Here is a 57,671-nt window from a genome sequence, read left to right on the forward strand (position 1 = left end):
ACGCCCTAAGGTTTAGTCCTTGCGGTAGCGCTTAAACCAGGCCAGCGCATGCTCCACCTTGGCAATTAACCATGACGGCCGGTTAGTGACACCATGGTAAGCATCGGGTACCCGCACCATGGCACTATCAACCTGCCGTAACTGCAGTGCCTGATAGTATTGTTCAGTCTCTGCAATAGGTGTGCGCCGGTCTTTTTCACCGGTAAACAGTAACACCGGCGTGCTAACGTTACCCACTAAAGACAGTGGTGAGCGCTGCCAGTAATGCGCCTGTTCATCCCAGGGGGTACCGGGGAACTGATTACGGATTTGACCAACATAGCTGTCGGCAGCCAGGACTTTTGAGGTCCAGTTAACCACCGGATTGGTCGCAGCAGCAGCATTAAAACGCTGGGTTAAACCTACCGCATACAGGGTTGCTATGCCACCGGCCGAACCGCCTGCGATAAACAGATTATTCTGATCGATAAAGCCTTTCGCCAGCATCGCATCGACACCTGACATATGGTCTTTAAAGTCATGCTCAGAGGAATAATTGTAGTGCAGCAGCATCGCAAAGCGCTCGCCATAGCTGGTACTGCCGCGGTAGTTGTTATACAACACCACATAACCTTCAGCGGCATAGCGTTGTAGCTCAGCAGCAAACTGCGGACCATAAGCCAGATGTGGTCCACCATGAATTTCCAGGATCAGCGGATATTTTTTGCTGGGGTCGAAATCAGGCGGCGTAATATACCAGGCCTGGATTTCTTCATTGCCGGCAGTCGAAGTGTAGCGGATCTCCTGCACCTTACCGAGCTGACGCTGTGCCAACAACCCACCATTGAGATCGGTAAGGGTGCGGCTGGCCTTATTCCGAAACACGGCCACTTCGGCCGGGCGCTGGCTGCTGCCCTGAGTGTAAGCCAAGGTGCCATTGCTGGCGACGCTATACATGCCGCTTAAGTATGGCCGGCCCCAGCTGGTACCGCCCAGATCTGAGACTAAGTCGGTCATGCGGTCGCGGGTACTGATTTGTGCAACCTTAGTCAGGCCACGATCAGCATACTGGAATACCAGGGTGTTATTGTTAACCCAATTTGGATTTTCGACACTACGATCCAGCTCAGCTGCCAACATCCGGATCTGCCGTGAACCCAGATCCAGCAGCTTCAGTTTACTGTTAACGTAAGATACGGCATCCGGCCGGGTAAAGGTAAAGGCCAGCGTTTTACCATCTGGCGACAACGCTGGTTCCGCTTCTTCACCGTCTAAGCTGGTCAGCTGGGTCAGTTGTTGATTGCGCAGATTCACCTGATATAAGTCGGCCTGGCGGCTTTGTAACTCCCAATCCGGATGACGGTTGGCGGAGAAAATCAGGTTTTGGCTATCGGTTGTCCAGACTAAGGGCCCCCGATGCTCAAAAGCACCAGTGGTGAGCTGTCGCTCTACGCCACCATCAGCCGGTAGTACAAAAATCTGGGTGTAGGCAGATCGCATAACGCCGCGACCATCTGCCTGATAATAAGTACGCTCGACCACGATGGGGCTGGCGGCCCAGTTCGCGTTAGCGGGTTTTTTCGGTTGATAAACACTTTTGGCAAACTCGGTGGCAGGAGCGGGTACGTCTGCCATAAAGGCAATCTGCTGACCATCCGGCGACCAGCTAAGCTGACCGGGACGCAACTGCACCTGGCTAATTGCTGCCGTTTTTTGCTCCTTCAACCAATACACATAAATCTGACTGCTGCCATCACGTTCAGAAACAAAGGCAATACGGTTATTATCCGGCGCCCAACGTGGCTGACTGTAGCTAAAATTATCGGCAAACAGCGGCGAATGGGCGCCGGTATCAAGATCCAGTAACCATAAGCTGCTCTCGGTACGATCAGTCATGACATTATTTTGCTGCCGTACATAGACAACACGTTTGCCATCAGGCGAGATTTGCACATCGTTGGCACCGGCCAGACGGAAAATATCTTCGGCCTGCAGTGGCGTAGCAGTATTGATATTTGCGCTGCTTGCCAGCACCGCAGGTGCAAAACTGATTGCGGCTAATAGGCCAGCCAGGGGTAACAGTTTCATAAAACCTCTTGCGTGATTATTTTGTCTGTACCTTACCTGTTCCATACCGCACTGCAACTAAAAATCCGGCAAAGCTCATAAATTTCAGGACCATCGTAAGAAAGCGTCAGCTTCTTTGATCTGGATGCTGGCAAAGCTATTGCGGCCTGACTAGGCTTTGCTTGTCTGTACAAATTAGCGCCGGTTTCGCTGATATTAGCGGACCTGTTGCCAGATTAACGCGGGAGAGTTCTGATGCGTAACCTTATCGCTTATTTACTGCTCAGTGCCTTGCTTTACGGCGCGCAGACTATGGCTGCCGGGCAACTCTGGCTGGTAACACCACAATCGGCTACTGCGGTAGCTGTCGGGAAAGATACCGCGTCACCGCCAGCGCAGCAGGTACAGGCCTTTCTCAGCCTCGATATCCGTAATCGGGCAGTCACCAGCTTTGATAGTCAGCTGTTGCAATTACAGGGCACTGGTATGCAGCCGGTGTTGGTAATGCAGTACTGTTTTGAGCAGCAAAGTTTTATCTTCCAGCCTGACTGGTTGGGGCCAACAGGCAATAATGATCTTTGGCTCAGCTCCGCCTTACTGCAGCAGCTTGGCTTGCCACAGCAACGCTTGCCAATGCAAATCGATGACTTTACCGAGCAATTTAGCGGCCAGGCCGATGAAAGTACCCAGATCCAATATCTGAGCCGGCAGATCACTGTTCGCGGCATAATCCCAAGCCGGCTGACCTTGCCCGGACCAGCTAACTTTGTGATCCGCAGTGATTGTAACCCGCCACCACAACAAGAGCGCAGCGTTATGCCACCACACTTTTTGTTATGGTGCGATTGCCCACAGGACGATTTAGCCCAGTCACTGCAACAGTATTTAACCGGCTTATATCGTCAGGCTGGGGTGCAGGTGCAGTTTAGTGTGAAGCGGTTGTAGAGTAAAAACTTGGTTTGAGGTTCGCCAAGTGGTTTTTTGTGCGTAATACCATTCCACCTCACAGTTTCTTGAATGTAAGAATCGCACACAGGTTGCCAATCAACTCAATATCAGCCGCACCAGCGTCAATAAATGGGTGACTCAATACCTTGAAGCGGGCCTTGATGGATTAGAAGCACGCAAAGCAAAAGGCAGGACGCCTTTTTTGACGGTTAAACAACAAATGCAATTAGGTCACTTTATTGAGACGCAAAGCCAGAATGAGCAAGGCGGCAGGCTTACCGGTGAAAAAATCCTGAATTACATCAAAACCGAATTTGGTGTGAACTATCACCACAACGCTATTTATAAACTGCTCAAGCAATTAGGGTTTAGCTGGATCACTAGCCGCTCTCGGCACCCTAAGCAACAACAAAGCGTCCAGGACGCATATATAAAACTTCCAACTGGAAACGATCCTTAACATTCCCGGCACAGTGCGCTTGGAAAATGTGGATGTGTGGTTTCAGGATGAAGCGAGAATTGGTCAACAGAACACCACCACACGCTTATGGGCCAAAACTGGCTCGCGACCACGCGCGGTAAAGCAGCAGCAATTTGAATACGCTCATCTGTTCGGTGCTGTCTGCCCGGCAAGTGGTGCCACAGAAGCACTGATTGTGCCCTTTCTGAGCAAAGAGGTGATGAAAAAGCATTTAGCGCAAATCTCAGCGGCAACCGCCAAAGGCCGATTTGCCGTCATCGTGATGGATGGCGCAGGTTGGCATAGTGATGATATTGCCGATGACTTCGATAATCTGGCGATTTTAAAACTGCCACCGTATTCACCAGAACTCAATCCGATAGAGCAGGTGTGGAGTTGGCTGCGGCAACATCATTTAGCAAACCGTTGTTTTGAAAACTACGAGGCCATTGTGGATGCGTGTAGCGAAGCCTGGAACAGTTTTATCAGCGATACCGCTCGGGTGATCAAGATGTGCTCAAGAGACTGGGCGGTACTGAACAAACTTTAAGATGGAATGGTATTATCAGCGATACCGCTCGGGTGATCAAGATGTGCTCAAGAGATTGGGCGGTACTGAACAAACTTTAAGATGGAATGGTATAAGCTCGCTGGACCAGGTGCTTTCAGAGTTAAGCGAGGCTATGTGAGGAAGCAATATGCTTGAAGTCGTTGCTATCGGAATTTATGTATAGCTTTTTCTGTTTTTTATACATTTAGATTGCGTTATGTATAAGTTTTGCGTTTTTCTATGGGTATTTTTAATCTGCTTCGATAAGTCGACTAAAACTGATAGCGAATTGCCTGTTGCCATAATCCTGATGAAGATGAATTCAGCGATCACATCGACGTGATAACGATAATAAAAGCACTGTTAGACGTCAATGTAAGTATACGTTAGCCTGTAAAGCCATGACAAAGGGCGTGATAGCAAAGTTATAAAGCGTTTACACTATTGATTTTGATGGAGTAAATCAGGAGAGATGGTGGCCCCAGCTGGACTCGAACCAGCGACCGATCGATTATGAGTCGAGTGCTCTAACCAACTGAGCTATGGGGCCTGAATTGTATGACCGCCTTTCGCCTAAGCTAGCTATGGGGCCATCTAGATTGAATGGTATCACCAAACGGCTGGCAGTATATGCAGTTTCGGCCATTTTGTCATCTGTGAAAATGCAGGCTGAGTGACTAAGCGGAGATTTTTTAATCGTTTAGCTTTAACTCAAATTATGGATGAACAAAAGGCGCCCGTGGGCGCCTTACTTAAACTGCAAAGTGGTTGCTGTGCCTTACTCATCCAGGAAGCTTTTTAGTACTTCAGAGCGTGAAGGGTGGCGCAGCTTACGCAGGGCCTTGGCTTCAATTTGCCGGATCCGCTCACGCGTTACGTCAAACTGTTTGCCCACTTCTTCCAGGGTATGGTCGGTATTCATATCGATACCAAAACGCATCCGCAGAACCTTGGCTTCGCGGGCGGTTAAGCCGGCCAGTACTTCGTTGGTAGCGTTTTTCAGGCTTTCCATGGTCGCAGAGTCCAGTGGTGATTCACCGCTGGAGTCTTCGATAAAGTCGCCCAGATGCGAATCTTCATCATCACCAATCGGCGTTTCCATTGAAATCGGCTCTTTGGCGATCTTCAGTACCTTGCGGATCTTATCTTCCGGCATCTGCATCCGTTCTGATAATTCCTCTGGTGAGGGTTCGCGACCCATCTCCTGCAGCATTTGCCGTGAAATACGGTTCAGCTTGTTGATGGTTTCAATCATATGCACCGGGATACGGATGGTCCGCGCCTGGTCAGCGATAGAACGGGTAATGGCCTGACGGATCCACCAGGTTGCATAAGTTGAGAACTTATAGCCACGGCGATATTCAAATTTATCTACCGCTTTCATCAGGCCGATATTGCCTTCCTGAATTAAGTCCAGGAATTGCAAGCCACGGTTGGTGTACTTTTTGGCAATCGAAATGACCAGACGTAAGTTCGCCTCTACCATTTCTTTTTTCGCGCGGCGGGCTTTGGCTTCACCAATCGACATCCGGCGGTTGATATCTTTAATTTTAAAGATGCTGAGGCCGGTTTCTTCTTCGACCTTCTTCAGCTTTTCAATACAGCGGAATAATTCGTCTTTGGCTTCGGCTAATTTTGCTGAATACGGTTTGCTGCCACTGATTTCCGCATCAACCCAGGCGGTCGATGTTTCGTGGCCGGTAAAGGCTTTAACGAAGTTTTTCTTCGGCATCTTGGCGTATTCAACGGCGTGTTTCATTACCAACCGTTCCTGCACCCGCACCCGGTCCATCATTTCACGCATGTTTTTAACCAGGCGGTCGAATTGTTTAGGTACCAGGCGGAAGCAGCGGAATACTTCGCTTAGCTTTTCAATTTCGGTTTTGGTAGTGGCATGCTCGCGGCCGTTCTGCACGATTGAGTTGCGGGTCACTTCGTATTGGGCGCGCAGCTCAGCGAACTTTTGTTTCGCCAGCTCCGGATCCGGGCCACTATCGCCATCATCGCTGTCACTGTCGCCGTCTTCGTCGCTATCATCGTCAGAGTCAGAGCTGTCATCCTGATGCTCTTCCGGCAGATCAGAGCCGATATTGCTGCCCATTACCGGCGCATCATCGACTTCATTCGGGTCAACGAAAGCAGACACGATATCGCTTAAGCGGATTTCTTCCGCTTCGTATTTATCCCACTGTTCCAGCAGGTAGGTAATGGCTTCCGGATATTCGGCGACTGAGGTTTGTACCTGGTTGATGCCGTCTTCAATCCGCTTGGCGATATCAATCTCGCCTTCACGGGTCAGCAGTTCCACGGTACCCATTTCCCGCATATACATCCGCACCGGATCGGTAGTACGACCCAGCTCTTTGTCTACGCTAACCAGGGCCTGAGCGGCTTCTTCTACCGCGTCTTCATCGGCGGTGGCATCAGACATAATCAGATCATCAGCGTCTGGGGCACTTTCGAAGACCTGAATGCCCATATCGTTGATCATGCGAATAATATCTTCGATCTGATCAGAGTCGATAATGTCTTGTGGAAGGTGATCGTTTACTTCGGCAAAGGTCAGATACCCTTGCTCTTTACCTTTCAGGATCAGGAGTTTTAACTGCGACTGAGGACTTTGCTCCATAGAGACTTATCTTCCACCAAAGTTGATTAATCTAAAAATGCGAACTGGCGATTATAACAAAGCGGGGCTTTTCTAGCCAGCCGCGGTTAACTCACCGGACGCGGTTTTTTGCTTTTCAGCGCTTGTAGCAACAAATGATATTCCTGCCATTCGGCTTTTGTTAGTTGCTGCAGTTTGTCTTTTCGTTCCAGGGCTTCCAGCCGTTGTTGCAGATATAAATCCTCAATTGAATGAAAAGTATCGAGGAAGTCCTGCGTTAACTGTTCAGTGGCAATTTGGTGTTCCCAACTTGCTAACTTTAACAGTATGGTATGCTCTGGCAGATCTCTCCAGTATTCCAGCAATTGTGCAGTAGTAATTCCCGGTTTAGCCAGAATATGTTGCTGTAAACTGAGCAACAAATTAATCCCTGGCAAAGCAGCTTCGGCCAGTTCCGGTGCATCAGGCATCACCTGTACCAGGCCAGGGTTTTGTAGCAGCAGAGCAATGGCACGGCGCATCGGTGTAATTTTAAGCGTAGTCGACGGTGCTGTTGGCCTTGGTTTGGCGGGTGCTCTGACGGAGCTTGCGCTTTGGCGGCCGAGTAAATTATCCAGCTTGCTGCTCAGCTGTTCCTGATAGTAGGTGCCTGGTACCTGGCGGATCAGCTCAGTAGCCTTAGCCGCCAGCGCGGTTTTTCCGGCATCAGAGCTGGGGTCACTTTCGGCCAGTAAATGCTCAAATAAATATTGGCTTAGTGGTTTAGCTTGTGCCAACCGCTCTAAAAATGCGGCTTTGCCTTCTTTTTGCACCAGTGAGTCCGGGTCTTCACCATCGGGTAAAAATACAAATTTTAGCTCCACACCGTCTTTTAGTTGTGGCAGGGCATTTTGCAGCGCGCGCCAGGCAGCATCGCGACCGGCGCGGTCACCGTCATAGCAGCAAATCACCTGGCTGGTATAGCGAAACAACGTATGAAAATGATCTGAGGTCGTGGCGGTGCCCAAGCAGGCCACCGCAAAGCGGATATCGTGTTCCGCTAATGCCACTACATCCATATAGCCTTCGACCACCAGTAACCGTTCCAGATGGCCCGGTTGCTGCCGCGCTTCATACAGACCATACAGCTCACGGCCCTTGTGAAATAGCCGGGTTTCCGGTGAGTTCAGGTATTTAGGCTGGCCATCACCCAGTACCCGACCACCAAACGCAATCACCCGGCCGCGCTTGTCGCGAATGGGGAACATCAGGCGGTCACGGAAAAAATCAAACTCGCGGCCGTTGTCGTTGCGGCTAATCAGTTTTAAATCGTAGAGCTGGTCGCGTTTGGCTTTATTGTTGGTGTTAAAATGCTTCAGCAGCCCATCCCAGCTCTCTGGCGCGTAACCCAACTGGTAGTCGGCAATACTCTGCGCACTCAGGCCGCGTTTGGCCAGATAGGCCTGAACCTCTGCGGCTTTCGGATGTTGTTGCAGCTGCTGCTGATAATAACTGGCCGCTTGTTGCATTAGCGTGTAGTCATCAGCCTGGGCTTGTGGTCTGTTATTAAATTGGCCTTTTTCGCGTGGCACTTCCAGATGCAGATCTTTAGCCAGCTCTTCAATGGCTTCAACAAACTCCAGCTGCTCAAATTCCATCATAAAGCTGATGGCATTGCCATGTGCGCCGCAGCCAAAACAATGGTAAAACTGCTTATCCGGGCTGACAGTAAAAGACGGAGATTTTTCGTTATGAAAAGGGCAGCAGGCCGTGTAATTGCGGCTACCGGCTTTTTTAAGCGGTACGCGCTTATCAATCAGTTCTACTATGTCCGTACGGGCCAGTAGTTCATCGATAAATTGACGGGGAATTTGTCCTGCCACTGTTGTCCTTTTTATTCGGGTCTTAGAAAAAGACAAACCGTGTTCGAAGAACACGGTGTGCAGATAAAGCATTTAAACCAGGGCTGGTGAGCCCTGCACCGTTAACCGGCAGCTGTAACTTAGTACAGGCGGATACGACGTGCGTTTTCGCGAGACATTTTCTTCGCGTGACGCTTAACAGCAGCAGCTTTCTTGCGCTTACGGATCCACGTTGGTTTTTCGTAGAACTCTTTTGCACGTACGTCAGCTAAAACGCCGGCTTTTTCACATGAGCGCTTGAAACGACGCAGGGCTACGTCAAACGGTTCGTTCTCTTTTACTTTAACTACAGGCATTAAATTCTCACCTCAGGCCAAAACTGGTTTTCGTTAACCAATACGATTAAAAATGGTGCGGTATTCTACGCAAAAAGCACCACTAAAGTAAAGCGCTTGTGCGATCTTAAATCAGATCCTCTGGCGACCAGGGCGCCAAGCCGCTACAATGCACGTTTTTAAGGGCGAGGAGTATAGCGAAGTGTGCTGCACTTAGCGATCTTTTTCCCGCTTTAACGCCCGAAATTGAGGTTTAATACATGCGAGTACTGGGAATAGAAACGTCCTGCGATGAAACCGGCATTGCCATTTACGATGGTGAGCGCGGCCTGCTTAGCCATGTATTGTATAGCCAAATCCCGCTGCATGCGGATTATGGTGGCGTGGTGCCTGAACTGGCGTCTCGCGATCATGTCCGTAAAACCCTGCCACTGATCAAGCAGGCGCTCAGCGAAGCCGGTTTAACTGCTGCTGATATCGATGGCGTCGCCTACACGGCCGGCCCCGGTTTGGCGGGTGCGTTACTGGTCGGGGCAACCTTAGGTCGTAGTTTAGCCTTTGCCTGGCAAAAGCCGGCACTGGCGGTTCATCATATGGAAGGCCATTTGTTGGCACCGATGCTGGAAGAAAAATCGCCACAGTTTCCGTTTCTGGCGTTGCTGGTCTCAGGCGGTCATACCCAGCTGGTGGCGGTGAAAGGTATCGGGCAGTATCAGTTATTGGGTGAGTCGATAGATGACGCCGCCGGTGAAGCCTTTGATAAAACGGCCAAGTTGATGGGGCTGGATTATCCGGGCGGGCCTCTATTGGCCAAACTAGCCACACAGGGTGATGCCACTAAGTACAGCTTTCCGCGGCCGATGACCGATCGTCCCGGATTGGATTTTAGCTTTAGCGGCTTAAAAACCGCGGCCTCGATGGTGATTCAAAAAGAAGGCAACTCGGTACAGGTGCAGGCTGATATCGCCGCCTCTTTTCAGCAGGCAGTGGTGGATACTTTGCTGATTAAATGCCGCCGTGCTTTGGAGCAAACCGGCTACAAGCGGCTGGTGATTGCCGGTGGTGTTAGTGCTAATGAATCATTGCGCCAGCAACTGGCGGCGTTAATGCAAAGCCTGAAAGGGGAAGTGTATTATCCACGTAAGGAGTTTTGCACCGATAACGGCGCTATGATTGCCTTTGCCGGTTATCAGCGTTTAAAAGCCGGGCAGCAACAGGATTTATCAATTGGCGTTACGCCACGCTGGCCACTGGAGCTGCTGCCAGCGATCTGAAGCGGCACTTACTACAACGCTCTGGCAAGCGGGTTATTCGCGTATCCGCTTGGATTTATCCCAAATCTTACTTTCCTGCCGGCGGTAGAGTCGGCGGATATTTTCATGATGGCGGGCAATAATCAGGATACTTAGCATCAGTACTGGCAGAGTATAGAGTGGTTTGATCCACCAGGTGAAGAGCGGCGCCAGCGCCACCGTGATTAACGCACCGAGCGACGAATAACCGGTCAGTAATACTACCAGCAGCCAGGTGCCAATCAGTAACCCCGCCAGATCCAGACCAATCGGCATCATGGCACCAAAGGCAGTAGCCACGGCTTTACCGCCTTTAAAGCCAAAAAACAGCGGGTAGATGTGCCCCAGGCAGGCACAAATCGCAATAATCCCCAGCCACAGTGGTTCAATTTTCAGAAAGTACGAGCCCCAAACCGGGATAGTGCCTTTGAGGATATCGAAGACCAGCACCAATACCGCAGGCAGTTTACCGCCCAGACGCAGCACATTGGTGGTGCCGGGATTACCTGAGCCATGAAAGCGCGGATCCGGCAGACGAAATAACTGACACACCAGCACGGCCGAGGAAATCGAACCCAGCAGGTACGCAGCTAACATCATGATCAGGATCAGCAGGGTCATTCCATGGTTCCTCAGCACCCATTTTTGCGATACTATTGCGACAACATTTTTCGGGCAGCAGAATACGGGTGTTCCTGCATTTCACCTATCCGACCAGCCTACCTGAAACGAAAAATAACGCAATGCGGAATTCACCGGATGGATATCGTTTTTATCAAGCAACTTGCCGTTGATACGGTGATCGGCGTTTACGACTGGGAAAAGCAGATTAAGCAGCGCTTACTGCTGGATCTTGAGCTTGGTTGTGATCTGACTCGCGCCGGCCGCAGTGATGAACTGCGCCATACGTTGGACTATGCGGTGATCAGCGAACGGGTGATTGCTTTGATTACTGCCCAACCACTTGAACTGATTGAAAGTGTGGCCGAGCGGGTAGCTGAGCTGCTACTCAGCGAGTTTGCGACCCAGGATGTCAAAGTCACAGTGTATAAACCGGGTGCCGTGCCTGCGGCGCAAACAGTTGGTGTGTGTATTCGGCGCAGCCGCGAGGCGCTAAGCTAATGGCGTTGATTTATATTAGTGTCGGCTCGAATATCGACCGGGAGCAGTATGTGCGCGCTGGTGTGCGTAAACTGGCCGAACATTTTGGTGCTTTAACCTTATCTTCCGTCTATGAAAGTGAAGCGGTCGGTTTTAATGGCGACCCTTTTTATAATCTGGTGGTCGGTGTCGAAACGACGTTGGGTCTGACCGAGTGCGTCACGCTGTTAAAAGAAATTGAAGATCAATTTGGCCGGGTGCGCGGTGCGGAAAAATTTTGTGGCCGCACCCTGGATCTGGATTTACTGACCTACGATCAACTGGTGTGTCAGCAGCCGGTGGCGCTGCCGCGTGGTGAAATTACCGAAAATGCCTTTGTGCTCTGGCCGTTGGCTGAAATTGCCGCGGAACAAATTCATCCGTTAACCCAACTAAGCTACGCCACTTTGTGGCAAAACTACAACAAACCCCAGAAACTCTGGCCAATTGATTTTTCATGGAGTGACTAATCTTGAGCACGCTTGAAGTGATTATCCTGTCAATTATTCAGGGTATTACCGAATTTTTACCTATTTCATCCTCGGCCCATTTAATTCTGCCGTCCGCCATTTTCGGCTGGGAAGATCAGGGCATTGCTTTTGATGTCGCGGTGCACGTTGGCACCTTATTAGCGGTAATGTTGTATTTCCGGCAGGATATCGCCAATTTAACCGTGGGTTGGATAAAAAGCCTGGGGGGGCAACATAGTACCGATAGTAAGCTGGCGTGGTGGGTGATATTAGCAACCATTCCGGCCGGGTTTGCCGGTTTACTGGCTGCCGATTTGATTGAGACCTTTTTGCGCTCGCCCTGGGTACTGGCAATCACCACCATAGTATTCGGCTTACTATTGTGGTTAGCCGATGCGACTGCTAAACAACAGGTTAGTATGGAGCAGATGAACTGGCGTCAGGCGTTGATCATTGGTCTGGCACAGGCAGTGGCGCTAATTCCCGGCACCTCTCGCTCTGGTATTACCATGACCGCAGCGATGCTGCTCGGCTTAGATAAAGTCAGCGCTGCCCGCTTTTCGTTTTTGCTGTCAATCCCGATTATTGTGTTAAGTGGTGGTTACCAAGCCAGTAAACTGCTAAGCGAGCCGACCCAGTACGATATCAGCGGTATTTTATTAGGTATGCTGCTGTCTTTTATCAGCGCTTTAATTTGTATTCACTTCTTCCTAAAAATTATCAGCCGGATGGGGATGTTACCCTTTGTAATTTACCGGCTGTTATTAGGTGTGGGCTTGATTGTCTTTTTAAGTTTTAGCGCCTAACGCCACTCATCACGTCTGGCTGTATTGATGGCGTTTAACCGGGCTTGGTTTAGCGCCTCTTTAATCGCCGGTCCGGTAATGCCCAAAGCCATGACCTGTTGCGCTGTGACCTGCAGCGCGGCTTCTGCCAACTGCTGCAAATAAGCGGCCTGCGCATACTCCGCCTGCTCAAAACCGGTACGGCCGCGCAGATCCGCAGTGCAGCAAAGCAGGATATCGTTCAGTCGCTCCGGTTTGCGCCATAAGTCGATCGCATTGAAAAACTTCAGTACGGTGCTGGCTTTTAACTCCTGAGCGCGGTGCACCAGCTGATGATACTCGCAAACCAGCAGCGCCAGTTCACGGCAACTATTAGGTACCCGTAAGCGCTCACATAGCTGCTGGATTAATGGTAAGCCCGTATGTTCGTGGCCATGATGCGAGGGTAACAAATCCGTTGGGGTAATACCTTTACCCAGATCATGCACTAAACTGGCAAAACGGACTTCGATTTTTTCTGACAGCTTTGCCGCTTGCGCCAGCACCAGCAAGGTATGCACTCCGGTATCAATTTCCGGATGCCATTTTTCCGGTTGTGGTACACCCCACAGCGCGGCAAGTTCAGGCATCAGTGCCTGCAAAGCACCACATTGCTGTAATAGCTTAAAGTAGGCAGCCGGCGTACCGGTACTCAATGCTTTGGCGGTTTCGATCCAGACGCGCTCGGCACTGAGTGTTTGCAATTCACCACTGCCACTTAATTGCTGCAGCAACGCTAAGGTTTCCGGCGCGACCTGAAAACCCAGATGCGCATAACGGGCATAAAAGCGGGCAACCCGCAGTACCCTGAGCGGATCTTCAACAAAAGCCGATGAGACATGCCGCAGCAGTCGTGCTTGCAGATCTTTAACGCCGCCAAAGGGATCAATCAGTGCGCCGTCGGCCGTTTTGGCGATAGCATTGATGGTCAGATCGCGGCGGGCGAGATCTTGCTCCAGCGTCACATCAGGCGCCGCATAGACGTTAAAACCGGTATAGCCACTGCCAGCTTTACGCTCGGTGCGGGCCAGTGCATATTCTTCTTTGGTTTTCGGATGCAGGAAAACCGGAAAATCTTTACCTACCTGCTGATAGCCCAGTTCCAGCATCTGCGCCGGGCTGGCGCCAACCACAACATAGTCACGTTCAGTAAAGGGGTAGCCCAGCAGTTCGTCGCGCACCGCGCCGCCAACAAGATAAATTTGCACACGCTTTCCTGATTGCTGTTTTTTTGCCATTATACCCGCCTTGGCCTAATTTGCAGTGCTGATAAACAGGATAGCGATGTATAGCGGATTTTTTGGTTTTAACAGCCCGCCGTTTTCGATAGCGCCCAACCCGGATTTTATGTTTTTAAGCCCGCGTCATGCTGAGGCATTGGCGCACTTACGCTTTGGCTTGGGCGATGCCGGTGGTTTTGTGCTGTTAACCGGCGAGGTCGGCACCGGTAAAACCACGGTATCGCGCAGTTTATTGCAAGAGCTGGACGAGCAAACCGATGTGGCCTTTATCCTAAACCCGACTTTATCCGAGCTAGAGTTACTGGCCGCAATTTGTGATGAGCTAAAGATTCGCTATAAAAAAACCGACGCCAGCCTGAAGTTATTGGGCGATAAAATTACCCAGCGACTACAAAAAAATCATGACGCTGGCAAAAAGACCATTCTGATTATCGATGAAGCCCAGCATTTACAACCTGCAGTGCTGGAGCAGCTACGGTTGCTGACTAACCTTGAAACCAATACCAAAAAACTGTTACAAGTGATTTTGATTGGACAGCCAGAGCTGCAACAACTGTTGCAGCGCAACGATTTGCGTCAGTTGGCGCAGCGTATTACTGCCCGTTATCATCTGCTGCCGCTTAATCTTAGCGAAGTGCAACAATATGTGCGCTTCCGGTTAAAGGTCGCAGGCTGTGAGCGGCCGGTATTTAATGACAAGGCAGTAAAGAAGCTGTTTGAACTGAGCGGGGGGATCCCGCGTTTACTCAACCTGTTGGCTGATCGGGCATTATTAGCGGCTTATGGTAAGCAGCAAGCGGTGGTCGATGCCAAAGAGGTGCAGCGCGCGGCCGCTGAAATCCTGCCGTTAAATCAGGCCTCAAGTGTCGCGAAAACATTACCCGGCTGGCTCTGGCCGCTATTGGCGCTGTTCGGTATAATTCTGGGCTTCTTACTGGCAGTACAACTGTTGCCAATCTGGCGCGGAGAATAATATGTCCATCCTGATGGATGCGTTAAAGCAACAAGCACCGGCCGCGGCGCCGGTCTCGCATTTTTGGCGTAACCTGGCTATTGCGTTGGCTTTAGTGTTAGCGGTACTAGCCGGTTTTGCGGCAGGTTATCTATTGTTACAGCGCGCTCCGGTATCTGAAGCACAGCAGCCGGTTGCGGTAACGCCGGCGACGACCGCAACCATTGCACAGGCATTAACGCAGCCGGCCAAGCCTGTTGCTGAGCCTGTCGTCATTGAAAAGGTTACAGAAACTCTGCCGCCACAACCAGAAGTGGTGACGGTGACTGCGCAGGCTGCACCTGTTGCCGAGCCAGTGCCTGAACCTGAGGTATCGGCAGAACTGCGCGAGCGATTTGCCAGTGCGCTGGCGCAAAGTGAACAACAACCTCGCGCCAATAGCAATATCACGGCTCATTCTGCTCCGGCGCAGGATATCAGCATGCTGGATTTAACCCTGCAACGACAGTTACCGCGGCTGAAATTTGAAGCTCATGTCTATGCGACCCAACCGGCGCAGCGTTGGGTAAAAGTGAATGGCAAATCTTTGCAGGAAGGGCAGTGGATCACAGCGGATGTCAGATTACGGGAAATCACACCGCATTATGTGATGCTGGAGTTTGGTCAAACACTGTTTAGTATGCGTGCACTGAGTGAGTGGTAAATATCTTTCTTAAAGGTAGTTACGCACATCTAACCCATACTTATTAAGATCAACACAGGCTTCAACCTGCTCTTCGCCCTGACGGGATAAATCCACAACCTTAGGGGGAATATGATGGTGATGTGTGCTGTGATAAAACACTTTCACCTTCGGTAGGGTCGGTTTTTTGGCGTTATTTTCTAATACCAGTGCCAGACGGCCGGTACTCAGTCGCACCACGGTCCCAGGTGGATAAACGCCAATGCACTTTATAAATAACTGTAACAAATCCCCGTCGACTTTAGCGGGTGCCAGCGCCAGCAACTGCCGTGCCGCCGCCAGAGGGCTGACATAACCTTGCTCGGGAGCAGACAGCTTCTCGTACCGGTTAACAATAGCCAGCATTTTACTGCCATTATCGAGTTGCGCGTCGCGGATGGCTGGTTCGCCGCTACCGTCCGGGCAGGCGCAATGTTGGCTAATCCATAACGACACTTCCCCCGCCAGCGCCGTACTGCGTTGCAACACTGCCAGACTGGTGCTAATTGCGGCGGCATCCTCGGCCTGCAATAACTTTGGATTTTGTGCTTTGCCGACATCATGTAGCAAAGCTGCCGTGATCAGTGCTTGAATTTTATGTTTGGGTAAATTCAGAAAACGGGCAAAAGCGGCCATATACAGGGCGCAGTTCAAGCTATGCCGCAGCAGCGCGTCGCTTTGCGCGGCAATACGGCCGAGGCAGAGTAGTACATCCGGATTGCGGCTTACTGCATCGGACAAGCCAGCGCTGACTTCGTGTACCAGACTTAAATCAACCGGCTCGCCACTGGCCGCAGCTTGCAACACTTGCTTTTGCACTTGCTGTGTTTGTTCGATACAGCGTTGTGCTTTGGGCTGTTCATCGGCAAATAGCGCCCGAAAGGCAATAGGTTCAGGTTCGCGTTCGGTTGCTGGTTTGGCCGGTGCAGTGGCGGTCGACAGTTGTTTGGCTGGATCGATGGCAACCGCTAACACGCCTTGCGCACGTAATGAGCGAATAGCCTGGCGGGTGCGGACCCAACCGGCATGTTTAATTTCAAGTTCGCCGGTTTGCTCCAGCACTTTAATTACATAGCTACCCGGCTGTAGCTGATCGATAGTTACTTTCTGATAAGACATCTTTAGCGATCCTACATCCTGTAGTGCTGTCGTTGCTGCGTTAAGCATAGCAAAAAGCCCGCCGGGTAGCGGGCTTTTACGGTAGTTCTGCAAAAAAATCTGCTTCTTAACCGATGTTATCAGCCATCGTCATCAGCGAAGCATTGCCACCAGCAGCGGTAGTATTGATGGTGATGGTCTTCTCGGTAACTAAGCGGTGTAACATCCGCTCGTCTGCCGGTGAAGTAATCAGTGGCAGAATGGCGCCTTCGCGGGCAGCAATCAGCTCGGCAGCCAGCGGTTTTAACGCACTGCTGACTTCAATTACGGCACCATTCAGCTCCGGATGCGCCAACAGTGTAGTCAGACAATCCAGCCGTACCACAGCTAATAAATGTTGTGGCATCCCCGCAGCCAGTAGCGCCTTGATGCAGGCTTCGGCTTCTGGCAAATCGGCGTCTTCAACGGCAGTGATCACGGCATTACCAGCCGCCAGCGCGGTGATAATACTGAGTAACCAGTGGCTAAAACTGCTGCTGTCATCGCGTAGCAGCGCCAGAATACCGCGTGGATCCAACACCAGCACATTGCTCTCACCAGTAGGACCAGGCAAGTTAATTGGCCGGTTTAATTCCAACTCCACCCGTTGCAGTTTGGCGCGGGCAACCATTAATACTTGCTCCAGATCCGGCTCCTGGCGGCTAACAACCTGATTAGAAGCCAGCGACGCCAGGAATTGCCGTAGTACTGAGGTGCGCTGGCTGGTAGTGAGCAGTGACCATTTTTGCTGCGCTGTGGCTGCAGCCGGCATTGCATAAGCGACCGCGCTGCTGGTGGTTTCAGCCAGTAAGCGGGCTTTCTTGGCGTCATCCAGTACTGCGCAGTCCACGCTCAGATTCTCTTTGACCAGTCGCTCCAAATACAGCGGACCACCGGCTTTCGGGCCTGTCCCTGACAGACCTCGGCCGCCGAACGGCTGCACACCGACCACCGCACCGATCATATTGCGGTTAACATAGATATTACCGGCTTTAATTTCGCGGGCAACCTGGCTGGTGAACTGTTCAATCCGGCTATGTACGCCCATGGTCAGGCCATAGCCGGTCGCATTGATCTGGCGGATCACTTGATCCACTTCTTCGGCTTTAAAGCGGATAATATGCACCACCGGACCAAAGACTTCGCGCTCCAGTACCGTCAGATCACTAATCTCATACAGGTGCGGGGCAAAGAAGAAATGCTCACCCTCTGTTGGGATAGCGCAGGCATAATGCAGCTTGGCTTTATCTTTTAAATAATTGACATGGCTGGTCAGGCGGTCATGCGCTTTGGCATCAATCACCGGGCCTAAGTCAGTGCTTAACCAGGCCGGATCGCCAACATGCAGCTCGGCCATGGCGCCTTTAATCATGGTAATAATCTTATCGGCGACATCTTCCTGCAGGAATAACACCCGCAGCGCCGAGCAGCGCTGGCCGGCACTTTGGAAGCCCGACGAAATCACATCGTCTACAACCTGCTCTGGCAGGGCGGTAGAGTCAACAATCATACAGTTCTGACCGCCGGTTTCGGCAATCAGTGGTACCGGCTCGCCGCCGCGCTCGGCCAGTTTACGGGCGATCCAGCAGCCGGTTTCGGTAGAGCCGGTAAACATCACGCCCTGTACCCGCGGATCCGGTACTATGTGCTCACCAACCTGACGGCCTGGTGCAATCACCAGTTGTACTACATGCTCTGGCATACCGCACTCGCGCAGTAATTCCACAGTACGCACGGCAATCAGGCTGGTTTGTTCTGCTGGTTTCGCCACCACGGTATTACCGACGACGATGGCAGCAGCAACCTGACCAATAAAGATCGCTAGCGGGAAATTCCACGGGCTGATACATAAAAATACGCCGCGTGCTTGCTGTGGTTTGGCACACAGCAGCTCGGCCTGATGTGCGTAGTAACGGCAGAAGTCGACAGCTTCACGTACCTCTGCCACGGCGTCAGCCAGGACTTTACCGGCTTCTTTAACACAGAGCGTCAGTAACTCATCACGATGTTGCTCCATCGCATCAGCCAATTTACGCAGTAAGGCGGCACGCTCGGTAACAGCCGTTGCCGACCAACTGGCAAAAGCTTGCTCGGCATTGGCCAGCAATTGCTGCATTTGCTCCGGGGTATGGTAGTGCAGGTAACCGATCACCTCTGTTAAGTTAGCCGGGTTAACCACAGCCACTGCACCCTCTGGCGCCTGTTGGCTGGTGATCTGCTGCTCAAACTCAGACATATGCTGTTTTAGTGGCGTTAGCTGGTTGATATCCGTCAGATCCATGCCCTTGGAGTTCAGGCGGCTACTGCCGTATAAATTCGCCGGTAATGGAATAGACTGGTTGCGCTTCTGGCGCCAACTTTTCACCACTTCTACCGGATCTTGCAGCAGTGACTCGACCGGGATCTTTTCATCAATAATGTTGTTAACAAAGGAGCTGTTGGCACCGTTTTCTAACAAACGGCGTACCAGGTAAGCCAGCAGATCCGAGTGTTCACCCACCGGGGCATAGATGCGGCAAGGGACTTTTTCGTTGGCAACCACTAAGTCATACAGCGCATCGCCCATACCGTGTAAGCGCTGGAATTCAAAACCGGTTAAATCACCGGCCATCTCCAGAATGGTCGCCACAGTATAAGCGTTATGGGTGGCAAATTGCGGGTAAATGCTGTCGCGGTAGCTAAGCAGCTTTTTGGCACAGGCCTGATAAGACACATCAGTTGATGGCTTGCGGCTAAATACCGGGAAATCATCCAAACCTTCTACTTGCGACAGTTTGATTTCGGTATCCCAGTAGGCGCCTTTTACCAACCTTACCATTAACTTACGGCCAACTTTTACCGTCAGTTCGCGTAGCCATTCAATAACATGGATGCCACGCTTTTGATAAGCCTGTACCGCTAAACCAAAACCTTCCCAACCATTCAGATCCGGATCGCTAAAAACTTTGCCGATCACATCCAGCGACATATCCAGCCGGTCTGCTTCTTCGGCATCAACAGTAAAGCCGATATTGTAAGACTTGGCAGCCAGTGCCAGTTGTTTCAGGCGTGGTACCAGCTCTTCATGTACGCGGTCCAGGTGGCTGAATTCATAGCGCGGGTGAATTGCCGATAATTTTACCGAAATGCCGGGGCTTTTGATGGGACCGCGGCCATTCGCCGCTTTACCGATAGCGTGAATAGCGGTCATATAGGCGGCAAAGTAACGGTCGGCGTCGGCCATGGTACGGGCGCCTTCGCCCAGCATATCGTAAGAGTAGCTAAAGCCTTTGGCTTCCATTTCCGTGGCGCGCGTTAAGGCTTTGTCGATAGTTGTGCCCAGAACAAACTGAGTACCCATAATCTGCATCGCGTAGCGTACAGCCTGGCGGATCACAGGCTCACCCAGACGACCACAGGTGCGTTTTAATAAGCCAAATTGCTGTTTACGCTGTTCATCCGAGTAGTTCACCAACTTACCGGTCAGCAATAAGCCCCAGGCGGAAACATTAACGAACAGTGAGCTGCTGTTGCCCAGGTGTGAGCTCCAGTCACCTTGCGACAGCTTATCGCGGATCAGCCGGTCGGCCGTGGTCGTATCCGGCACCCGCAGCAGCGCCTCGGCCAGACACATCAGCACCAGACCTTCTTCGGTCGAGAGTGAGAATTCGTTTAACAGCGCATCGACACCACCTTTACCCACTTGTGACTGGCGAATGTACAACACCAGTTGCCGGGCGCGTTCCCAGGCGCGACTGCGAGTTTTGGCATCCACCTCTGCCAGCGGCAGCAGGTAATCGAGTACCTGGTCTTCATCGGCGCGGTAATGATCGCGGATGATTTGGCGTAAAGGGTCGGTAGTAACCAATGAACCATTAAACAGCATAAGAAGTATCCTGAAATTAGGCCGAAATATTGGCGGCATTGTAGAGAAAAGACCACCGCATAGGGTGGTTATTTTTGCCATTTAACCGTATATAATTCTGCCAATGAAACCTCAAACCCAAAAAAATACTGCCATGACGACGAACAGCAAAATTAAGGCGTTAGATCGAATAGACATCAGTATCCTCGATACGTTGCAAAAAGAAGGGCGTATTGCCAATGTTGATCTGGCAAAGAAGGTCAATTTAAGTGCCAGTCCTTGTATCGATCGGGTTAAGCGGCTGGAGAAAGAAGGCTTTATTGAAGGCTATGGTGCCAGGTTAAACAGCAGCAAACTTGGCTATGGCACTGCGGCCTTTATTCAGGTGACGTTGGATCGCACCACCAGCGATGTGTTTGATAAATTCCGCGATGCGGTAGTGCAAATTCCGCAGGTCGCGGAATGCCATATGGTGGCGGGTGGTTTTGATTATTTGCTGAAACTGCGGCTACCAAATATGGAGGCCTATCGCAGTATTCTGGCAAAAATTGTTGATTTACCCGGCGTGGCGCAAACCCATACCTATGTGGTGATCGAGCAGGTAAAAAATGACCAGGGCTTACCGTTAAAACTGCACGCCGATGCCAGTACGCCACCGGCGGCAGGTTAAAGCCTTTAGGTTACGCGTGCCACTACATCCAGCGCTCGCTATTGCGACGTTGTGGGATCAGCTTGGGTAAAATTAAACCGAAAAGCAAACCAAAGAGTAAAATCGCTCCGCCCAATACCATAGGCTGTTGCCAGAAGCTGGCTTGCTGCGCGTCCAGCTCTTTACTCAAACGTTCATTGCTGCGTTTCAGTTGCTCCAGCTCTGCCTGCGCCTGGTCGCGCTCCAGCGTAAGACGTTGCAGAGCCTGCTGGCCTTCGCTGCTAAGTTGCTCCAACTCGGTTAACCGCACGCTCTGTTGCTCAAAACGGCTTTGTAAATCAGTTAGCTGGCTGCGGATCCCCGGCGTAAAGCTTAGATTTTCTTTTGGGATCCAACCACTGCGCGCCTCATCAACCTGGATCTGTACGTAACCATCCTGCTCTGCCAACTTGATCACTTCGCTGCCAGCAGTGAGGGTGCCAACAATCCGGTATTGATTACCCGGACCAGAATGTAAATAGACCACCAGATTGTCGGAGATAAAGGCGGGCTGTTGTTCGGTTTGGGCCTGGGCTGGTAGCCAACACAGCAACAGACTTAACAAAAATAACCGGCGACAACAGCTGCGAAATATACTGAACATAGGTATCCTGACAAAAATCAACGCAGTAATGCAAAGGTATCGGCGATGATAGGCAGTTGTGGCGCAGTTTACAAGGACTAATACCTCGGCCTTTACCCTTGCAGGAGAGAAAATGATGAGTCTGGAACTGGAGTTAAAGTTTCTGTTAGGGCCGGCAGACGCGGCGGCCTTGCCTGAATTACTGGCATTATACGGTGAGGTCACTGCCGCTCCAGTCAGCGCCTTGCTAAACGCCTACTTTGATACGCCAGCACAGTGGTTTCGCCAGCACGATATGGGCCTGCGTACCCGCCAGAAGCAAGGACGTTTTGAACAAACGATTAAGCTTGCCGGTCAGCACCATGGCGCACTGCAAATCCGGCCGGAATATAACTTGCCTTGTGCGGGTGTCAGACCGCAGCTTAGCGACTTCCCGGCGGAAATTTGGCCGGTGGCCACCGATCTGGCGCAACTGCAGGCGGAGCTGATTGAATTGTTTCGCACCGACTTTAGCCGCCAAAGCTGGCTGCTGCGCACTGCGCACGCGGAAATTGATGTGGTCTATGATTTAGGCGAAGTCCGTTCTGGAGCGCGACGGCAGCAGTTGGCTGAACTGGAGCTGGAACTGCTTAGTGGTGATGCCAACGAGCTGTTTCAGCTGGCACACTTTTTATTGCAGCATGTGCCGCTGCGAGCTGGCTGGTTGAGTAAAGCGGCACGCGGTTATCAGTTGTTTCAGCAAAAAACCACCCCCAGACCTGCTGCTTTGGCCGTGTCGCTAGACCCTGCAGAGCGCTTGTTGCGGCACCTGCAACGGTTACAGCAACTAGAGGCTTGCTATACTCAGGAGCTGGCAGTTGAGTTGTTGTCGGACGCTGCAGCGGAGTTACTGCAGTTAGCCGATATTTTACAGGACGAGGGCGAGCAGCTATTGGCGACCCAGGCGCGCGCGCTACAGCGCCAACTTACCGAACAGCAAGCTTTACTGTTTAACAGTCAAGCCTACCAACAATGGTTAGTGACGCTATCCGCCTTATTGTTCAACCGGGCCTGAACCCTTCAACTTAGGAGCGCAAACGGATGTCAGAACTCACTCCTGCAACTGCCGCGTTAAGTGGCCGCCAGCACGCAAACTGGCAATTATTGCAGCGTGCCAGTGATTTTATCAGCCGCACGGTACTCCAGCAGCCGGCATTGCAAGCGGTGTTAACAGAGGATTCCCACTTACAGCAGATGCTGCAGGCCGGATTCAGCGATCCGCTACAACAACAGCCAGACGCCAGTGATGCGGAAGCTTTTGCCATGCTTAGGCGCTATCGCAATGCCAGCTTATGCCAAATTTTAGCGGCTGATATTCTGCAACTGCAGCCAGTTAGCAGCAGCCTGTTACAGGTTTCCGCCCTGGCAGATTGTCTGATTAACAGTGCCTATCATTGGGCTTATCGGCAACTCAGTGCGCTGCATGGAACGCCACTCGATAGCAGCGGTCAGCCCATGCCGCTGTTGATTCTGGGGATGGGGAAACTCGGCGGCAAAGAGCTAAACTTTTCATCCGATATTGACCTGATCTTTACCTATCCGGCGCATGGCGAAACGTCAGGAGGCCGGCGCAATCTGGAAAATCAGCAGTTCTTTACCAAACTCGGTCAGAAACTGATCGCTGCTTTGCATCAGGTGACGGCTGATGGCTTTTGTTATCGGGTAGATATGCGGCTGCGTCCTTTTGGCGATAGCGGCCCCCTGGTGTTGAGCTTTGCCGCACTGGAAGATTACTACCAGGAGCAAGGGCGGGAGTGGGAACGTTACGCGATGCTTAAAGCGCGGGTTCTCAACCCGGAAGCACGTTTTACACCCGAGCTGACGGCCCTGCTGAAGCCCTTTATTTATCGGCGCTATATAGATTACTCGGCGATTGAATCTTTGCGCCGGATGAAACAGCTGATTGAACAGGAAAACCGCCGGCGAAACCGGCGCGACAATATTAAGCTGGGCGCAGGCGGTATTCGTGAAGTGGAATTTATCGTGCAAACGCTGCAGCTGATCCGCGGTGGCCGTATTCCCAGCCTGCAACAACCTTCTTTGCTATTGGCATTACAGGCTCTGGTGGCAGAGGGCATTATCAGCACTGAAGCCGCAAAGATCCTGCGTGACGATTATTTGTGGTTACGGCAAGTGGAGCAGGCGTTGCAGGGGATTAATGATCAGCAAACGCAAACCTTGCCGGCAGATGCCGCGCAGCAACAACAGTTACTTGCAGCGCTGCGGCGTCAGGACTGGTCGCAGCTGCAATATGAAATAGAACAGGCTATGCAGCGGATCCATCAACAATTTCGTGAGGTGATCGAGCCGGAAGAAAAACTGGAGGCCGAAGAAATCAGCTTAGGCCGGGTACTCTGGGATAGCGAGCTGCCGGTGGTGGAACTGGCTGAGCAGTTAGATTGGCTAACGGCTGATGATGCGGGTCAGCTTATTACGCAACTGCAACAGTTTAAACAAGATTGCCAGCGTCGCTCGGTGGGGCCACGTGGTCGCGATTATTTAGCGAAGTTAATGCCGCGGTTATTACACTGGTTAGAACAACAACAGGCCTCAGTCACCGTATTAAGCCGAATTCTTGGCGTATTCCGGCAAATTGTCACCCGCACTGCCTATCTTGAGTTATTGTTTGAAAATCCGCCTGCGTTACAGCAACTGGTGCAGTTATGCGCGCAAAGTGGCTGGTTAGCAGAGCATCTGGCCCGTTATCCGATGTTGCTGGATGAGTTAATTGATCCGGCACAACTGTATCAGGTAGCGACGAAAGACGACTATCGGGACCGGTTGCGGCTGTATTTGTTACGAGTGCCGGACGATGATCTGGAACTGCTGATGGAGACCTTGCGCCAGTTTAAGCAAGCCATGCAACTACGGATTGCCGCTGCCGATATCACCGGTGTCTTACCCTTGATGAAAGTCAGTGACCACCTGACATGGGTCGCCGAAGTGATAGTGGAACAGTTGGTCGAGCTGGCCTGGCAACAGATGACTGCGCGGTATGGTTTGCCAGCTGAAACGAGTACGCAAAACAAAGCTTTTGCGGTGATTGGTTATGGCAAATTAGGTGGCTTAGAGTTGGGTTATGGCTCAGATTTGGATCTGGTCTTTGTGCACCAGTGCCAGAGTCAGGCCCCGACCAATGGTGAACGCGCCATCGACTCGCAGCAATTTTATTTAAAATTGGTGCAGCGTATTTTACATCTGAGTACGACCCGCACCAACAGCGGTGTGTTATACGACATTGATACCCGCTTGCGGCCCTCTGGTAATTCGGGTCTGTTGGCGATCCATATCGATACTTACCAGCAATACTTGCAACAAGAAGCCTGGACCTGGGAGCATCAGGCTTTGGTGCGGGCGCGGCTAATTGTCGGCACTGAGGACTTACAGCAACGGTTTGCCGCGATCCGCGAGCAGATTTTGCAGCAGCCGCGACCTCTGGCCAGTTTACAGCACGAAGTGCAGGAAATGCGTGACAAGCTGCGCCAGCATCACGGCAAGGAAAGTGTTGATGTGAAACATCAGGTGGGGGGTATTGTTGATCTGGAGTTTATTAGCCAATATTTGGTGCTGGCTTATGGTCACCGGTACCCGGCTTTATACCGCTACAGTGATAATATCCGTATCCTCGAAGCAGCTGCTGCCGTCGGCTTGATGAGTAACGAGCAGGCACAGTTGCTAGCGGAGGCTTATCAGGCATTGCGCGGGGTGGGGCACCGGCTAACGCTGGCACCGGCCAGCGTTAGCAATGATCAGCATCTGGACACACTACGCGCCGCTGTTGCCGCCGCCTGGCAAAGCTGGCTTAGCGACGCTGCGGCAGAGAACGAGGGGTAGCAATACAATTCTGCTGTAAAAACGGGTCTTGCAGATCGGTAAGTACCAGGGCTCTGGATTTTGGGCAGTACCAGGCACTCACCTGTTGCTTAAAGTCCGGGCCTAGGGTAAAGGCCAATTCTTGCAGCGCCTCAAGCAAGCTGCCGTTGGTTTCAAAAAATTGTTTAACAACATAATCCCGCGGCAGAGTCCAGAATAGGACCATCTCTTCTTGTTGTACATATTGACCAAGCTGAGCCTTTAAGGTGGTACCACTTTGAAAACGACGGCGCATTACTTCGCCGCGCCAGGCTGGATCGGCCGGGTTGACCTGAACTTCGCGCCGCCGTAGCTGTGGAATTAACTCCACACTGCCATCGGGTAAGCTAATAATAAAGTCACTGTGATTAGTGCCTTGTAGAATGGAATTTCTAAAGTTACTGTAAAAACGGCTAAAGCCCTCTGCTGCCGGATTAGCCTTCTCGGTATTGAGCAGAATATCCGGTTTCACCAGTAAAAAATAACCCAACGCCAGCGCCAGGACTAACAGCAGTAAACTAAAAAAGATTTTCATGCGGGCTCCGGCAAATTAGTGATACAGCGAGGTTGCGGCAGGGTCGGGCCGGGTTTTAAAGCGGCGGTGTAACCACATATATTGTTCCGGATGACACAACACTGCCTGTTCAACCCATTGGTTTACCCGGGTGACATCCAGTTTATCGTCACCGCTGGGAAAGTCTTTAAAGGCAGGTAAGACCTGGATTTGGTAGCCCTGATAATCGGGGAGCCGGCTGGTAATGATCGGAATCACCACGCAGTTAGCGGCATTGGCAAACAGCAAAGTGCCGGTGGTGGTGGCGGTATCCGGTACGGCGAAAAACGGCACGAATTCAGCGCGATTACGGCCGTAGTCCTGGTCTGGTAAATAAAAGCACACTTCCTGCTGATTTAAGGCCTGAATCAATCCTTTGACGTCACGCTTGCCAATCATATATTTATTGGAGCGGGCACGACCATGGTATTGCAAATAGTCCCATAATGGATTGTTATTTGGCCGGTAAAAACCAACACTGGGATGCGTCAGGCCAAAGACCCGACAGGCCGCTTCCAGATGCAGAAAATGCGCAGCAAGCAATAGTACCCCTTTACCCTCAGATAGCGCCTGCTGAATATGCTCATAACCTTTAAAATGCGCCAGTTTCCTGATCCGCCAATCTGGCCACCACCAGCCAATCACCGTTTCGAGCATGGCTTTACCACTTTCTTCGGCATTGCGTTGCAGTAACAGCTCGCGTTCAGCCTCTGGCATCTCAGGAAAGCACAACTCCAGATTACGACGCGCTATCTTCTGCCGGGATTTTAGTACTTTGAATAATAACCGGCCGAAAGCAGCGCCGAATACCATTAACATCCGATAGGGTAGCCAGCTAATCAGATACAGCAAACCTGCACCCAGCCATACCAGCCAATATTGCGGTAATAAAAAACGCCAACTAAAACGGGGAACATTAACCACTATCGAGACTTCCGGAAAATCGAATTGCCGGTATTGTAACGGAAAACCGCCGTCAGAAAAGCCGAAACTGGTAGGAGGATGCGGGTGCGGCTCAGGCCGCACCCGCTTAAGCTTAATTGATCAGTGCGCTGTTAATAGCTAACAGATCTTGCTCGGTCAGGTTACCGGCTGCCTGCTTTAACTGCAGTTGTGCCAGAATGTAATCATAACGGGCGCCAGACAGGTTACGTTGCGCATCGAACAGGTTGCGGGTGCTAAGTAACACATCTACAATAGTCCGGGTACCGACCTCAAAACCCGCTTCAGTGGCTTGCAGCGCACTTTGCGCTGAAATCACCGCTTGTTCCAGGGCGCGAATGACGGACATCTGGGAATTGACATCGTTAAAGGAACTGCGAACCTGACGTACGACAGAGCGGTGAGTTTGCTCAAAGGCCTGGCTTACTTCAACATAGTTAGCCTGTGCAACACGTACACCGGCTTCAATACCGCCACCGGCATAAATCGGTACTGACAAATTAATCCCAATCGAGCTGCTGTCTGAGCGATCGAAGCCTGAGACCTTAGACACGCCTAAGTTAGCGCTGGCGTCTAACGTCGGTAAATGGCCAGATTTTGCCAAATCAATGTCTAATGCTGACACATCCAGCGCAATTCGCTGTGCTTTTAACGCCAGGTTGTTTTCCTGAGCGATACTTACCCATTCGGTGACCACTTCTGGCGATGGCCGGGAGGCAGAGAATTTGTCAGTATCCAGCTGTGCCACCTGAGCATGATATTGGCCGGTAATTTCACGCAGTGCTTCGCGAGCATTTTCCAGTGCATTTTCACTGCTGATTTCGCGGGCGACAACGCTATCAAACTGTGCCTGTGCTTCATGAACATCCGTAATGGCAGTTAGACCTACCGCAAAACGCTGTTTGGTTTGCTCCAGCTGGCGCTCGACTGAACGTTTTTCCGCGGCGACAAAGGTCAGGTTGTCACGGGCTTTCAGTACGTTAAAGTATGCATCGGTAACCCGCACAATCAGCGCCTGCACTTCAGCATCATAAATTGTTTGGCTTTGTAACGCGATTTTCTCAGCGCGGTCTAAACCTTGCCAGTTGCTCCAGTCGAACAACGATTGTCTGGCCTGAATACCGGCGCCGACAGAATTGCTGCCACTAAAACGCAGGTTATCACCGGCAGAACGGCTGACGTCAGCACCGAAAACAACACTGGGTAATAAGCGGGCTTTTGAGACATCAATACGTGCTGTCGCGGCATCGCGGCTGGCGGCTGCACGCTGTACCACAGGATCTTTTTGCGTAGCCAGTTGATACACAGTTTGTAAATCTTCAGCACTCAAATTCAGGCTGAACAAACTCAGAGATGACAGCACCAAAGTGCTTAAGAGGGTTTTTTTCATCTTTATTAATCCTGGTGATAAACGAAAGTGCGTATAAGTGCCCAAATGATAACCTGTTAACGTAAACTAGGTAATGATTATACCGTAAAGTTACCCTGAAGAGTGTAACAAAATGTGAGGACACCTATGTCAGAATTCAAGGTACGTCAGTATCCTGCTTTTGCGGCAACAGATCTGGAAATAATCGATAAAAGCACCGTTTTTCAGGGTTTTTTCCGGATTGAGCGCTGGCAACTGCGGCATAAATGTTTTGCCGGCGGCTGGAGTGACGTGATGACCCGTGAAATTTTTGAGCGTGGTCAGGCGGTCGTGGTGCTGCCCTACAATGCCGGGACCGACGAAATCGTGTTAGTGGAGCAATTCCGGGTCGGCGCTGTTAGTAGTGGCCAGAGTCCCTGGCTGCTGGAAGCCATTGCCGGTATGATTGAACCAGGACAAAGCCCGGAGCTGACGGCGAAACGGGAGGCGCAAGAGGAGGCAGGTATTGAACTGACCGAACTGTGGCCTATGTTAAACTATTATTCCAGCCCGGGTGGTAGTACCGAACGGATCCAGCTATTTCTGGGGCGTTTAACCGCGCCGGTCGCGGAGGGGATCTTTGGTTTGAGTGCCGAGCATGAAGATATTAAAGTTCATGTCATGCCCAGAATGCAGGCTATGCAGCTGCTGGCTGAAGGTAAAATTGATAATGCCGCCACAGTAATTGCCTTGCAGTGGCTGGCGTTGCATCTGTCTGACGTGACAACACGCTGGGGAAGTTGATTGCTAAGAAAGTCGTATATACCCTACCTGCCGGATTTTTTGAGCTTGTGCGAGCGCAACTATGCCGCTTTACACCGCTTACTGCCGGCTTTGTCAGAGGTCGGAACCCACAGTGATATTCAGTTTGGGATAGCCAGCCGTTACCGGCTAACTATTCTGGAGGTTGCGCCCTTTACGACCCGGCTAAAGATTGCGCTACTGCAAGATCAGCAGTCGTTGTCCCAGCCCGGCTTTTTTCAACCTGATTTTGATGTACAGCTGTATCATGATGCCCGCCTGGCCGAAGTAGTGCGGGTTCAGCAGCAATGGCGTTTTTCGGCAGTTTATCCATATCCGAATCCGACGATGTCACAACCGGACGAAAAACGGCAAATTAATTTGTTATTACGTGACTGGTTAAAACTCTGCGCCAAGGCAGGTTACCGAACTGAACCTGAGGTGTTTCGTTAAGCATGACGTCTTATCTGTTACCACTGCAGCACAGCTACCGCCTGGTACAGCTGACAGATTGCCATTTGCTGGCGCAGCCTGATGGCTGGTATCAGGGCTGTCAGCCGGCGCTGCATCTGCGGCAAATTATTGCGTTTTTGCAGTCTGACCGGCCTGACGCTGTAATTCTGACCGGGGATCTGACGCAGGATCACAGTGCCGCAAGTTATGCTTTGCTGGCAGAATTACTCAGCCCATTGCATTGCCCGGTATTTCTGGTGCCGGGTAACCATGATGATCTGCACTTGCTTACAGAACTCACGCAGCGCAGGCCTTTTGTTGCGGCCGAGAGTCTGCTGTTGGCTGATTGGCAATTATTTTTATTGGATAGCAAAGGACCGACGCCAGCCGGCAGCTTTCCGCAACCGAAACAACAGGCGCTACAACAGCAGTTTAGACAGAGTACGAGCACGCACTTTTGGCTGTTTATGCATCATCATCCGCAACCCTTAGCCTGTTTTATTGATCAATACGGCCTGACCGAACAACAGGCATTCTGGCAGTTGCTGCAAGCTGAACCCAGGGTCCGCGGCCTCAGTCATGGCCATGCTCATCTGGCTTATCAACGCCAGCAGCAGGGCATTCAACTGGTCGGCTGCCCTGCCAGCTCAGTGCAGTTTTTGGAAACTCCTGACTGGCAGACGGTGAATCAGGGACCACAATGGTGTGAATGGCGATTTAGTGCCGGCGGTACTGTCCGCTGGCAGTTTAAGAGGATTTAATGCTTTATTACTTACATGGTTTTGCCAGTTCCAGTCAGTCGGAGAAAGCCCGCCTGACGGTGGATTATTTTTCAACTTTACCCGGGGTTCAGATTACTGCTCTGGATTTACCTTACACCCCGGATGCAGCAATGGCGGTATTGGCGCAACAAATCACTGCGCCGCCAACAGCCATTATTGGTAGTTCACTGGGTGGTTTTTTAGCGACGGTGTTAGCGGAGCACTATGGTTGCCGCGCCTGTTTAATTAACCCGGCAGTCGCGCCGCACAAAGTGCTGGCAGACTATATCGGTGACTATCATCATCCTGTCTTGCAGCAGCGTTACCAGGTACGGACCGAACATATGACGCAATTGGCCAGCCTGATGCCCTTGACGCTAAAGCGGCCAGAACAGTATTTTGTACTATTACAAAGCGGCGATGAGGTGTTAGATTACCGCCAGGCTCTGGAATATTATCAAGGCGCCCGTTTTGAGCTGGTTGAAGGTGGTGACCACAGCTTTGTTGGCTATCAGCAAAACCTGGCAAAGATCGCAGAATTTTGTTTGCAACAGCCGTAAACAGGAAGCAACGATAACAATATGACTGAACAACTCTATAACGCCGAATCGATTGAGGTGTTAACCGGTTTAGAACCGGTACAACGCCGCCCAGGTATGTATACCGACACCACCCGACCCAACCATCTGGCGCAAGAAGTTATCGATAACAGCGTCGATGAAGCCCTGGCAGGGCATGCCGATCTGGTGCAGGTGATCCTGCACGATGACCAGTCTATCGAAGTCATCGACAATGGCCGTGGTATGCCAGTGGATATCCATCCGGAAGAGGGCGTCAGTGGCGTCGAGCTGATTATGTGCCGTTTACATGCCGGTGGTAAGTTTTCCAATAAAAATTATCAGTTCTCGGGTGGTTTACACGGTGTTGGGATCTCGGTGGTCAATGCGCTTTCCAGCCGGGTTGAAGTTAGTATCCGTCGTGATGGTAATGTTTATGAAATGGCCTTTGCTGATGGTCACAAAGTCTCTGAGTTGGCGATTACCGGCACTGTCGGTAAACGCAATACCGGTACCCGGGTGCGCTTCTGGCCAACACCGTCCTATTTTGATTCGCCCAAATTTTCGGTCAGCCGCCTGTTGCATGTGTTAAAAGCCAAGGCTGTGCTATGCCCTGGGCTTACGGTTAAATTTGACGATAAGGTCAACCAGCAACAATACCAGTGGTGTTATCAGGCCGGGATCCGCGATTATCTGGCCGAAGCAGTGCAGCAATATCAGGCCTTGCCGGATCACCCTTTCGTTGGCCAGTTTGCCGCCAGCACCGAAGCGGTGGAGTGGGCATTGTTATGGCTACCTGAGGGTGGCGAGCTGATCACGGAAAGCTATGTCAACCTGATCCCGACGGCGCAGGGTGGTACCCATGTCAATGGTCTGCGTCAGGGGCTGTTAGAAGCCATGCGCGAATTTTGCGAGTTCCGCAACTTATTACCCCGCGGCATTAAACTGTCACCGGAAGATTTATGGGACCGTTGTGCCTATGTGCTGTCGCTGAAAATGCAGGATCCGCAATTTGCCGGTCAGACTAAAGAGCGCTTATCGTCGCGGCAGTCGGCTGCTTTCGTCGGCGGTATTGTCAAAGATGCCTTTAGCCTGTGGTTAAATGAGCATACTGATATCGCGCTGGCACTGGCGGATTTCTGTATCAACAATGCGCAGCGACGCTTAAAAGCGGCGAAAAAAGTCGTGCGTAAAAAGGTCACTTCTGGCCCGGCACTGCCGGGTAAACTGGCCGATTGTTCGGCCCAGGATCTGGCCCGTACTGAACTGTTTCTGGTGGAAGGGGATTCTGCCGGTGGTTCAGCCAAGCAAGCGCGTGACCGTGAATTTCAAGCGGTGATGCCACTGCGCGGTAAAATCCTCAATACCTGGGAAGTCGAATCCTCGCAAATTTTAGCCTCGCAGGAAGTACATGATATCTCTGTTGCAATAGGCATTGATCCGGATTCTGAGGACCTGTCGGCGCTACGTTACGGCAAGGTCTGTATCCTGGCGGATGCTGACTCCGATGGTTTGCATATTGCTACCTTATTGTGCGCGCTCTTTATGCGGCATTTCCGCCATTTGGTAGAGCAGGGGCATGTGTTTGTTGCGATGCCGCCGTTGTACCGGATCGATATCGGCAAAGATGTTTACTATGCGCTGGATGAAGAAGAGAAGAACGGTATTCTGGATCGGATCGAAGCGGAGAAAAAACGTGGCAAAGTCAATGTGCAGCGTTTTAAAGGTTTGGGCGAAATGAATCCGTTACAGCTAAGAGAGACCACCATGGATCCGAATACCCGCCGCCTGGTGCAGCTGACTATTGACGATGCACCGCAAACTCTGGAGCTGATGGATATGCTGCTGGCGAAAAAGCGCGCCCATGATCGTAAAGACTGGCTGGAACAAAAGGGTGATCGGGCAATCATTGCCTGACGGTTCGTGCACTTATGACCAGGTTTATCGCAAATTATGTCTGTCGCCCTGTCTCGTCGTTGCTGCTCGCCGTCCTGTTACTGCTGAGCGCACCGTTACTGGCTGAGCCGACACCACTCTGGTTGCAGCAACTTGCTGGTGAAAAACACCAGGCACCACAGCGGGTATTAACTCAGTTGCAGGAACAGCAAATGCAATTTCTGCAACTGAACGAGATGCAGCAAGCATATTGGTTGAACATTCAGGCCACCGCTTACAGTCATCTTGGTCGCTACCCTGAGCAACAGCAAGCGGCGCTGCAAGGGCTGGCGTTGTTAGATGATAAGCCTTCAGTGTTAAAAGCTGAGTTACTGTATGAATTGGGTTACGCCCGGGAAATGCAGCTGGCGCTCAATGAGGCCCTGAACTGGTATCAACAGGGGTTGGCGATAGCACAGCAACTCAATGAAACCAAGTTGCGTTTGCGTGGTGTGATTAACATCGCGGCGGTGGATTCATTGCAGGATCGTGACCAGCAAGCGTTACAGGCACTGAAACAGGCGTATCAGGAAGCGCAGCAATTACAGGATAAGGAAATTTTAGCCGAGGTCAATGCCCAGCTTGGCCTGATGTATTCGGCGCTGGCGCTGGAGCAGGAAGCGCTGGATTTTCTGGAGCAGGCCTTAACCTTATATGACGAACTGGGCTGGCAGAAAAATAAGATCACCGTACTGTATAACCTGGCGCGGAATTACAGTGCGCTGAACAAAGCCGATCTGGCTTTGCAAAGTTTTGAGCGTATGCTGCAGTCAGCACAGGCTGAGCAAGACTTGCTAAGTATGTACTATGCATACAGCGGGTTGGCGATAACCAGCAATGAAATGGACCGGGCGCAAATCGCGTTACATTATATGGAAAAAGCCGAGGAGTATCTGGAGCTGATTCAATCGACCTATTATCTGGCTGGACATCATTTTGAAAAAGCGCTGATCTATCAAAAGTTACAGCAAAACTCTCTGGCACTGCAGCAATTGCAACTGGCTGAAGATTACATGCAACAACAAGAAAAGCATGATGCCGGAAATATGCTGCTGGCATTAAAGCTGTTAAAAGCCGAATTACTGGCCGGGCAAGGTCAGTTTGAACGTGCCTATCAGCAGCTATACAGTTTTGTCGGCGATTATCAGCAACTACGCGACAAAGAAACCGAAGTTGAGCTGGCGAAAGTGCGGCTTGGCTTTGATAGCGAGCGCGAAGTTGCCCGGCAGAGCTTGTCCGAACAAACCGCCCAACTGGATAATTTAAAACAGCTCGAATCGGCGCATAGCCGGCAAATTCGCGGGTTATGGTTGGCGCTGTTCGTCAGCAACAGTTTGCTGTTTATTCTGTTTATCCAGCTGCGCCGGCAACGCCGGAAGACAACGACACAGGAATCGCAATGACCGAAACCATTATTACCGCAGACGGCACCGAACAGTTACCGCTCAGACGTTTTACCGAAGACGCCTATCTGAACTATTCGATGTACGTTATTATGGACCGGGCCCTGCCACATATCGGTGATGGCTTAAAGCCGGTACAGCGCCGGATTATTTACGCTATGTCTGAGCTGGGCTTATCGCATCTGGCGAAATATAAAAAATCGGCCCGCACTGTCGGTGACGTGCTGGGTAAATATCACCCGCATGGCGACTCGGCCTGTTACGAAGCCATGGTGTTAATGGCGCAGCCGTTCTCATACCGCTATCCATTGGTGGATGGTCAGGGTAACTGGGGGGCGCCGGACGATCCTAAGTCGTTCGCGGCAATGCGTTATACCGAGGCTAAGCTGTCGCGCTTTAGTGAAGTGCTGTTATCGGAGCTGGGCTCAGGCACGACTGACTGGATCCCGAATTTTGACGGCACCATGGACGAACCAAAGGTGCTGCCATCACGCTTACCGCATATCTTACTGAATGGCACCACCGGTATTGCCGTGGGCATGGCAACCGATATTCCGCCGCATAACGCCCGCGAAGTGGCCAATGCCTGCGCTGCGCTGCTGGATAACCCACAGGCCAGTGTCACCGACTTGCTGCAGTATGTAAAAGGCCCGGATTATCCGACTGATGCGGAAATCATTTCGTCAGCCGACGATATCGCAGCGGTGTATCAGACCGGCCGTGGCAGCATTAAGATGCGCGCCCTGTATCAGCAGGAAGACGGCGATATTGTGATCACAGCGCTGCCGCACCAGACCTCGGGCTCCAAGGTGCTGGAGCAGATCGCTGCGCAGATGCAGGCGAAAAAGCTGCCGATGGTATCGGATTTACGCGATGAGTCGGATCATGAAAACCCGACCCGTATCGTGATTGTGCCGCGCTCAAACCGGATTGATGTTGAGCAATTAATGCAGCATCTGTTTGCGACCACTGATCTGGAGAAAAGCTACCGGGTTAACCTGAATATCCTTGGTTTGGATCATCGGCCCAAAGTCCGCAATCTGGTGGAAATCCTTGGCGAATGGCTGACTTTCCGCCGCGATACGGTGCGCCGGCGCCTGCAATACCGGCTGGATAAGGTATTGGATCGCTTGCATGTATTAGAAGGTTTATTAATTGCCTTTCTGAATATTGACGACGTGATCCGGATTATCCGCACCTATGATGAACCCAAACCTGAGCTGGTCGCCTTTTTCGGCATTACCGAACGTCAGGCCGAAGCCATACTGGAATTAAAACTGCGGCATCTGGCCAAGCTGGAAGAGATGAAGATCCGCGGTGAGCAGGATGAGCTGAGTAAAGAGCGGGACAAACTGCAGGCGATTTTAGGCTCCGAGAAAAAGCTGACCAAATTGATCCGGGATGAGCTGCTGGCTGACGCTGAAAAATATGGTGATGAGCGCCGTAGCCCGATAGTACAACGCGAAGAAGCCAAAGCCTTAAGCGAGAAAGAGCTGCTGCCCAGCGAAGCGGTGACAGTAGTACTGTCGGAAAAAGGTTGGGTACGCTGTGCCAAAGGTCATGATGTGGATGGCAATGCGTTAAGTTATAAAGCCGGTGATGCCTTTAAAGCGCTGGCTAAAGGCCGCTCTAACCAGCAGGCGGTATTTTTGGACTCTTCCGGTCGCAGCTTTGCCACTGAAGCCCATGAGTTGCCGTCAGCACGCGGTCAGGGCGAGCCGTTAAGCGGTCGCTTTACCATTGTCGCCGGTGAGAGTATTGAGCATGTGCTGCTGGGTGATGAGAAACAAAGCCTGCTGCTGGCCTCGGATGCGGGCTATGGTTTTGTCGCCGAATACGGTGATTTACTCAGTCGCAATAAAGCCGGTAAGGCGGTACTGAGTTTACCGGTTGGTGCTAAGGTGTTGCCGCCGGTGATTGTTGGCGATCCGGAGCATGATTTGCTGCTGTGTATCTCTAACGAAGGGCGGATGCTGTTGTTCCCGGTAACAGAGTTACCGAAACTCAGTAAGGGTAAGGGCAATAAGCTGATGTCGATTCCGTCGGCTCGTGCCGCCAGCCGCGAAGAATATGTTACCCAGCTGGCGGTGGTGCCGGCAACCGGCAGTGTCACGCTGGTGGCGGGTAAACGTAAACTGAGCCTGAAAATGGACGATCTGGTGCATTATCAGGGTGAACGCGGCCGGCGTGGTAATAAACTGCCTCGCGGTTTGCAGCGGATTGATGAAGTGATCGTCAACAGTAGCAGTGATCAAACCAGAGACGCCGAGCAATAAGTTATACTAGGCCCCTTGTTATTCTTTGACCTTGCAAGGGGCCTGTTTTGGTTGCCGTTGTTCGATTACTGCTGTTAGCGCTGTTTTTTATTGTCAGTACAGTCGCTGGCTTACTGATCTGTTTGCTGCGTCCGTTCCATCCTAATAATGTGTACTGGTTTAGCCTCTGGTATGGCAGTGTGTCCCGCATCCTCGGTATTGAAGTGGAAATCCGCCGCGATCCGGCGATCCAGGCTGGTGAACCCTATGTGTTTGTCGCTAACCATCAGAATAATCTCGATCTCTTTACCTTAAGTAGTTCAGTGCTGCCGCGTACTGTAACCATTGGTAAAAAAAGCCTGAAGTATATTCCGTTTTTTGGTCAGCTGTATTGGCTAAGCGGCAATTTCCTGATTGACCGTGATGATAAAACTAAGGCATTAAGCACGATGCTGGCGGCGGCCGAGCGGATTTCCAATCAAAAGATCTCGGTGTGGATGTTCCCGGAAGGCACCCGCAGCTATGGCCGGGGTTTACTGCCCTTTAAGATGGGCGCCTTTCATATCGCGCTGGAAGCCAAAGTCCCGCTGGTACCGGTCTGTATGAGCAGCACCCATCAACAGTTTAAGCTTAATCGCTGGAATAATGGTAAGGTGATTATTCAGATGCAAGCGCCGGTGGAACTTAGCAAAGAGCAGAATATCCGTCAGTTTGCCAAAGATCTGCGCAACCAGATGGCGGCGCAGATCAGCGCCCTTGATGCTGAGCTGGGTAACGACTACACTTCGCAGCAACAACCGCAATCAGAGTAATAACCCATGGAAAACTGGCAAGAATTTACTGAAGAAACTATCGCTGCCTTATTAGAAGATGGCAGCGATCCGGATGCGATGTACACCATTGAGCATCACTTTTATGACCAGGATTTTAATAAACTGGAAAAGCTGGCTGTTGAATTATTTAAGCTCGGCTATGAAGTGACTGACGCTGAAGAAGTGGAATTTGAAGACGGCGGCAGTGCCTGGGTATTTGATGCCATCCGTGAGCAATCCCTGGAAGCGGCCAGTATTACTGCTGATGCGATCAAGCTGGAAGCGCTGGCGAAAAAGCATCAGGTCGAATATGACGGCTGGGGCACCTACTTTGAAGGCGATGAAGACGAAGAGTGGGACGAAGACGACGAGGAGTAAGCCGTCGCTGCTTTAACCTCGTAAGCCGTGTTAGCAGCCAGGCAGAGTAGCCTGGCTGTTAGTGCGCTAATTATTCAATGTAAATAGCAACCGCTTGCGCTACACGCTGGAGCCGGTTTTCAGTTATGGCATAGCCTTGATTACCATCATAGCTACCAGTGCGCCTGACAAGCTCTGTTTCATCATGCAGTGTGGTCAGAATCAGACCATTAGCCCCAACTTCAGCGGCCTGCGTTTTCAGCGATGCTAATAATTCGTCCGTCAGCTTTGCGTCTGCAGCTGTTAGCCGGGCTGGACTCATCGCGGTTAATACCGCAATTTTCTCAAATTTTTCCGGTTTGCTTTCCACCATAACCACATCAGACACTGCAACTGCCGGACGTGCCTGACCGATCAGTTCCGATTCCACGGTCGGTTTCAAAGCGCAGCCGCTTAGTACCAGCGTAGTTAATAATAGTGCAGTAATTTTCATGCTTATGCCTCAGACAAAGGTTAGACCATACTCCTGACTCAGTTTAGACAGCTCTGATGAATATGCAAGATAATTCTCTCTTTATTTTAACCATTTAGTAACTATATACCAGGGTGACCTAGTCTAAAGATCATATTAGCGACCGGTGTCAGCCTCGTAACAACGCCATTGGAACTCTGTCTCGCTGAAGTGCTTTTTCCCTACGTTTGGGAGCTACCAAACAACATCGCTGATCGTTTTTTGGGGAAACACAGTAACAATAAGCAGGAAATCAACCTGCTCAGCTGCAGCACTTAAAGAACATGTTATGACGATACTCAGGTCAATCAATACACTACTGATTACTACTACGTTGCTGTTTAGTACAACCGCTATCGCCCGTCAAAGTGCTCCGGATCCAGCTCCACAAGGGTTGCTTTATGGTGTGGGTGTCGGCATTAATCAGGAGATTTACCAGGGTTATAAAAGGCGGGTGATTCCGCTAGCGTTAATCGGTTATCGCGGTGAAAAGCTTTCTGTTTATGGTCCCTTTGCCAGTTATCAGTTAATGCGGGCAGGTGACCTCAGCTTTAGTGCTAAGCTGGCACCGCGTTTTGCTGGCTTTGATGATTCTGATAGCGACATTTTTATCGGTATGGCGAAACGTAAAACCTCATTAGATGCCGGTTTGGGGCTGCAGTATCAACTGGCCGACTGGACCGTCGAAGCGGAAACCCTAATTGACGTACTGGGTAATTCCAATGGCTATGAATCGAAAATTAAACTGAGTAATGCCCTGCGTTTTGGACCGGTACAGTTAAGCCCGTCCCTGGGAGCCAGTTATCTTAGTGATAAGCTGGTCGATTATTACTATGGCGTCAGGCCGGAAGAAGCAACGTTGAACCGCGCTGCCTATCAGGCTGGCTCGACCATTAATTACCACACTGGGCTGGCGCTAAGCACACCAATTTTGTTCGGTGGCATGACCCGACTGGGGATAGAGCATCACTGGTATGGCAGCAGTATCGCTGATAGTCCACTGACCGACCGCGATACCGGCTTTTCAGTTATTCTGTCCTGGAGCCGGTTTTTTTAACGCCAACAGTCTCCGGACCTTTGCATTTTTGCTACTTTCGGTGTTGTATTAACAACACGCTCCCAAAAGCAAGGTGTGCCAATGAATGACGCAGCCGTTATGGCATGGTTAGCTGAACAACAAGATCCGCGCGGTATCCAGCACTGGCAAAAGTTAGGTGCGGCAACCGCGGGTTTACACAGTTATGGCATCGGCCTGACTAAATTACGCCAATATGCAAAGCAGCTGGGGCGAAACCGCGCACTGGCGCAACAGCTATGGCAAAGCCAGTGCCATGAAGCGAAAGTACTGGCATTATTAATCGATGATCCGACGCAAATGAGTCGTGCGCAAGCCGAGCAACAGGTTGAGCAGGTTGGCGCAGGCATGCTGGCGCATGTCTTTGCATCGTGCGATGCGACGCTGGCGAAAGCCCCTTTTGTGATGGAGTTGGCAAATGATTGGCTGAGTAGTGAAGACCCGCTGCGTCGCGAATGCGGTTATGGCTTGCTATACGAAATTTCCAAGCTCAAACCCAAAAAAGCCCCGGACGACAGCTATTTTCTGAGCCAAATCGCCCGTATTGACCAGCAGATTGCACAGCAACCAGAACGGGTGCAATTAGCGATGGCGACGGCCTTAATGGGTATCGGGAAACGCAACAAAGTGCTTAACCAGGCGGCTATAGCGGTGGCGCGTGCCGCCGGACCCATTGCCTTCACCTCTGCCAGCGGTAACTGTGAGCCCTTTGATGTGCTGAAACACCTGACGTCGGAACGCTTGCAACAACAACTGCGGTAACGGCGGCGGATTACAGGCTCCAACCTTGTTTAAAAGCGCTGGCCTGACGGCGGGAAATTTCGACCTTAAGATCGGCGTGTAGACTGACGTCAAAACCACCGCTAATCGCTGGCGTAATTTGCCGAATATACTGGGTATTGATAATCCAACTGCGGTTAGCGCGAAAAAAGGTCTCGGCGGGCAGTTTTTGTTCCAATGCGCTCAGATTACGGTATATCAGCGGTTTTCCTCCGCCAAAATAGACCCGGGTATAGTTGCCCTGAGCTTCAAAAGCATAAATGTCGGCCAGGGTGACAAAGTAGCAGCGGTCACCATCTTTTAAAAACACCTGACTTTGCAGCGTCATCTGCGGGCGGTGGCTGGGTGAAGGCACCTTTGCCAGCGCGGCCTGTAAGCGGGGTAGGGTAACGGGTTTTAGCAGATAGTCAGTAGCGTGGTAATCAAAGGATTTGAGTGCGTATTGGTCAAAGGCGGTGACAAAGATCACATGCGGCAGTTGCCCTTGCTCAGCTAATTGCTCGAGCAGCTGAAAACCATTAGCGCCCGGCATATCGATATCCAACAACAGTAAATCCGGCTGCTGCTGGTTAAGCTGCTGCAACGCCTGAGCAACGTTCTCTGCTTCACCGACAATCTCTATTTGCGGGCAATGTTGTAACTGATTGCGCAGTTCCAGGCGTGCCAGACGGCTATCATCAACCAGCAGTACTTTCATTTGATAACTCCATCGGTAGCCGAATTTCGGTTATTACCTGCTGTGCCTGCTGGCTCAGCGTCAGACTGGCTTTGCCCTGATACAGCAAGGCCAGCCGTTGTCGGATATTCGCCAGGCCAACGCCGGTGCTGTCAGTAAGTTGTCGTAATTGCCCATCGTTGCTCACGGTTAGACAAAGTTGATCATCGACGATGCGGGCGCTGATCTCAATGTTACCGCCAGCCGGTAAATGGCTGATGCCATGTTTGATGGCATTTTCAACACAGAGTTGCAGTAATAACCGCGGTACGGCCAGCGACAGGCAGTGTTCCGGGATCCGCTGCTGATAGCGCAGCCGTCGCTCAAACTGAATTGAGCACAGTGCCAGGTAGTGCTGCACCACCTCCAGCTCCTGTACTAAGGGCACTTTCACGCCAGCCTTGGGATCCAGATTGTAGCGCAACATATCCGCCAGGATACTTAACATGTCGCGGGCTTTTTCCGGATCTTCCAGGATCAGCGCGCGGATATTATTTAGCGCATTAAACAGAAAATGCGGTTGTAGCTGATTTAGCAAGGCATCGAGTTGGGTAGCTTGCAGTAAAGCGGTAGTTTGTCGCAGCTGTCGTACTTTAGTGATCGCGAAATACAGCGCGGACCAGAGCGACATCGCCAGCAGCATATTAAAAAAGTTGCCGCTAAAAATATGTTTAATCACAAACCAGCGCTGTGCGGCCGGTACGGGAAAGCTGTATGGCGTCAGACTTAACAAAAAGAACACCAGTAGCAGCAGGCAGGTCGCCACCGCGGCGACCAGGATGCTACCAAACATTAGGCTGGTCGCCTGACGCAATACGCCGGCCTGCTGCAGTTTGCGCCGGTAAAGGCTGCGCAGCAGATGCGAGCCCAGGCCAGTACTGCCGACCAGTACCGCGCCATACAGCAGCTCGGTAGCGACAAACACCGGTCTGTTATAGATCATCAGACTCATCAGGGCGTACAGCAGCCCCCAGCCACTACATTGCAGTAGTGCGTAACTCGCTGGCCGGCTTAACGTCATGGTTGTTTATCCTGTGGTAAAAGGGTTGTAGCGGGCTTGGCCAACCAGTCGGCAAATAATGCCATGCCCTGTTCGGTAACGGGTAGCGCAATATTAGTCAGGATCACCAGCCCCTTTTGCTGTGTGGTATCGAACACGACCAGACTACTAAAGCCGGCGGTTTGGCCGGCATGCCAATGCCAACCCTTAGCGGTCAGCATCCAGCCGGGTGTCATGGCAGGTTGGTCGTTAAGCTGCAGTGGTGTCAGCCATAACTGCAGTAGCGGATCGGTGTTGGCCGTGGCGAAGATGTGCTTAAGCATCCCCGCCATATCTTCAATACTGGCGACCACTGCGCCGGCACCGGCCAGGCTGTCAAACTGCCAGTTAGCAACCTGCTCACCGTTAATGGCATAACCGCGTGCCAGTTTCGGCAGGGCAGGGGGTGTACCGGCGTGAGCTGGCAGCGACAGCTGCACTTTGGCCAATGGCATCGCCAGTGGCCGGAATACACGCTGCTGCATCAGCTCCGCATAGGGCTGCTTTAACTCAGCGGCCAGCAGCCAACCCAGTAGACCATAGCCATAGTTGGAGTAGCCAAACTGGCGCTCAGTAAAGTCGGTTGTGGTTAGCGCGGTACGCAGCTCCTTATCGTGGTAGCGGGCATAAGGGTTACGTAAATCGTCCAGTGGTAAATTAGCCGGCAGCCTTGGCAAACCACTGCGGTGCGTCAGTAATTCAGTCAGGGTATATTGATGCGTTGCCAGTTCGGGCATGGCGAACTGTTGTGCCAGTGGCCGGTCGAGGTGCCAGCGCCCCTGCTGCACCAGACTTAGCACCGCCAGCGCGGTCAGGGGTTTGGATACCGAGCCAATTTCAAATAAGGTCTGCCGGTCAACCGCTTGGCCAGCGGCTTGCTGTTGGGTATCGGCCAGACCATGCAATTGGTATTGCACCTGCTGACCGTCAATCAAGGCGATAGCAACACCGTGCTGGCCAAACTCCTGTTTCAGCCAGCCGGGTAACTGTTGTAACGTCAGTGGCTCAGTGGGTGTCAGGGCTTTTTTTTAAATTAAGCGGCATGGCCCGGCCCTGAATAAAGGTGCCTTGCCATTCATCCTGTTGCCACTGCGCCTGATAGCTGGCATTAATCATTTTCGAACTGAAACTGAGCTGTTCAGCACTGAGGCTGAATTGGTCAACCGGAATACCATAGCTTTGTTGTTTCGGGCTATCCAGAGTGACATGGTAGCCACCGGCGATAACAGCGACATTCAGCACCAGGGGTAGGCTGGCATTATTGCCAAGTGCTAATTCGCCTGCCCATTGTTGCTCCTGTGCCAGACGTTTCGTATCAGCATCGCTGAGCCGGGTAAGGGTGATGGGGATGGCGCGGCCCTGAGTAAAGACGCCGGTCAGTTGGTCACCGGCAAATTCGCCGCTAAAATTCGCACTTAATGCATCGGCGGCAAATTGCAACTTAGTGCCTTGCAACGTCATACTGCTGGGTAAAATGGGTTCTGAATGTTGATTTGGGCTAAACAGTTCCAGCTGATAGCCCTGTTCTGCCGGGCTAAGTTTAACACCCAGCACTATGCCCACTTCCGGTGCCAGCTGTAACACGCCACGCCAGTTGCCGCTGTAATCCTCAGCCAGGCTGGCAAAGCTGGCCAATAACAGGCCGCTACTGATCAGAATTTTGTTCATGGTCGCTCCTCCTTTAAAGTGAGCTTACAGCCTACAGCAGCCGGCTAACCGTTGTTGCGGTTATATGACCAGCGGTTGCTCGGCAGGTTTGCCGGTAATATTGGCGGATTAATGGTACGCCGGTAGTGCTGAGTACCGGCGTTGACGTTAAATTCAGACTTTGCTTCAGCCGCCGCCTAATCGATCCAATAAGCGGTTACGCAGTTGATCCTGCAGATTACCCATTTTGGCGCCGAGTAACGCTTCGAGTTTGGCTTCGATGGCTTTGCTGTCGGTTTCCTGCTGTTGTAACAGGCTCAGCCATTCTTGCTGACCGGCGAGTTGCTGCTGCAGGCGGCTATCCAGTTCACTGCGCAGCTGAGTTTGCAATTGCGCGATTTTCTGTCTGGCTTCACCCAGCAAGGCATCGCCGAGCATCCGATCCAGCGAGGAGCGGATAGTGACTTGTGGATTCGAAATCAGCCCCTCCGCCAGCACATCCAGCGGAATTTGGCCTTGCTGGTTTAGCAAGCCGACCAGCTGATCCAAATAGCGGTTACCGGTTTTGTCAAAGTTGGCATTTTTTAACAGTACCTTGGCTTGTTGTTTTAACTGATCATCAGTCAGTTGTAACGAGCCATTGGCACTAAATAGCCCGGCCAACAGCGTCAAGGCAGTTTGCTCGCGGCCCAGCGTCAGGTTTTCCAGCGCCATGCCATCTAACTGCCAGCTCAGATTGGTGATCATCTGTTCTAAAATGGCGAAATCGCCATTCAGTTTGAAGGTATTAAGTTTAGGTAAGCCGGCAACATCCAGACTAAAACGGGTTGCCACATTATTAATCAGCTGGTGCTGGGTAGTGATATCCTGCATTTGAATGGTGCTTTCGGTACCGGCCAGCAGTAAGTGCACCCTGGCCTGTTTTACCCAAAAATCCGGATAAGGCTGGTTTGGATCCAGCGGTTTAGCCGGTGCCGGCTCGCCATCTTGTTGCAGATAGGGTTTCGCCAGTTGATACAATGCTTCCAGTTTCTGAATTTCCCGTGCCCAGACATCGCCAAGTAAAATCTGAAAAATCGGTGCCAGGCCACCTTGCTGAATATTGGCCAGTTGCTGCAGTTGTTGCCAGTCCTGATCCGCGGCAGAGCGTAGCGCCGTTACTGCGCTGCTCAGGCTGTCACGGCTTTGCAGCAGGCTTTGCTGCAGGTCACGCAATTTGTCGCGTTCGGCACGCAGCTGTTGTTGCAGCGCATTAAACTGCTGGGTTTTGGCGGCCAGTTCGCTGGCATCGCTGATCCGGCTCTCGGTTAAAGCTTTCACATTCGCCTGAAACTCTGCCAGCTGCTCCGCCGTAGGTAATTGTTGGCGCAATTCGGTAAATTTCTGCTTTTGTTGCTCGGCCAGTTGTTTTAGTGCTGCACCTTGCTGCAGGGTTTGCAAATTTGCCCGCGCCAGAATGGCATTGGCGGTTGGGATCTCAACCTGCAGCAAGGACGCCAGATCGAGCGCGTTATCATTAGCCGGCGGTACCCGATATACCTTACCGGGTTTTGTTCTTTTGCTGCCATAGGCCAGTTCGGAAACTTCCAGTTCCTCTACCACATAATAGCCTTTTAGTGCCGGCCAGGGGTCGACACGGGCATAAGCATTACTAAAGCTGATACTGTTAAATTCTGGCTTGGCCGGATCGGTCAGTTGTACGCCAGAGAGGTTAACTGACACTGGCATTAAGCGCAGCGACACACTATCAATATTGACCTCGGCACCGGTCACCTGCTCCAGTTCACTGGTTAGCACGGTTTTGATAATGCTGTTGGCCAGTAAATACGCCACCACTACCAGGGTGATCAGGCTTACCGGAATTAACCATAGTAACTTTTTCATCAGGCTGTCCTTATTGCTTGGCTAAGGGAAGTGTAGTGGAAATTATGATTACTTTCATTACTTTGGTGCTTTTGGTGGCAGAAGGTTCCGCTATGGCAGTTGCGACCAGCAGCAGCGCGCTGCGATAAAAGGCACTGTAATTCGTGCCGGCAGACAGTAAGCTAAAGTCAGCGAGTACGCTTAGTTAAAGAGAGGCAGTATGAGATTATGGGTATTGGGCTTGAGTCTGTGGTTAGTGGGGTGCGAGCCTGCGCCACAGTCTACGCCGACAACGAGTCGCGACTTGAGCTGGCTGGATGCACGCTCGGCGCAACAAGCGCTGGCGGCTGGCGAGGTCAGCAGTGAGCAGTTGGTGCAGTTTTACCTAAAGCAAATTGCCACGCATAACCAGCAAGGCCACCAATTACACGCTATCACTGATATTAACCCGGATGCGCTGGCGCAAGCCAAAGTCTTAGATCAGGAACGCGCGGCCGGTAAGATCCGCTCGCCACTCCATGGCCTGCCGGTGGTGTTAAAGGCCAATATTGCGACTGCTGATCAGATGCCAACAACCGCTGGCGCGCTCGCCCTGCAAGGACATTTAACCACGCGTGATGCTGAGTTGGTGCATCAGCTGCGGGAGGCGGGGGCCGTGCTACTGGCGAAAACCAATTTGTCGGAATGGGCAAATTTCCGTGGCGAGAACTCGGCCAGTGGCTGGTCCGCCCTGGGCGGGCAAAGCCGTAATCCACACCTGCTAACCCACTCGCCTTGTGGCTCCAGCTCTGGCTCTGGCGTTGCAGTGGCCGCTGATTTGGCGCTGTTAGCGGTGGGTACCGAGACCGATGGCTCGATTATTTGTCCTTCTGCAATCAATGGTATTGTCGGTATTAAGCCTACCCGTGGTGCGGTATCAGGCGAGGGGATTATCCCAATTGCCAGCGCTCAGGATATTGCCGGGCCGATGACCCGGCGGGTCTATGACGCGGCTCTGTTACTGGAAGCGATGCTAACGCCGGAAGCGCGAAAGGCCATTCCTGCCTCACTCACTGCCGCTGCATTACAACCTGCCAGCGCAGGCAAAGTTTTACTGGTACGGGCTTATGATGACCGTGAAGCCGCGATAGCGCCCATGTTAGATAATACCGCCGCGGTACTCACTGCTGCCGGTTTTGAAGTGGTACAAACGCCGGAATGGCAGTTACCGTCTGACTTATATCAGGCCGAGTTTAGCGTATTGCTGTACGAATATGCCCGCGATCTGCAGCGGTGGCTAACTGACTATCAGGTGTCAGAGCAGGTCAATACGCTGCAAAAGATCGTTGCGTTTAACCGCGCGCAGGGCGAGCGGGCGCTGGCGTTTTTTGGTCAGGAATATCTGGAGCAGGCGGCGGCTCTCGATCTGGTTGCTGCTGAAACCGACTATATTGCAGCGCTGGTACAAAGCCGCGCTCTGGCTGAGGCCGCACTTAACCAGTATTTGCAGCAGGGTTTCTCGGCGATCATTTTGCCCTCCTATGGTCCGGCCTGGCCTATTGATCATGTCAACGGCGATCAGTTTAATTTCGGCACCTCGACGGCAGCTGCGGTAGCCGGTTATCCGTCTATTACCTTACCCGGCGGCTATAGCGGGGTGTTGCCGCTCGGCATTAGCCTGGTCGGTTTACCCTGGTCCGAGCCGGAGTTAATCCGCATCGCCGCCCTGCTGGAGCAGCAACTGGCTGCATATCGGCGGCCGGGGTTTATCCCGGCGCTGCCAGTGGATAATGCGCAGGCTACACTGGCTCAGCCTGAGCCAACGCAGCCAGAATAGAGCACGCGTTGGCGCTGACTGTGCCACCACAACAGGCATTGTGTAATTGCTGCAGTGCCTGTTGCAGCCGTTGCAGCTCGGCACGCTGTTGCTCTATTTCCTGAATTTTTAACGCGACCTTGTCTTTAACATCAGCACAGACCCAGGCACTTTTGTTATCTTCAATGGCCAGCAGCTCGCGGATCTGCTGTAAGCTAAAGCCAATAGCCTTAGCACGCAGGATAAAACTCAAGCGTTGTACATCAGCCTTACCGTACTGGCGATAGCCGGCGCCAGAGCGCGGAGCTGTTGCCAGTAAGCCCTGTTTTTCGTAAAAACGAATCGTATCTACCGTGACGTCAAATTGCTGAGCCAGTGCGCCAATTTTCATATCGGATACCTGAGTTGCTAAAATTATTGTTGCGAAGGCAGTCTGTCACTACCGCCCGACAGTTTAAGTATAAGTCTGGAGTCAGCTCCAGAGTCAAGTCCGAAAAAAGCGTGTTAATACTGCTTGACTCTGGAGTTACTCCAGATTGCACAATGCGCTGACTGAACTATCTGATGGAGTACTTGCCATGTCTGCAGCGAACCTGAAGGTGCTGATACCTGTTACCAAACTGACCTGTGCCGGCTGTGTGCGCCGCGCGACAACAGCACTTAGTGCTGTACCGGGCGTGCAGCAAGCCAATGTTAATTTGGCCAGTGGCAACGCCGAGTTAAGCCTGGAGGCTGCGACAGTACTGCCCCAGGTTGTGAGTGCGCTGGAGCAGGCTGGTTATCCGACCCGCACCGAAGCTTTACTGTTTAGTATCAGAGGTATGCATTGCGCGTCCTGTGTCAGCAAAATTGAGCAGGCCTTACGGCAGATCCCCGGCGTATTATCGGCGCAGGTGCAACTGGTCAATAGTCAGCTGCAACTTAGCCGCATCAGTGGGTTGGCACAGACCAGCGAGTTACTGGCAACGGTGCAGCGGCTGGGCTATCAGGCTAAGGTCGTGGATGAGCAGCACGCCGATCCCGAGCTGGAGCAACAGGCAGCTCAACGTCGCTTAAAGCGTCAGTTTTGGCTGGCGCTGGCCTTAACACTGCCGGTGTTTGTGCTGGAGATGGGCGGGCATCTGCTACCGGCTTTTGCCGCGCTGTTACAGCGGGTATTACTGCCGGAGCACTCCGCCTTATTGCAATTTACGCTGACCACTTTGCTGCTGGCCTGGCCGGGGCGGGATTTTTTCCGCATTGGTTTGCCAAACTTGTGGCGCCGAAGTCCGGATATGAATTCTTTAGTGGCATTGGGTACCCTTGCGGCCTGGAGTTTTTCGACGCTGGTGACCTTTGCCCCTGAGCTGATCCCCCAGGTTAGCCGCCATCTGTATTTTGAATCGGCAGCGGTGATTATTACCCTGATCCTGCTTGGGCGTTATCTGGAAGGGCGGGCCCGGGGCCGTACCGGTGCTGCTATCCGCAAGTTACTGGGCTTAAAAGTCAGTCAGGTCAGAGTGCGGGTGAATGACAGCTATCAGGATCTGCCGCTGGCGGACCTCAAGGTCGGTATGCAGTTTTTAGTGCGTCCTGGTGAGCGGATTGCTGCCGATGCACGGGTGATCAGCGGTGAATCCTGGGTCGATGAGTCGATGCTCACCGGCGAGCCGCAGCCGGTGGCAAAGCAGGCGGGCACTGTGGTCACCGGCGGTACGCTTAATGGTACTGCTGGTGCGCTGCTCTGTGAAGCTAAGGCCGTTGGCGAGCAGACGGTGCTGGCACAAATTGTCCGCCTGGTGCAGCAGGCACAGAGTAGCCGGCTGCCCATTCAGGCGCTGGTCGATAAGGTTACCGCGGTATTTGTGCCGGTGGTACTGCTGATCGCGCTACTAACGGCGCTGCTCTGGTTATGGCTGGGCGGTGAGCAGGCCTTAACGCAGGCCCTGGTGAATGCGGTGGCCGTGCTGATTATTGCCTGCCCCTGTGCCATGGGGTTAGCCACACCGGTGTCGATTATGGTCGGTACCGGCCGCGCGGCTGAGTTGGGGGTACTGTTTCGCCAGGGCGCGGCCTTGCAGCAATTGCAGCAAGTCAGGCTGGTGGCCTTTGATAAAACCGGTACCCTGACCCAGGGTAAGCTGGCGCTGACTGATATCGTTGCGACGGCCGATTTAACCGCACAGCAGGTGTTAGCTATCGTGGCCGCCTTAGAGCAGTTTGCCGAGCATCCGCTGGCGCAGGCGCTGGTCGCTGCCGCTCAGACGCAGCAGTTGCCCTTTGCGGCAACGACTGAGTTTCAGGCCATGAATGGTCAGGGCGTCACAGCTTTGGTTGACGGTAAACGTTATTATCTGGGGAATCTGCGGCTGCTGGCTGAGCAGCTGCCGGCACAGTTCCCGGCAGCGGAACTACAGGATGCCAGCCAACAACAGCAGCTGCAGCAGTTAACGGCGGCGGGCAAAACGGTGATTTTTCTGGCAGATACTGAGCGGTTGCTGGCGATGATAGCGCTGGCCGATCAACTGCGACCGGAAAGTCAGGCGGCGGTGCAAGCCTTGCAGCAAGCCGGCTTAACGGTGGTGATGGTGACCGGTGATCAGCTGCCAACGGCAAAGGCAGTAGCAAAACAGTTAGGGATTAGCGAAGTGCGGGCGGGGGTATTACCCGAGGGTAAGCAGCAACTAGTAGAGCAGCTAAAGCAGCAGTATGGCAAGGTGGCCTTTGTTGGTGATGGCATTAACGACGCGCCGGCGCTGGCCGCCGCCGATGTCGGCATTGCTATTGGTACCGGCACCGATGTGGCGATAGAAGCGGCCGATGTGGTGTTGCAGCGCAGTGATGTAGGAAGCGTATCGCAGGCACTGCAGTTAAGTGCCGCTGTGATGCGCAATATCCGGCAAAACCTGTTTTGGGCCTTTGCCTACAATGTGCTGCTGATCCCAGTGGCAGCCGGTGTGCTGTACCCGTTCACCGGCACCTTGCTGGCACCGGGACTGGCGGCAGGCGCTATGGCATTAAGCAGTATCTTTGTGCTGAGCAATGCCTTGCGGCTGCAGCGTTTTCGGTAGCGGCTATGCTGATTTTGACATCAAGCTATGAACGGCGTATCTTAGCGCCTTAACCTGAGAGTAAAGCCAGACTATGCTGACGCTGTTGCTAAAACGACAAAAACTGTGGACAGTGCCGCTGATAATCAGCCTGGCATTGTCCTGGTGTTTGCTGTTTTGTCAGAATATGGCGCAGGCGGTAGAACTGCCCTCAACAGCGTCGCATAGCGAACATCTGCCACCTTGCCATAGCAAGCTGGCGCAGCTTACTGCTACCGATACTCAGCTTGTGCCGGCGGAAGTACCTTGCAGTGGTTGTGAACAACTGGCCGCAGGCAGTGATCCGCTGCAACTGGCCAGTTGCGCCATTCTGGTCAGTTGGCAATCGGCATACCAACCCGCATTGTTGCCTGATGGCGACAAGAGTAAGCCCTACTGGACACAACCGCCGCCACAGCACGGCCCACCGCTTTACTTACGTAAAAACCTTCTGCTGATTTAAGCCTGTACCTGATATGCCTGGTGGTCGCAGTACGCTGCGACTTAGTCTGCTTTTTTGGTATAGGGTGTTTTATGTTTCAGGTAGCTCAAAATAATGGCCGGGGGCAATGGCGAGCCTTCAGTACGCAAGGTATTACGCCGCTGGCGATGACTGCCCTGGTGATCGGCTTATCCGTAGCAAGTTTGCCGTTGTTGGCGCAAAACCATGGCCATGCCCATGCGGGGCCAGTGGGTTCAGCCGTTAGCCCGGCGCAGGATCCGCTGGCGAAATTACAGCCGGCACAGCAATATACCTGTTCCATGCATCCGCAAATCCGTTTTAGCGATCCGAATGAGCGCTGCCCGATCTGTGGTATGGCACTGATCCCGGTTGCCGCCGAAGAGAGTCACACCGCAAGCGGGGAGCAGGTCGAACTGCGCTTAAGCCCCAGAGCAGCCGCCCTGTTGCAAACCGCAGTGATGCCGGTACGGCAGGCTGCCAGCAGCCAACACCTTAGTCTACCCGGTACCTTAGTTGCCGATCAAAGCCGGGTGCAAACCATCAGCGCCTGGACCAGCGGCCGCATCGAACAGGCTTATGTTAACCGCACGGCGCAGCAGGTGCAGGCCGGTGAGCCGATGCTGGAAATTTTTAGCCCTGAGCTGATTGTGATCCAGCAGGAGCTACTGCAGGCTAAGCAGTTGTCGGCGCGCAGCAGTTTGCCAGCTGGCAGTACCCTGGACGGCGCACGGCGTCGCTTACGTTTATTGGGGGTGCCCTCAGCGCAAATTGAGCAGATCCTGCAGCGTGAGCAATTACAGGATACGGTGACAGTCAGTGCACCGGTCAGCGGTATTGTCACTGAAAAATTCGTTAATCAGGGCGCTTACGTCAGCACCGGCCAGCCATTATTTACCGTACTGGCGCTGGATAAGTTATGGCTGGAGTTAGCCGCCTTTGAATCCCAATTACCGTTACTTCAGGTCGGACAGCAGGTAGAGGTAAGTGTGAAAGCCTTACCTGGTGAAACGCTGAGTGGCCGCATTGAACTGATTGAGCCCGAGCTGAATATCGCCAATCGTAACGCCAGGGTGCGGGTGTTGTTGGCAAACCCGGATGGCAGATTAAAACCCGGTATGCTGGCACAGGCCAGTATTCAGGCTGAGGTGAAAGCCAGCTTATTGGTGCCGGCATCAGCGGTACTTTTTACCGGCAAGCAGTCACTGGTTTATGTCCAGCCAGATCCGGCAGAGCCGCGGTATGAACCGCGTCAGGTCGAGCTTGGCCTGCGTCTGGGGGAAGAGTATCAGTTGCTCTCTGGCGTCACTGCGGGTGAGTTAGTGGTGACGCAGGGCGCGTTCCGGCTGGATAGCGAACTGCAAATCCGCGGCCTGCCCAGTATGTTAAATCCAGCTGTTGCTGCTACACAGCATGCAACCGCTACGGCGTCCCATACTCACAGCGCGCCGCAAGTCGCAGCGACACCAGCGCCAAACCCGGATGGCTTTGTGGTGCCGGCGGAGGCACAAAGCGTGTTGCTGCAGGCTTATGCGCAAGCTTACGAGGCGTTGGTGGCTGACGATCTGGCAGGCTGGCAGCAGGCGACTTTGTCGCTGCAGCAAGCGGTGGCGGCGGTTGACTGGCCTGAGCGGTTCCCCAGAGTGCTTAGCGCGCTAAATGCCGGTGCCGGCGAAATTATGGACGTCACTGAAATTGCACAAGCCAGGGCACTGTTCTACCGGCATAACCTGGGTTTATTGCGGTTTGCTGAGTTGGGCGTACTGGCTGATGGCTGGTATGAAGCCTATTGCCCGATGGCTCGCGATGGCGAAGGGGCCAGTTGGTTACAGCGCGAGGCTGAGCTACGCAACCCCTATTTTGGCGCCATGATGTTGCGCTGTGGCGATATTGTGCGCCGTTTTGGGGCGGAGGGCTAACACATGACGACACCCTTGCAACCTGAAGCGGGCCAGACGGAGAACCAGCAGGGTTTCGGCCGTTTTATGGCGCTGTTATTACAGCAAAAGTTGTTGGTGTTCTTAGCCTCGGCCATCTTGCTGGTGGTTGGCATTGGCGTGGCCCCCTTTGGCTGGCAGCATCAGCTGCCACTTAAGCCGGTGGCGGTGGATGCTATCCCTAATCTGGGCGAAAACCAGCAAATAGTGTTTGCCGACTGGCCGGGCCGTTCGCCGCAGGATGTGGAAGATCAGCTGACCTATCCGCTCAGTAGCGCCCTGATGGGCGTGCCGGGGGTGAAAGATGTGCGCTCCCTGTCGATGTTTGGTTTTAGCAGCATAGCGCTGATTTTTGAGGACAATATCGAGTTTTACTGGGCCAGATCGCGCATTCTGGAAAAGCTGGCCAGTTTACCGGCTGATACCTTACCGCCTGGTGTACAACCGGCGCTGGGGCCGGATGCGACCGGCCTGGGGCAAATTTTCTGGTATACGCTGGAAGGGCAGGATCCGCAGGGAAAGCCTGCTGGCGGCTGGCGTCTGGATGAGCTGCGTGCTACTCAAGACTGGTATTTACGCAGTGGTTTGCTCACGGCCGAAGGCATTAGTGAAGTGGCGGCGATCGGCGGCTATCAGCGAGAATATCAGGTAGAAGTCGACGCGAACTTGCTGCGGCTTTACGACGTGACACTGGAGCAGGTCACGGCAGCGGTGATGGCGGCGAACCTGGATGTCAGCGCCGGCAGCCGTGAGCTAAATGGCGTTGAATATCTGATCCGCGGCCAGGGCTTTGTCAAACAGCTGGCCGATCTGGAACAGGCGGTCGTCAGGCTGGGGCCGGACAATGTGCCGATCCGGGTACAGGATGTGGCTAAGGTCAACTTTGGCCCAGCGCCGCGACGGGGTGTGCTGGATGTCGCCGGCGCGGAAGCGGTAGGTGCGGTGGTCACGGTGCGCGAGGGCTATAACCCCAGACAGGCGATTGCTAATCTGCAAACCCGCATCAGTGAGCTGCGGGCCGGTTTACCAGCAAAAGCCGTTATTAACTGGGCGGATACCAGCTTAGCGCAGGTCAGTGACTTTGCCGCCTTACAGCAATTGCCGCTGCCCGGCGCACAGTTTACTGAGCAAAGCGACAGTGTACAGCACGCCTGGCGCAACTGGTTACAGCAACATCCACAGCAGAGTTGGCCGGCCTGGCTAACCCTTAGCAAGATCGAATTAGTCCCGTTCTATGATCGTTCGTTACTGATTGATGAAACGGTCGCGACCCTCGAGACAACGCTGGCGTTACAGCTTTTACTGACCACCCTGGTTGTACTGGTGGTGCTGTGGCAGTTCAGAGCGGCACTGGCGGTGAGTTTAATGCTGCCGGTGACCGTGCTGGTCAGCTTTATCATGATGCGTTACTTTCAGGTGGAGGCGAATATTGTCGCCTTAGCCGGGATCGCGATTGCCATTGGTACCATTGTCGATCTGGGCATTATCTTTACCGAGAATCTGTTGCAGCAGCGGCAAGCTACGTTACAGCAGGGGCTGCGTTTTAATGCTGCTTTGGCGATCCAGCAAGCCGGGCGCGAGCTCGGGCCTGCGTTACTTACCGCCATCAGTACTACCGTGATTAGCTTTTTGCCGGTGTTTGCCATGACTGGCGCCGAGGGTAAATTATTCGGCCCTCTGGCCTATACCAAAACCTTTGTGCTGTTAGCTGCGGTGTTACTGGCGGTAACCTTGCTGCCTGTGGTGTTGTACTGGCTGTTTGCGGCACAGCCGGCGCGGCTACGCGCGCTGCTGGTGCAGAAGTGCCGTGGCCTGATTCCGCAGCGCCTGCAAGGCATACCCACTATGCTGCTACGCCGTGCCCATGGCGTGTTAATGCTAGTGCTCTTGTTGACGGTATTGATTTGGCTATCCCAGCTCTGGCTGCCACTGGGGCCGGGGGCTGGCTTCTGGCAAAATCTGTTGCTGGTAAGTGGCTTGTTATTATTGGTATTAGCGGCCTTTTGGTTATTCTGGCGGTTATATTTGCCGCTGTTGCGGTTATTCCTGCGTTTTAAACTGCCATTTTTGCTGTTGCCACTATTGGTGGTGTTAACCGGACTTTCGATCTGGCTGGGGGCGGCCAGGGTGATCCCGGGGCTTAGCACCGAAAGTCACTTGGCACACCGTTTCCCGGGATTAAGCCGGGAGTTTATGCCGGCGCTGGATGAAGGGGCCTTTTTACTGATGCCGACGGTCATGCCGCATGCCGCTATCAGTGAAGCGCTAAGTATTCTACAACAGCAGGACCAGGCGATTGCTGCGATCCCGGAAGTGAAAACGGTGGTGGGTAAAATTGGCCGTGCCGACAGTGCGCTGGATCCGGCGCCGTTATCGATGATTGAAACGCTGATCCAATATCACAGCGAATATAAAACTGACGCACGGGGCAAGCGGCTGTATTTTAAATATGACCGGCAAACTGACAGCTTTATGCGTGATAGCGATGGCGAGCTGATCATTGATCCGCGCGGCCGACCCTACCGGCAGTGGCGTGAGCATATTAAAAGTCCGGATGATATCTGGCAGGAAATTGTGCAAGCGGCGCAGTTGCCCGGCGTAACCTCGGCACCTAAGCTGCAGCCGATCGAAACCCGTTTACTGATGCTGCAAACCGGCATGCGCGCGGCGATGGGTATTAAGCTACAGGCACCGGATTTAGCCACGCTGGAGCAGATTGCACTGGCGTTTGAGGCGGCATTGCGCGATGCCCCGGCCATTTCGCCACTCACCGTAAATGCCGAACGGGTGGTGGGCCAGCCGTATTTAATTGTCACGCCCAATCGGCAGCAAATCGCGCGGCATGGTTTAAGTATGCAACAAGTGCAGCAAAGCTTAAGTACTGCCCTGGCCGGTATGGATGCCGGTCGCACCATCGAGGGGCGCGAGCGGTATCCGATCCGGGTGCGTTATCAACGCGAGCAACGCGATAGTCTGGAGGCGATAGCACAAGTACTGGTGGCGACGCCAGCCGGCTATAGTGTGCCGTTAATTGAACTGGCAGAGATACGCTACGAGCGCGGCCCACAGATGATCCGCTCGGAAAATAGCTTTTTAACCGCCTACATTACCTTTGGCGCAGAGCGTGGTATCGCCGATGTCGAAGCGGTCGCGCAGGTAGAGGCTTATTTGCAACAACTGCTTAGCCAGGGCGAGCTGACATTGCCGGCTGGCGTCAGTTATCAGTTTGCCGGCAGTTACCAGCAACAGCAAAGTGCTGCGGCGACACTGAGCTGGTTGGTGCCGCTGGCGCTGACCTTGGTGTTTATGTTGCTGTATTTACAGTTTAAGCAGGTCAGTACCGCGCTGATGATTTTCAGCAGCATTGCCATTGCCTGGGCTGGCGGCTTTATCGCGTTGGATGCGTTCGCACAACCGGACTTTTTAAACAGCCAGTGGTTTGGCGCCAATCTGCGTGAGCTGTTTAATCTGCAAAGTTATAACCTGAGTATCGCGGTCTGGGTCGGGTTTTTAGCCTTGTTTGGTATTGCTGTCGACGATGGCATAGTGATGGCGACTTACCTGAAACAGCAATTTGCCGCCCGGCCGGCACGCAGCCGTGCTGAAGTACGCGAGTTAGTGTGTGCGGCAGCGGCCAAACGCATTCGCCCCTGTTTAATGACGTCTGCCACCACGATACTGGCGCTATTACCGGTGCTTAGCTCCACTGGCCGCGGTGCTGATCTGATGATCCCAATGGCAATACCGACACTCGGCGGCATGCTGTTTGTGCTACTGAGCGTCTTTATGGTGCCGGTGCTCTATGCTGCCCGGGAGGAGTGGCGCTTGCGAGACTAAAAGGGGGTAACTCAGGGCCATAATAGCGGCCCTGAGTCTGAACCAGCTAGTTATGGTAACTAATATGCTGATGGAAGCGCACCGTTAAGTCATCGCGCTCTGGTTGTAGATTTACCGCTTTGGCAAAGCGGCGCAGCGCGCTTTCCACTTCATTCATAAAGCGGCCATAACCCAGATCGGTTTGGTCGTCTGGCGTGGCGAAAATGATCAGCTGCATCATTTCTACCAACTTATCGCCCTGCAGATCACTGACCAGCTGTCCTTGTTTGGCGCTGGGGTCAAAACCAATCATCTGTAACTCTGTGCCCTGGCTGCTTTTATCAAACTGGCTATTGCGGACCAAGGGTAACAAACCATTGGCCAGCACGGCCAGATGCTGCAGTTTTTCTTGCTGACAGGCCGAGACAAAGTGATCGGCGATATGCTGATACAGCGGCAGATAGGGGCTGCTGCTGTGCAGATCCAGCTTTACCTGCTCTTTTAGCCGCCGGCTGAGCGGTAAATTGACAATCACATAAGTCAGGGCGCTATGGGCCGGCAGTTCCGCTTGCCGGGCTTTATAGCGGGCATCGATAGAGCGCAGTTTATAGCCGTAGCTTTCTTTACTGCCTTTGGCTTTGGCGAATAAATCATAGGTCAGATGCTGGTGATCACGGACTTTGATTTTCAGCTCTGCCAATGCCAGGCGGTTACGCAGTTCAGTCAGTAATGTCGTCACCTGCTGATGAAAGGCTGCGGCATTAGAGCGCAGTGGCTGCTCGGTTGCCAGAAACAACAGGCTAATTTTCCGTGCCCGCACTTTGGCATCATAAAAGCTATGCTGGGCTTCATGGTAGCTGGGGTTATAGAAAAACAGAATTTGCTCGGCGGTTTGCAGCACATAGGCTTCCTGGTGAAAGCGCACTACCGGGGTTTTGCCGTTCGCAATCAGGTGTACATTGCGCAGGCCAAACTGATCGGCCAGTTCAAACAGCTTTTGGCTGAGTGCCTGATACAGTGCCAGATAAGGGGCCTCTGTGCTGCTTGCCGGGTAGCGGGCCACTAACTCATCTGATAAAGCAAACTCAGCCAGCAGATATTGATTATCGCGGGCCGAGGCGGGTAGATAAACCTTATGTTGCGAACTGACGGGCATAACCTGACTCCTAACCAGACTAAAATTGCGGCAATTGTAGCAAAATGGCTGTGTTGTTGTA

At 52.5% G+C, this 57,671-nt stretch carries 47 protein-coding genes, 1 tRNA gene and 1 pseudogene; 28 read left to right on the plus strand and 21 right to left on the minus strand.

What is annotated here, in order from left to right; translation table 11 throughout:
* Positions 1–12 precede the first annotated feature (12 nt).
* The gene (locus AGRI_RS13605; protein WP_008609209.1) at positions 13–2,067 is read right to left on the minus strand and encodes a S9 family peptidase; all 2,055 of its coding nucleotides are present in this window, start codon (positions 2,065–2,067) and stop codon (positions 13–15) included.
* A gap of 234 nt (positions 2,068–2,301) precedes the next feature.
* On the opposite strand from AGRI_RS13605, the gene AGRI_RS13610 reads away from it, so the two are divergent.
* The 3 genes and pseudogenes from AGRI_RS13610 to AGRI_RS16800 all read left to right on the plus strand — a co-directional run bounded on the left by AGRI_RS13610 (position 2,302) and on the right by AGRI_RS16800 (position 4,004).
* Entirely contained in the window at positions 2,302–2,991 is a 690-nt protein-coding gene (locus tag AGRI_RS13610; protein WP_008985477.1) for a hypothetical protein, read from the plus strand.
* A gap of 91 nt (positions 2,992–3,082) precedes the next feature.
* Positions 3,083–3,454: pseudogene (locus AGRI_RS16795) on the plus strand (winged helix-turn-helix domain-containing protein); the annotation flags it as partial.
* A 28-nt stretch (positions 3,455–3,482) separates the two neighbouring features.
* Positions 3,483–4,004: an IS630 family transposase gene (locus AGRI_RS16800; protein WP_420169885.1), complete on the plus strand. Its 522-nt coding sequence runs from the start codon at positions 3,483–3,485 to the stop codon at positions 4,002–4,004.
* Positions 4,005–4,477: 473 nt separating this feature from the next.
* Here AGRI_RS16800 and AGRI_RS13625 read toward each other — a convergent pair.
* The 4 genes from AGRI_RS13625 to rpsU form a co-directional block, all read right to left on the minus strand.
* Positions 4,478–4,554, minus strand: a tRNA-Ile gene (locus AGRI_RS13625).
* Positions 4,555–4,782: 228 nt separating this feature from the next.
* Positions 4,783–6,633 carry an RNA polymerase sigma factor RpoD gene (gene rpoD / locus AGRI_RS13630; RefSeq protein WP_008985480.1) on the minus strand — a complete coding sequence of 617 codons (1,851 nt, stop codon included), beginning with the start codon at positions 6,631–6,633 and terminating at the stop codon, positions 4,783–4,785.
* 86 nt (positions 6,634–6,719) lie between these two features.
* Positions 6,720–8,474 carry a DNA primase gene (gene dnaG / locus AGRI_RS13635; protein WP_008985481.1) on the minus strand — a complete coding sequence of 585 codons (1,755 nt, stop codon included), beginning with the start codon at positions 8,472–8,474 and terminating at the stop codon, positions 6,720–6,722.
* Positions 8,475–8,593: 119 nt separating this feature from the next.
* The gene (gene rpsU, locus AGRI_RS13640; RefSeq protein ID WP_008951050.1) at positions 8,594–8,809 is read right to left on the minus strand and encodes a 30S ribosomal protein S21; all 216 of its coding nucleotides are present in this window, start codon (positions 8,807–8,809) and stop codon (positions 8,594–8,596) included.
* A 239-nt stretch (positions 8,810–9,048) separates the two neighbouring features.
* Between rpsU and tsaD the strand changes: the two genes are divergently transcribed.
* Complete coding sequence (gene tsaD, locus AGRI_RS13645; protein ID WP_008985482.1) at positions 9,049–10,062, plus strand: tRNA (adenosine(37)-N6)-threonylcarbamoyltransferase complex transferase subunit TsaD; 1,014 nt, start codon at positions 9,049–9,051, stop codon at positions 10,060–10,062.
* A gap of 33 nt (positions 10,063–10,095) precedes the next feature.
* Here tsaD and plsY read toward each other — a convergent pair whose 3' ends face one another.
* Positions 10,096–10,701 carry a glycerol-3-phosphate 1-O-acyltransferase PlsY gene (plsY, locus tag AGRI_RS13650; RefSeq protein ID WP_008985483.1) on the minus strand — a complete coding sequence of 202 codons (606 nt, stop codon included), beginning with the start codon at positions 10,699–10,701 and terminating at the stop codon, positions 10,096–10,098.
* Positions 10,702–10,839: 138 nt separating this feature from the next.
* Here plsY and folB point away from each other — a divergent pair, with 138 nt between their 5' ends.
* The 3 genes from folB to AGRI_RS13665 are packed head-to-tail and all read left to right on the plus strand — an operon-like array spanning position 10,840 to position 12,496.
* Positions 10,840–11,202: a dihydroneopterin aldolase gene (folB, locus tag AGRI_RS13655; protein ID WP_008985484.1), complete on the plus strand. Its 363-nt coding sequence runs from the start codon at positions 10,840–10,842 to the stop codon at positions 11,200–11,202.
* The gene (gene folK, locus AGRI_RS13660; protein ID WP_008985485.1) at positions 11,202–11,690 is read left to right on the plus strand and encodes a 2-amino-4-hydroxy-6-hydroxymethyldihydropteridine diphosphokinase; all 489 of its coding nucleotides are present in this window, start codon (positions 11,202–11,204) and stop codon (positions 11,688–11,690) included. The genes folB and folK overlap by 1 nt, the downstream gene beginning before the upstream one ends.
* A 2-nt stretch (positions 11,691–11,692) precedes the next feature.
* A complete protein-coding gene (locus AGRI_RS13665) occupies positions 11,693–12,496 on the plus strand; it encodes an undecaprenyl-diphosphate phosphatase (RefSeq protein WP_008985486.1) in 804 nt (267 codons plus the stop codon).
* Here the strand turns inward: AGRI_RS13665 and AGRI_RS13670 are convergent.
* Positions 12,493–13,722 (minus strand): multifunctional CCA addition/repair protein, encoded by a 1,230-nt coding sequence (locus AGRI_RS13670; RefSeq protein WP_193353440.1) that lies wholly within the window; start codon positions 13,720–13,722, stop codon positions 12,493–12,495. The two genes, AGRI_RS13665 and AGRI_RS13670, sit on opposite strands and share 4 nt — an antisense overlap.
* Before the next feature lie 76 nt (positions 13,723–13,798).
* On the opposite strand from AGRI_RS13670, the gene AGRI_RS13675 reads away from it, so the two are divergent.
* Together AGRI_RS13675 and AGRI_RS13680 are read left to right on the plus strand one after the other, a co-directional pair.
* Positions 13,799–14,728 (plus strand): ExeA family protein, encoded by a 930-nt coding sequence (locus AGRI_RS13675; protein ID WP_008985488.1) that lies wholly within the window; start codon positions 13,799–13,801, stop codon positions 14,726–14,728.
* A 1-nt stretch (position 14,729) separates the two neighbouring features.
* Positions 14,730–15,410, plus strand: coding sequence for a general secretion pathway protein GspB (locus AGRI_RS13680; RefSeq protein WP_008985489.1), 681 nt, complete (start codon positions 14,730–14,732; stop codon positions 15,408–15,410).
* A 9-nt stretch (positions 15,411–15,419) separates the two neighbouring features.
* On the opposite strand, the gene AGRI_RS13685 is transcribed toward AGRI_RS13680, so the two are convergent.
* Both AGRI_RS13685 and putA read right to left on the minus strand, forming a co-directional pair.
* Positions 15,420–16,547 carry an HD-GYP domain-containing protein gene (locus AGRI_RS13685; RefSeq protein WP_008985490.1) on the minus strand — a complete coding sequence of 376 codons (1,128 nt, stop codon included), beginning with the start codon at positions 16,545–16,547 and terminating at the stop codon, positions 15,420–15,422.
* Between the two features lie 106 nt (positions 16,548–16,653).
* Entirely contained in the window at positions 16,654–20,430 is a 3,777-nt protein-coding gene (putA, locus tag AGRI_RS13690) for a bifunctional proline dehydrogenase/L-glutamate gamma-semialdehyde dehydrogenase PutA (protein WP_008985491.1), read from the minus strand.
* Between the two features lie 133 nt (positions 20,431–20,563).
* Here putA and AGRI_RS13695 point away from each other — a divergent pair, with 133 nt between their 5' ends.
* On the plus strand, positions 20,564–21,079 hold the full coding sequence (locus tag AGRI_RS13695; RefSeq protein WP_040292112.1) for an Lrp/AsnC ligand binding domain-containing protein: 516 nt from the start codon (positions 20,564–20,566) through the stop codon (positions 21,077–21,079).
* 22 nt (positions 21,080–21,101) lie between these two features.
* Here AGRI_RS13695 and AGRI_RS13700 read toward each other — a convergent pair whose 3' ends face one another.
* A complete protein-coding gene (locus AGRI_RS13700; RefSeq protein WP_008985493.1) occupies positions 21,102–21,701 on the minus strand; it encodes a TIGR04211 family SH3 domain-containing protein in 600 nt (199 codons plus the stop codon).
* Positions 21,702–21,813: 112 nt separating this feature from the next.
* Here AGRI_RS13700 and AGRI_RS13705 point away from each other — a divergent pair, with 112 nt between their 5' ends.
* Both AGRI_RS13705 and glnE read left to right on the plus strand, forming a co-directional pair.
* Positions 21,814–22,734 (plus strand): CYTH domain-containing protein, encoded by a 921-nt coding sequence (locus AGRI_RS13705; RefSeq protein WP_237713097.1) that lies wholly within the window; start codon positions 21,814–21,816, stop codon positions 22,732–22,734.
* Positions 22,735–22,760: 26 nt separating this feature from the next.
* On the plus strand, positions 22,761–25,553 hold the full coding sequence (gene glnE, locus AGRI_RS13710; protein ID WP_008985495.1) for a bifunctional [glutamate--ammonia ligase]-adenylyl-L-tyrosine phosphorylase/[glutamate--ammonia-ligase] adenylyltransferase: 2,793 nt from the start codon (positions 22,761–22,763) through the stop codon (positions 25,551–25,553).
* Here glnE and AGRI_RS13715 read toward each other — a convergent pair.
* From AGRI_RS13715 to tolC, 3 genes are all read right to left on the minus strand, one after another.
* Complete coding sequence (locus AGRI_RS13715) at positions 25,522–26,106, minus strand: TcpQ domain-containing protein (RefSeq protein ID WP_008985496.1); 585 nt, start codon at positions 26,104–26,106, stop codon at positions 25,522–25,524. The genes glnE and AGRI_RS13715 overlap by 32 nt on opposite strands.
* A 15-nt stretch (positions 26,107–26,121) precedes the next feature.
* Positions 26,122–27,048 (minus strand): LpxL/LpxP family Kdo(2)-lipid IV(A) lauroyl/palmitoleoyl acyltransferase, encoded by a 927-nt coding sequence (lpxL, locus tag AGRI_RS13720; RefSeq protein ID WP_040292114.1) that lies wholly within the window; start codon positions 27,046–27,048, stop codon positions 26,122–26,124.
* 112 nt (positions 27,049–27,160) lie between these two features.
* A complete protein-coding gene (gene tolC, locus AGRI_RS13725) occupies positions 27,161–28,456 on the minus strand; it encodes an outer membrane channel protein TolC (protein ID WP_008985498.1) in 1,296 nt (431 codons plus the stop codon).
* A 126-nt stretch (positions 28,457–28,582) separates the two neighbouring features.
* Here tolC and nudF point away from each other — a divergent pair, with 126 nt between their 5' ends.
* Genes nudF through rraB form a run of 9 tightly spaced genes read left to right on the plus strand, consistent with a single transcriptional unit; the run spans position 28,583 to position 37,769 of the window.
* On the plus strand, positions 28,583–29,218 hold the full coding sequence (gene nudF / locus AGRI_RS13730; RefSeq protein WP_008985499.1) for an ADP-ribose diphosphatase: 636 nt from the start codon (positions 28,583–28,585) through the stop codon (positions 29,216–29,218).
* A gap of 39 nt (positions 29,219–29,257) precedes the next feature.
* Positions 29,258–29,668, plus strand: a complete 411-nt coding sequence (locus AGRI_RS13735; RefSeq protein ID WP_237713098.1) for a DUF1249 domain-containing protein — start codon at positions 29,258–29,260, stop codon at positions 29,666–29,668.
* A 2-nt stretch (positions 29,669–29,670) separates the two neighbouring features.
* On the plus strand, positions 29,671–30,429 hold the full coding sequence (locus AGRI_RS13740) for a metallophosphoesterase (protein WP_008985501.1): 759 nt from the start codon (positions 29,671–29,673) through the stop codon (positions 30,427–30,429).
* The gene (locus tag AGRI_RS13745; protein ID WP_008985502.1) at positions 30,429–30,989 is read left to right on the plus strand and encodes a YqiA/YcfP family alpha/beta fold hydrolase; all 561 of its coding nucleotides are present in this window, start codon (positions 30,429–30,431) and stop codon (positions 30,987–30,989) included. The genes AGRI_RS13740 and AGRI_RS13745 overlap by 1 nt, the downstream gene beginning before the upstream one ends.
* A 21-nt stretch (positions 30,990–31,010) precedes the next feature.
* Entirely contained in the window at positions 31,011–32,903 is a 1,893-nt protein-coding gene (gene parE / locus AGRI_RS13750; protein WP_008985503.1) for a DNA topoisomerase IV subunit B, read from the plus strand.
* Positions 32,904–32,917: 14 nt separating this feature from the next.
* On the plus strand, positions 32,918–34,324 hold the full coding sequence (locus AGRI_RS13755; RefSeq protein ID WP_008985504.1) for a tetratricopeptide repeat protein: 1,407 nt from the start codon (positions 32,918–32,920) through the stop codon (positions 34,322–34,324).
* On the plus strand, positions 34,321–36,600 hold the full coding sequence (parC, locus tag AGRI_RS13760) for a DNA topoisomerase IV subunit A (protein WP_008985505.1): 2,280 nt from the start codon (positions 34,321–34,323) through the stop codon (positions 36,598–36,600). Before AGRI_RS13755 ends, parC begins: the two co-directional genes overlap by 4 nt.
* 47 nt (positions 36,601–36,647) lie before the next feature.
* Positions 36,648–37,391 (plus strand): 1-acylglycerol-3-phosphate O-acyltransferase, encoded by a 744-nt coding sequence (locus tag AGRI_RS13765; protein WP_008985506.1) that lies wholly within the window; start codon positions 36,648–36,650, stop codon positions 37,389–37,391.
* A gap of 6 nt (positions 37,392–37,397) precedes the next feature.
* Entirely contained in the window at positions 37,398–37,769 is a 372-nt protein-coding gene (gene rraB / locus AGRI_RS13770) for a ribonuclease E inhibitor RraB (RefSeq protein WP_008609175.1), read from the plus strand.
* Positions 37,770–37,839: 70 nt separating this feature from the next.
* On the opposite strand, the gene AGRI_RS13775 is transcribed toward rraB, so the two are convergent.
* Positions 37,840–38,241, minus strand: coding sequence for a hypothetical protein (locus AGRI_RS13775; protein WP_008985507.1), 402 nt, complete (start codon positions 38,239–38,241; stop codon positions 37,840–37,842).
* Positions 38,242–38,548: 307 nt separating this feature from the next.
* On the opposite strand from AGRI_RS13775, the gene AGRI_RS13780 reads away from it, so the two are divergent.
* A complete protein-coding gene (locus AGRI_RS13780) occupies positions 38,549–39,316 on the plus strand; it encodes a MipA/OmpV family protein (RefSeq protein ID WP_008985508.1) in 768 nt (255 codons plus the stop codon).
* Positions 39,317–39,397: 81 nt separating this feature from the next.
* Entirely contained in the window at positions 39,398–40,096 is a 699-nt protein-coding gene (locus tag AGRI_RS13785; RefSeq protein WP_008985509.1) for a DNA alkylation repair protein, read from the plus strand.
* A 10-nt stretch (positions 40,097–40,106) separates the two neighbouring features.
* On the opposite strand, the gene AGRI_RS13790 is transcribed toward AGRI_RS13785, so the two are convergent.
* The 5 genes from AGRI_RS13790 to AGRI_RS13810 all read right to left on the minus strand — a co-directional run bounded on the left by AGRI_RS13790 (position 40,107) and on the right by AGRI_RS13810 (position 45,399).
* Entirely contained in the window at positions 40,107–40,811 is a 705-nt protein-coding gene (locus tag AGRI_RS13790; protein ID WP_008985510.1) for a LytR/AlgR family response regulator transcription factor, read from the minus strand.
* Entirely contained in the window at positions 40,792–41,850 is a 1,059-nt protein-coding gene (locus tag AGRI_RS13795; RefSeq protein ID WP_008985511.1) for a sensor histidine kinase, read from the minus strand. The genes AGRI_RS13790 and AGRI_RS13795 overlap by 20 nt, the downstream gene beginning before the upstream one ends.
* On the minus strand, positions 41,847–42,869 hold the full coding sequence (locus tag AGRI_RS13800; RefSeq protein ID WP_337445398.1) for a serine hydrolase domain-containing protein: 1,023 nt from the start codon (positions 42,867–42,869) through the stop codon (positions 41,847–41,849). Before AGRI_RS13800 ends, AGRI_RS13795 begins: the two co-directional genes overlap by 4 nt.
* Positions 42,870–42,873: 4 nt before the next feature.
* The gene (locus AGRI_RS13805; RefSeq protein ID WP_008985513.1) at positions 42,874–43,536 is read right to left on the minus strand and encodes a hypothetical protein; all 663 of its coding nucleotides are present in this window, start codon (positions 43,534–43,536) and stop codon (positions 42,874–42,876) included.
* Positions 43,537–43,701: 165 nt separating this feature from the next.
* The gene (locus AGRI_RS13810) at positions 43,702–45,399 is read right to left on the minus strand and encodes a TIGR03545 family protein (protein WP_008985514.1); all 1,698 of its coding nucleotides are present in this window, start codon (positions 45,397–45,399) and stop codon (positions 43,702–43,704) included.
* Between the two features lie 199 nt (positions 45,400–45,598).
* Here AGRI_RS13810 and AGRI_RS13815 point away from each other — a divergent pair, with 199 nt between their 5' ends.
* Complete coding sequence (locus AGRI_RS13815) at positions 45,599–47,194, plus strand: amidase (RefSeq protein ID WP_040292032.1); 1,596 nt, start codon at positions 45,599–45,601, stop codon at positions 47,192–47,194.
* Here the strand turns inward: AGRI_RS13815 and zntR are convergent.
* Positions 47,157–47,564, minus strand: a complete 408-nt coding sequence (gene zntR, locus AGRI_RS13820) for a Zn(2+)-responsive transcriptional regulator (protein ID WP_008985516.1) — start codon at positions 47,562–47,564, stop codon at positions 47,157–47,159. The genes AGRI_RS13815 and zntR overlap by 38 nt on opposite strands.
* A gap of 187 nt (positions 47,565–47,751) precedes the next feature.
* On the opposite strand from zntR, the gene AGRI_RS13825 reads away from it, so the two are divergent.
* The 4 genes from AGRI_RS13825 (at position 47,752) to AGRI_RS13840 (ending at position 56,475) form a co-directional block, all read left to right on the plus strand.
* Complete coding sequence (locus tag AGRI_RS13825; protein ID WP_008985517.1) at positions 47,752–50,223, plus strand: heavy metal translocating P-type ATPase; 2,472 nt, start codon at positions 47,752–47,754, stop codon at positions 50,221–50,223.
* Positions 50,224–50,296: 73 nt separating this feature from the next.
* On the plus strand, positions 50,297–50,704 hold the full coding sequence (locus AGRI_RS13830; protein ID WP_008985518.1) for a hypothetical protein: 408 nt from the start codon (positions 50,297–50,299) through the stop codon (positions 50,702–50,704).
* A gap of 71 nt (positions 50,705–50,775) precedes the next feature.
* A complete protein-coding gene (locus AGRI_RS13835) occupies positions 50,776–52,620 on the plus strand; it encodes an efflux RND transporter periplasmic adaptor subunit (protein ID WP_008985519.1) in 1,845 nt (614 codons plus the stop codon).
* A 3-nt stretch (positions 52,621–52,623) separates the two neighbouring features.
* Complete coding sequence (locus tag AGRI_RS13840) at positions 52,624–56,475, plus strand: efflux RND transporter permease subunit (protein WP_008985520.1); 3,852 nt, start codon at positions 52,624–52,626, stop codon at positions 56,473–56,475.
* Between the two features lie 46 nt (positions 56,476–56,521).
* On the opposite strand, the gene AGRI_RS13845 is transcribed toward AGRI_RS13840, so the two are convergent.
* Complete coding sequence (locus AGRI_RS13845; RefSeq protein WP_008985521.1) at positions 56,522–57,610, minus strand: DUF3083 family protein; 1,089 nt, start codon at positions 57,608–57,610, stop codon at positions 56,522–56,524.
* Positions 57,611–57,671 lie beyond the last annotated feature (61 nt).

The organism is Alishewanella agri BL06 (assembly GCF_000272005.1).
In the GTDB taxonomy this organism is placed as follows: Bacteria; Pseudomonadota; Gammaproteobacteria; order Enterobacterales; family Alteromonadaceae; genus Alishewanella; species Alishewanella agri.

Excerpts from the sequence above, each read along its gene's own strand:
- AGRI_RS13605 (WP_008609209.1), bottom strand. The coding sequence starts at position 2,067 with ATGAAACTGTTACCCCTGGCTGGCCTATTAGCCGCAATCAGTTTTGCA.
- AGRI_RS13610 (WP_008985477.1), top strand. The coding sequence starts at position 2,302 with ATGCGTAACCTTATCGCTTATTTACTGCTCAGTGCCTTGCTTTACGGC.
- rpoD (WP_008985480.1), bottom strand. The coding sequence starts at position 6,633 with ATGGAGCAAAGTCCTCAGTCGCAGTTAAAACTCCTGATCCTGAAAGGT.
- rpsU (WP_008951050.1), bottom strand. The coding sequence starts at position 8,809 with ATGCCTGTAGTTAAAGTAAAAGAGAACGAACCGTTTGACGTAGCCCTG.
- tsaD (WP_008985482.1), top strand. The coding sequence starts at position 9,049 with ATGCGAGTACTGGGAATAGAAACGTCCTGCGATGAAACCGGCATTGCC.
- plsY (WP_008985483.1), bottom strand. The coding sequence starts at position 10,701 with ATGACCCTGCTGATCCTGATCATGATGTTAGCTGCGTACCTGCTGGGT.
- folB (WP_008985484.1), top strand. The coding sequence starts at position 10,840 with ATGGATATCGTTTTTATCAAGCAACTTGCCGTTGATACGGTGATCGGC.
- folK (WP_008985485.1), top strand. The coding sequence starts at position 11,202 with ATGGCGTTGATTTATATTAGTGTCGGCTCGAATATCGACCGGGAGCAG.
- AGRI_RS13675 (WP_008985488.1), top strand. The coding sequence starts at position 13,799 with ATGTATAGCGGATTTTTTGGTTTTAACAGCCCGCCGTTTTCGATAGCG.
- AGRI_RS13680 (WP_008985489.1), top strand. The coding sequence starts at position 14,730 with ATGTCCATCCTGATGGATGCGTTAAAGCAACAAGCACCGGCCGCGGCG.
- AGRI_RS13685 (WP_008985490.1), bottom strand. The coding sequence starts at position 16,547 with ATGTCTTATCAGAAAGTAACTATCGATCAGCTACAGCCGGGTAGCTAT.
- putA (WP_008985491.1), bottom strand. The coding sequence starts at position 20,430 with ATGCTGTTTAATGGTTCATTGGTTACTACCGACCCTTTACGCCAAATC.
- AGRI_RS13695 (WP_040292112.1), top strand. The coding sequence starts at position 20,564 with ATGACGACGAACAGCAAAATTAAGGCGTTAGATCGAATAGACATCAGT.
- AGRI_RS13700 (WP_008985493.1), bottom strand. The coding sequence starts at position 21,701 with ATGTTCAGTATATTTCGCAGCTGTTGTCGCCGGTTATTTTTGTTAAGT.
- AGRI_RS13705 (WP_237713097.1), top strand. The coding sequence starts at position 21,814 with ATGATGAGTCTGGAACTGGAGTTAAAGTTTCTGTTAGGGCCGGCAGAC.
- glnE (WP_008985495.1), top strand. The coding sequence starts at position 22,761 with ATGTCAGAACTCACTCCTGCAACTGCCGCGTTAAGTGGCCGCCAGCAC.
- AGRI_RS13715 (WP_008985496.1), bottom strand. The coding sequence starts at position 26,106 with ATGAAAATCTTTTTTAGTTTACTGCTGTTAGTCCTGGCGCTGGCGTTG.
- tolC (WP_008985498.1), bottom strand. The coding sequence starts at position 28,456 with ATGAAAAAAACCCTCTTAAGCACTTTGGTGCTGTCATCTCTGAGTTTG.
- nudF (WP_008985499.1), top strand. The coding sequence starts at position 28,583 with ATGTCAGAATTCAAGGTACGTCAGTATCCTGCTTTTGCGGCAACAGAT.
- AGRI_RS13740 (WP_008985501.1), top strand. The coding sequence starts at position 29,671 with ATGACGTCTTATCTGTTACCACTGCAGCACAGCTACCGCCTGGTACAG.
- AGRI_RS13745 (WP_008985502.1), top strand. The coding sequence starts at position 30,429 with ATGCTTTATTACTTACATGGTTTTGCCAGTTCCAGTCAGTCGGAGAAA.
- parE (WP_008985503.1), top strand. The coding sequence starts at position 31,011 with ATGACTGAACAACTCTATAACGCCGAATCGATTGAGGTGTTAACCGGT.
- AGRI_RS13755 (WP_008985504.1), top strand. The coding sequence starts at position 32,918 with ATGACCAGGTTTATCGCAAATTATGTCTGTCGCCCTGTCTCGTCGTTG.
- parC (WP_008985505.1), top strand. The coding sequence starts at position 34,321 with ATGACCGAAACCATTATTACCGCAGACGGCACCGAACAGTTACCGCTC.
- rraB (WP_008609175.1), top strand. The coding sequence starts at position 37,398 with ATGGAAAACTGGCAAGAATTTACTGAAGAAACTATCGCTGCCTTATTA.
- AGRI_RS13775 (WP_008985507.1), bottom strand. The coding sequence starts at position 38,241 with ATGAAAATTACTGCACTATTATTAACTACGCTGGTACTAAGCGGCTGC.
- AGRI_RS13780 (WP_008985508.1), top strand. The coding sequence starts at position 38,549 with ATGACGATACTCAGGTCAATCAATACACTACTGATTACTACTACGTTG.
- AGRI_RS13785 (WP_008985509.1), top strand. The coding sequence starts at position 39,398 with ATGAATGACGCAGCCGTTATGGCATGGTTAGCTGAACAACAAGATCCG.
- AGRI_RS13790 (WP_008985510.1), bottom strand. The coding sequence starts at position 40,811 with ATGAAAGTACTGCTGGTTGATGATAGCCGTCTGGCACGCCTGGAACTG.
- AGRI_RS13795 (WP_008985511.1), bottom strand. The coding sequence starts at position 41,850 with ATGACGTTAAGCCGGCCAGCGAGTTACGCACTACTGCAATGTAGTGGC.
- AGRI_RS13805 (WP_008985513.1), bottom strand. The coding sequence starts at position 43,536 with ATGAACAAAATTCTGATCAGTAGCGGCCTGTTATTGGCCAGCTTTGCC.
- AGRI_RS13810 (WP_008985514.1), bottom strand. The coding sequence starts at position 45,399 with ATGAAAAAGTTACTATGGTTAATTCCGGTAAGCCTGATCACCCTGGTA.
- AGRI_RS13815 (WP_040292032.1), top strand. The coding sequence starts at position 45,599 with ATGAGATTATGGGTATTGGGCTTGAGTCTGTGGTTAGTGGGGTGCGAG.
- zntR (WP_008985516.1), bottom strand. The coding sequence starts at position 47,564 with ATGAAAATTGGCGCACTGGCTCAGCAATTTGACGTCACGGTAGATACG.
- AGRI_RS13825 (WP_008985517.1), top strand. The coding sequence starts at position 47,752 with ATGTCTGCAGCGAACCTGAAGGTGCTGATACCTGTTACCAAACTGACC.
- AGRI_RS13830 (WP_008985518.1), top strand. The coding sequence starts at position 50,297 with ATGCTGACGCTGTTGCTAAAACGACAAAAACTGTGGACAGTGCCGCTG.
- AGRI_RS13835 (WP_008985519.1), top strand. The coding sequence starts at position 50,776 with ATGTTTCAGGTAGCTCAAAATAATGGCCGGGGGCAATGGCGAGCCTTC.
- AGRI_RS13840 (WP_008985520.1), top strand. The coding sequence starts at position 52,624 with ATGACGACACCCTTGCAACCTGAAGCGGGCCAGACGGAGAACCAGCAG.
- AGRI_RS13845 (WP_008985521.1), bottom strand. The coding sequence starts at position 57,610 with ATGCCCGTCAGTTCGCAACATAAGGTTTATCTACCCGCCTCGGCCCGC.